Raw genomic sequence first — 57671 nt, 5'->3', positions numbered from 1 at the left:
ATATTTATGTTAGTTAATAGTGTAGCGATTGTATATTTTATTAAATAATAAGATTACCAAATTTATATAAAGTGTGAAGATAAAAACAGCGACAAGTACTATTTTTCAACAACTGTATTTATTTTTTCGTGAGGTTGATTGACTTCTATTCCTTAAAAGAGTATAAAGAGCCCACCTTTTGAGCTTTTCTTCCTTTTTTAGCTATTATGGAAGTTAAAAACGAGAGTGAAGGGAAGTTGAAATATAAAGTGAAGAGTTCAATTTACAGGAGAAATATGGACACTCAATCGGGTCACCCCAATACTAGGGGAGACAAATTTAAACACATCATTATCGGTTAATGAACCTGTCTAAATAACCATTTTTTCAGTTCACAAACCGAAATTGATAAAACGGTAACGGTGAACAATATGTATTTTTTTACACGCTATCACACAAATTCAAAACATCAATGCGCGCAAAGCTTAATGGTGCGTGTTTTACATCTTTCAGAAAAACATTTAGAACCACCGAGTTGTATCTAAATTCTTAATTAATTCTGTTTGCTAATCAAATTTAATGCTCAGCCCAAGCTATAAAAAATAGCTTTATAGGCTACTTTTGTTATGCACTAAATTTTAGTTAATCATAAAATTTAATTATTTATTGTTATTTAGTAACAATAAGTTGGCCTACTTTTGCCAAAATTATGAATATAGGTACTCATGATGACAAAAAATACATCAAAAACTAAAGCACAAAATAGTGTAGATATTAAAGCTATCAACGAAGCTCAAAGCAGTCTTGATAGTATTTTAGCTAAATTTCAATCCAGCCTTTCAGGATTAACACAAGAAAGTGCAAAGTCGAGAATTGAAACATATGGAAAAAATGAAGTCGCACGCGAAAAGGTACCATCAGTTTTAATACAACTATTAATGGCGTTTAATAATCCATTTATATTTGTATTATTAGCGTTAGCTATTGTCAGTTTTGTGACTGATTTTTGGTTACCTTTGCAAAATGGTGAAGAAACAGATTTAACCAGTATTATCATTATTCTAACTATGGTATCACTGAGTGGATTATTGCGTTTTTGGCAGGAATTTAGATCGAATAAAGCGGCTGAAGCGTTAAAATCGATGATTCGTACAACAGCAACGGTGCTAAGACGTGCGCATAAAGATATGAGCCCAGAACGTATTGAAATTCCATTAAGTGAAATTGTTCCTGGGGATATTGTTTACTTGTCGGCTGGAGACATGATCCCAGCAGATATTCGATTGATTGAATCTCGGGATTTATTTGTTAGCCAAGCCGTATTAACAGGCGAATCGATTCCAGTTGAAAAGTACGACACATTAGGTGCTGTAACACAAAAAACATCCGATAATATCGAAACATCAAACATCAACAAAGATAATTTGCTTGATGTTAATAACATTTGTTACATGGGAACCAACGTTGTTAGTGGAACCGCCACAGCTATTGTTGTTGCAACAGGGGGGGATACTCATTTTGGCTCATTGGCAAAATCAATTGTAGGATCTCGTGCTGAAACTTCGTTTGATCGCGGTGTTAATAGCGTTAGCTGGTTGCTTATTCGCTTTATGCTAATTATGGTGCCAATTGTATTTTTTATTAATGGTTTTTCAAAAAATGATTGGGGCGATGCTGCGCTTTTTGCATTAGCTGTGGCCGTTGGCTTGACGCCTGAAATGTTACCAATGATTGTGAGCGCTAATCTAGCAAAAGGCGCTGTTGGTATGGCAAAACGTAAAGTGGTTGTTAAAAGACTCAACGCAATCCAAAATTTTGGGGCGATGGACATTTTATGTACTGATAAAACGGGGACATTAACACAAGATAAAATCATTTTAGAACATCATCTTGATATAAAAGGTCAAGTTGATTCATCTGTTTTGGAACTTGCATGGCTTAACAGTTATTATCAAAGCGGTATGAAAAACTTGATGGATAAAGCGATCATTCGTTTTGCCGAAGAAAAAACCAGCATGAAAAAGGTAGGTGTTAGCTTATACAAAAAAATTGATGAATTACCATTTGATTTTGTACGCCGGCGTTTATCGGTGGTGGTACAAAATGGTGATGATAACCATTTGATGATTTGTAAAGGCGCAGTTGAAGAAATGCTGTCCATTGCCAGTTACGTTTATGAAAATGACGAATATTTACCATTAAACGATGAACGTAAACAAGCTTTGATCGCATTAGCACATGAATATAATAAAGAAGGTTTTAGAGTGTTAGCCGTTGGAGTAAAAAACATTCCGGCAAGTGAAACAAAACCACAATACACAGTGCAGGACGAAACTGCGCTCGCCATTCGTGGCTTTTTAACTTTTTTAGATCCACCAAAAGAAAGCGCATTTGAAGCTATTTCGGCATTGAATGAGCATGGTGTGGGTGTTAAAGTTTTAACTGGTGATAACGAAATCATCACCATTAAAGTTTGCCGAGAAGTTGGTTTAGAACCAGGCACCCCATTACTTGGCACTGAAATTGAAAAAATGGATGATGTCGAGCTAAAAAAACAGATCGAACAGCACACTATTTTTGCAAAATTAACGCCGCTGCAAAAATCGCGAATTATTCGGTTGTTGCAAGATAATGGACATACAGTTGGTTTTTTAGGCGATGGTATTAACGATGCACCAGCACTTCGCGATGCAGATGTAGGGATTTCGGTCGATACTGCAACCGACATCGCTAAAGAATCTGCTGATATTATTTTACTTGAAAAAAGCTTAATGGTTTTAGAAGAAGGTGTAATATGTGGCCGCGAGACCTTTGGCAATATCATGAAATATCTAAACATGACAGCAAGTTCTAATTTTGGCAATATTTTTTCAGTATTGGTTGCTAGTGCGTTTCTACCATTTTTACCTATGCTAGCGATACATTTACTTATTCAAAACTTATTGTATGATATTTCACAACTCTCATTGCCATGGGACAAAATGGACAATGAATTTTTACAAAAACCACGTAAATGGAATGCGTTAAATATTAGACGTTTTATGATTTGGATTGGGCCTACATCGTCTATTTTTGATATCACAACTTATGCATTAATGTGGTTTGTATTTAGTGCTAATAGTGTTGAAGCTCAATCACTATTTCATTCAGGATGGTTTATTGAAGGGTTATTATCGCAAACTTTGGTTGTGCACATGCTAAGAACACAAAAAATTCCATTTGTGCAAAGCACGGCGGCATTTCCTGTTATTGTGATGACTTTGTTAGTTATGGCTATTGGTATTTATATTCCATTTTCTCCACTAAGTGGGTTAATTGGACTACAACCATTACCTTGGTCATACTTTCCATGGCTTTTAGCAACTCTATTTAGCTATTGCTGCGTTGCACAATTAATGAAACGTATCTATATCAAACGTTTTGGACAATGGTTTTAATTAACTAATAACAGCTAAGTGATACTAATATCGCTTAGCTAATTTAAGAAGTATGTATTTAAAAAATACTAAAAATCAAAATGTTAAATATAAAATAATAACAAAGGAAATAATCTATGAAAACACCACATAAAAATTTAATTATGCTAATTAAAAGCCGAAAACAAAAAAACTCAAGCAAAATTAAGCAATTAAATATAAAATAGTTAGCGCAAGGATTTTAAGTTAACACATAATAAAAAACCCCAATTATTGGGGTTTTTGTTTAATTGTTTATTAGTTTGAAATACAACGATTAATTAAAATAATTACAAGTTGTAGGTAATTAAAAGTTTAGATAATTTCAGACGCTTTTTTTAGAATTTCATGAATTTCATCTTTAATTTTAAGTTTCTGTTTTTTTAATGCCTCTATCGTTTCAGAGGTATTGACAATAATTCCAGATTCAATATTTTTAATTTTTTGGTCGAGCTCATTATGTTGGTCGAATAATTTTTGAAAACGTAAATCGGTATTTTTTAATTTGGAAATTAATTCTCGATATTCTGGAAACATAGTGCCTCCTTATATGGGCTAGTTAGAATAATAACAATAGCAGCTATTGCTAATTCAGAATACAATATTATGTGTAGTTTTAATAGAAAAATTGTTTTAATAACCAAATATATTTTTATAACAAAACTGTTTTTATTGCAGAGTAAAAAACAACAAGGGAGTTATTCCATGAGTGAGTCGATTGTAGTTGCCAAAAGTCATGGTAAAGATTTATCAATTATTGCTGCATTAGCTAATCGTCATGGTTTAATTACTGGCGCAACTGGTACAGGTAAAACAGTGACATTACAAAAAATGGCAGAAGGTTTTTCAAAAATAGGTGTACCTGTCTTTCTTGCTGATGTTAAAGGCGACCTAACTGGGATTGGTGAAAAGGGCAAATTAACTGAAAAACTACAAGCTCGTTTAGCGAGTATTGAAGTTAATAATTGGCAACCAGACTCGTCACCCATTGAATTATGGGATGTATTTGCTGAAAAAGGAATCCCCGTTCGTAGCACTGTGTCAGATATAGGGCCTATTTTGCTTGGTCAGTTACTCGATTTAAATAACGTTCAAGCAGGTGTATTACAGTTGATATTTAAAATCGCTGATGATAACAATTTATTATTAATTGACTTTAAAGATCTTCGAGCATTAATTCAATTTGTTGGTGATAACGCTAAAAAATTTACCACACAATATGGAAACATTTCGCTATCGTCAATTGGCGCAATTCAACGTGGATTGTTAACTCTTGAACAACAAGGTGCCGAATTTTTCTTTGGTGAACCAATGCTTAACATTCAAGATTTAATGCAAGTTAATCCTAAAGGTTACGGTATAATTAACATCTTATCGGCCGAAAAGTTATATAACTCGCCAAAATTATATTCAGTCTTTTTATTGTGGCTATTGTCAGAACTTTTTGAGCATTTGCCAGAAGTAGGTGATCTTGATAAGCCGAAACTTGTTTTCTTTTTTGACGAAGCTCACTTACTTTTTAATGACATTTCGCCTGCATTATTAGCAAAAATAGAACAAGTGGTGCGTTTAATTCGTTCTAAAGGGGTCGGGGTTTATTTTTCTTCTCAGAATCCGAGTGATATTCCTGATACAGTTTTAGGGCAATTAGGCAATCGTGTGCAACATGCCTTACGCGCATTTACCCCAAAAGATCAAAAAACTGTAAAATCGGCTGCCCAAACTATGCGCGCCAATCCAAGTTTTGATACTGAAAAAGCAATAATGGAATTAGGTGTTGGTGAAGCTCTTATCTCGTTTCTAGATGAAAAAGGCCGTCCAAACATGGTTGAACGTGGTTATGTTATTGCACCGAGTTCAAAAATGGGGCCTATGTTGCCAGAAGATCAATTAACTATTATTCGCCAATCATGTTTTTACAACAAATACGCACAAACCATAGATCGACAATCCGCTTATGAAATACTGAAAAATGGATTTTCGTTAAATAACCAATCCGATCAAAACAGCAATGGTAGCGATACAAAAATAGACGATGATAAAAATAATAAACAAAATAATGGTGGGTTGCTAAATTTTTTAAGCACACTACTTTTTGGTACTAAGGGGCCAAGAGGTGGACAACACGATGATATCACCCAAAAAATAGCCAAAAGCGCAACAAGGCAAATTGTTAATCAAATCGGCAAACAGATCACCCGTGGTATATTGGGTGGTTTAAAAAAATAACCAAACGAAGTTATTATTTAAAAAGTCAGCAAAATAGGAGTATTTTAATGCTAAAAATGTTCATAGAATGGTATAAAAAACGCTTTAGCGATCCGCATGTTGTTTCGCTAATGGCTGTTATTGTTGGCTTATTTATTATTATCTATTTTTTCAATAAAATTCTTCTACCGGTTTTAATTGCAATTGTACTATCTTATTTACTTGATAGACCGGTTAACTATCTACATAAAAAAAACATACCAAGAACACTGGCAGTTGTAATGGTGTTACTGCTTTTTTTAATGATTGTATTAGTCGGATTTATGATTTTATTACCATTAATTTGGCAACAAAGCATTAGCTTAATCACTAATATTCCAAACATGCTAAATTTTGCAAACAACTTTTTAACCACCTTGCCTGAACACTACCCTAAACTAATTGATGTTGGCTTATTCGACTCGGTCATCCAAGGTATTACCAACAAAGTTGTGCAAACCGGCAATTCGTTATTGCAATTTTCCATTGTGTCTTTATTAGGGCTAGTATCTGTTGCAATTAATGGGGTATTAGTACCCATAATGATATTTTTTTTATTAAAGGACAAAACAAAAATATGGGGATACTGTTCAAAAATCTTGCCTAAGAACCGTACAATTTTAAATAAAGTTGCTGCTGAAATGGATATGCAAATATCCAATTATATAGTAGGCAATGTACTACATATAATTATTTTATCCATTTGTATCTATATTCCTTTTTGGTATTTTGGGTTAGATTATGGACTTTTATTAGCCGTGCTTGTTGGATTATCTGTATTAGTGCCTTACGTTGGTATTATTATTTCAAGTATTCCAGTTGTATTAATTGCGTTATTTCAATGGGGATTAAGCGCACAATTTGGTTATTTGTTGTTTTTCTATGTATTAATACAAGCATTAGATGGTAATTTATTAGTACCTTGCTTATTTTCTGAAAAACTTAATTTACATCCATTAGTAATTATTTTAGCGGTAATTGTGTTTGGAGGTTTATGGGGATTTTGGGGAATATTTTTTGCAATACCTTTGGCTACATTAGTTAAGGCAATTATAAATGCATGGCCAAAACCAGACGAATTAAATACTATCAATAGCGAAGTAAAAGCAGATTAATGGTTAATCTGCTTTTAATCAGAACTATTTGCTGTGTTTTTTAAGATAGTCTAAAACTACTTCGTGATGGTTGGCGGTTTTGAAATCGTCAAACACTTTTTCGATTTTACCGTCTTTACTGATTAAAAAGCTTATACGGTGAATTCCATCATAGGTTTTCCCCATAAACTCTTTTTCGCCCCAAGTACCAAATGCTTGAGCAACTTCATGATTTTCGTCAGAAAGCAACGTAAAATTTAACAGCTCTTTTTCAATAAATCGAGATAACTTCTCAGGTTTATCGGTACTTATACCAAGAATCGCCACATTGTATTTTTTGAACTCATCAGAACAATCTCGCAAATTACATGCTTGCACAGTGCAACCAGGCGTCATCGCTTTTGGGTAAAAATAAATTAAAACACGTTTGCCTTTAAAGTCATTTAAGCCTACAAGCTCTCCATCTTGGTCTGGCAACGAAAATTGTGGTGCTTTTTCACCTTCTTTAAGTGGATTAACCATATAATTATTACCTATTTTAATAGTTTAATTTTTAATTGGAAATATAAAAAGTGCTATACATTTAAACTAAGTTATTAAAAAAACGACTTGCTGCATCAATGGTGTGATTGATCTCTTTGTTTGTGTGCTTAAGTGACATGAAACCAGCTTCGAAAGCTGACGGTGCAAAATAAACACCTTCATTTAGCATATGATGATAGAATTTCTTAAATAATTCAACATTACACTGCATCACATCTTGATAAGTGGTTACTTCAGAAGCAGTTGTAAAGAATAATCCAAACATCCCACCTGCATAATTCACCACTAATGGTACATTATGCTTTTTAGCTACCGACAATAAGCCATCAACAAGCGATGCGGTTTTATCTTCTAACTCTTGATAGATCCCAACTTCCATTAACTTGGTTAACGTTGTGTAACCCGCAGCCATTGCAACAGGATTACCTGAAAGAGTTCCAGCTTGGTATATTGGACCAGTTGGTGCTAATTGCATCATAATATCCGCACGACCACCAAACGCTCCAACAGGCATACCACCACCAATAATTTTACCTAAACAAGTTAAATCGGGCACAACATCATAATAATCTTGAGCTCCGCCAAGAGCGACTCTAAAGCCCGTCATAACTTCGTCAATGATCAATAACGCACCATACTTATCGCAAAGTGTTCGTAAACCGTGTAAAAACTCTTTTTTTGCTGGCACGCAATTCATATTGCCAGCAACAGGCTCAATAATGATGGCGGCAATTTGGTCGGGATATTGTTCAAATTGTTTTTTGACCGATTTTAAATTGTTATAATCACAAACTAAGGTATGTTTAACAAAATCATCAGGTACACCTGGGGAAGTTGGGTGTCCAAAAGTAAGAGCACCAGACCCCGCTTTAACTAACAAATAATCAGCATGACCGTGATAACAGCCTTCAAATTTAATAATCTTATCACGTCCAGTAAAACCACGTGCAACACGGATGGCACTCATGGTCGCTTCAGTTCCCGAATTTACCATACGCACCATTTCAATTGAAGGCATTAATTGAGTGACCAAATTAGCAACTTTGGTTTCAATTTCGGTTGGTGCACCATAACTTAAACCGTTATGAACAGCGTTAATTACCGCATTGGCTACATCGGGATCATTGTGTCCAAGGATCATCGGCCCCCAAGAACCAACATAATCAATGTAGGCTCTTTCGTCCACATCATAAATATACGCACCGTTTGCACGCTCAATAAATAAAGGTGAGCCACCAACACCGTTAAAGGTGCGAACAGGTGAATTTACGCCACCGGGCATAACTGATTGAGCCTGATGATAAAGTTTTTCTGATTTGAAATTGTTTAGCATAATCGAGATAATCTCTCTAGAAAATTTTGTGTATTTATTCATAAAATCAAAATAAATTCAAGCTAACTATGAGAAATTTATTTAATAGAAGTTTTCTATTTTGTATTTTCATTTAGCAAAGGTATATAATGCAAAGATCAATATATTAGGAGAAGAATATGAGCGATGCTTTACCGATTAACTTTACTGATGCTGCAGCCAACAAAGTTAAATCATTAGTTACTGAAGAAGAGAACCCAAACCTAAAATTAAGGGTGTATATAACAGGCGGTGGTTGTAGTGGATTTCAGTATGGTTTTACTTTCGATGAAAAGGTAAACGAAGATGACTTAGCTATTGAAAAAAATGGTGTATCTTTAGTTATCGATCCCATGAGCCTACAATATCTAGTTGGGGGTACCATCGATTATGTAGAAGGTTTACAAGGATCTCGTTTTGTGGTTGATAATCCCAATGCAACAACAACATGCGGTTGCGGTTCATCTTTTAGTGTTTAAGCCATATTTAAGTTTTCAAAATACCAATAACGTTATGAGAAAAGTAACAGATCATAATTTTAATATTTATAGATAGATTAATAAAAGCCATAAAAAGTGACAAACATTGAGCAGTTAAACAATAATTTTTAATTTTTAGTTGACGGCAAAATTAAGATGGGTAAAATGCACAGCATTCGAAACGCAGTTACCTTTTGGTAATGTGTTTTGAGCCCGGGTGGTGAAATCGGTAGACACAAGGGATTTAAAATCCCTCGGCCTTTTTGGCCGTGCGAGTTCAAGTCTCGCCCCGGGCACCACTAACAAACAACTCTCATGCGGGAATAGCTCAGTTGGTAGAGCACGACCTTGCCAAGGTCGGGGTCGCGAGTTCGAACCTCGTTTCCCGCTCCAATAAAACATCTATTTAGTATAAAAGTAAACTTATATCCCATAATGTGTTAACTAACGAAAGTTACTAGTTGTATGCAAGGCACAAAAAACACAGCAAAAACATTGTAATAAAAACAGAAATCAGCCAATAATTACTTGATTTAATTAAAATAAAAACTTAAATAAAATCAATAGTCTACATGAGTGATTTTAGAGGAAAACACAACGCGCAAGGTTAATCTACCTATCTTTTAACTGTGTCGGAGTGCTTTGCTAACAGAGTGAGGGCTGCACGCCAAATTGGACTGTTTGGCGAGTTTTTGCTTTGTTAGGGATGCCAATTTGTCAGGAACAATTTGGCACTTTTGAGCAAAGCGAAAAGGCTTAAAAAAGGCGAATATCATAATGATTTGAGTAAATCATGCCGATGGTTAAGAGCGATTGTAGGCGTTGGTTATCGTAGTTCATATTTTGTAGCCCATGTGAGTTGTAAAATGTTACGATCAAAATTCTTAAATTAAACGTTATCACCAATATCAGTTATTTCGACAAAATTCAAAAACTATAAAGTTAACAGCATATTTTAATTATAAAATTCTCCTATCTATAAAGTCGAATTGTTTGCATCTTTACATTTCTTTACAAAAAAGTTCGCAAAAAAACTAGCTAACTATTTTTTTTATGGTTATACTTTTATCGCTATAGGATAAATAAGCTTATTAAATAAGCGAATGGTTATAAAATTTAAATAAAAAGTATTATTTAGCACAAGGAATGTGATATGCAGCATCATTTTGGCACAGGGCAAGCCAATGTCTTAAATTTATCAAATAATCCTATTCGACGAGTTTTTACACAAAACTTATTTATATCTTCGAAATTATCGTTCAAATCACCTAAAACAGCTTTGCTAGTATCAGCACTGTTATTGTCATTGTCATGGAATGTACAGGCGAATGGTAAAAAGGCTCAAGCAGGTAATCGTAGTGATGCAATACTGCTACCGTCGGGATTTATCCATTATGCAAGGCCGAGTCTATGGGGTTATGGCAAGCAAGCTCCAGCTGACATATGGAATCCTGATAAGGGCTTTTTAGTTCAATCAACCAATCCAAACTCATACAACCTCAATTTTCCGACCACTGGTATGGATGGTTTATATTTTGATTTACTCATAAGTGGAGTAGATATAAATGAATTGACATGGGAACCAGTCACGCATGAGGGAATTACTGCAACAGTGACAAATGTTGTAGCTAATGATATTTGGATTCCTAAAGAAGATAAGAGACAAGTTGTCGCCCGTGTTAAGCTAACAGGTCCAGAGGCAAGAAATCAACCGCTTAATCCGAATCCTAACCCAATTACTAAGCCAAAGTTACCGCAGACGTTTGAGTTAGTGGGTAGACATATTGGTACTGGTGATGAGGTAGTAAAATATGGATTTGTGTTGAGACAGTGGTTCGTCAATCGGGTTTGTCAATGGAAAACTTATAGTGACCGGTTAGCATGCTGTAATAGTTTGGGTTATCGAATGCCACGGGTAAGAGATTTAACCAATGCGGTCAGAAAAGAAGCTAATTTTTCTATTTCAGGCGCAGCACCTAGTTCATCAGGTAATTCTTACATGCGTCACATAGGCGCTAGCTTTTCCGCGGAGTGGGGCGACGTGTACTACTATGGCTTCCGCCCGGACTACGCCTACTACTTGACGAGCGACTATTCAGGCTACAACCACCCCGATATCACTGTTGTATTGTACGACGGCCAAATCGTCAGAGGCGGTGTCGCCTACCTCTCCCGCCAGTTCCTTTGCACCGTACCTTAGCTTTTAGCGTTTAGTTCTTAATCTGTATGAAAACGCCGAGTTGTTTACACTTCATAATTAAAATAATCCTCTAAAGACTCATAAGGCGTTTTGCCTGAAATCGCTTTATGGTGTTTAATGGTATTATAAAAATTAATAAAGCGTTTAAGTTTTTGTTTTCTATCTTTTGAATCGCTAAATATTTGCTGATTATGCCACATCTCAATTCAAAGTTCGTATCACTCTTTCGGCTTTTCTATTCGTTTGTGGATAGGCTAGGTTGGTAAGTTTTTGAACAATATGCCGATTATCACGCAGTTTATCTAAACAGATATTTATCTAACAAACAAAGACAGTCCTATTTTTGTCAAAAAGTTTCAGGAAAACACTGTGTTTAAGTAAAAACATCAAAAAAATCATGTTAATACTAGAAAATAATTTTTCTAGTTTGCTGTTTCGTTTGATTTGTAAGTAAAGATAAACCTTTGGTATCAACCTATAGTATTTTGCTCGGATAGGTTTTGTAATAGTGTTTAGCCAAATCAGTGACCGTTATTTTTTCTTTATGATATAAACGGCATATCGCTTTGCTGGTGATAAGGCGTTAATTTTGTTTTTTACGACTAATCATTACAGTAGTTTCTTAAATTACTGTAAACAATATTAGTAAATCCTATACATAAGACATCAAATAATATGACGCCTGATGAATTAAAAACACGAAAACAGGCAGCTTAATTTTCTTCGTGAGTGTGTACAAAGTTTGGGATATTTACATTGTGATTATTTATTTTATCTATTTAGAAACACGACACAGCGAAGGTTTGAGTTTGTATTTTTTATTGTTTAGTTATATTTACGATTTTTTTACTGTTTATTTATTTTTGTTGAGAATAATTCGCATTTTTACACTAAAAATAACTTCATTTCTTTCTAAAATATGTATTTTTAATTTTATATGATTATTTATATCAGTACTGTTGTCATTTTTTAGGAAGCGTAATGTCATTTTTTACTCTTAACCAGTTACCTTTAGGTCACGAGGCGGTTATTACTAGATTGTTACCCGAATCGTTACCTTTTCGTCGAAAGTTACTTGCAATGGGGATTACACCGGGGTGTAAAGTTCTGGCTGTACGAGTTGCACCATTTGGCGATCCGATTGAAATTAAAATGCGTGGGTTTTTGCTCTGCTTGCGTCGTAAAGAAGCACAAGCCATTGAAGTTATGGAGGTAAGTGAATGAAGATAGCATTAATTGGCAACCCTAACTGTGGTAAGACAACATTATTTAATTTATTAACTGGCTCAAAGCAACGTGTAGGAAATTGGCCTGGAGTGACAGTTGAACGTAAAACAGGTGTTTTTACTTATCATAATGCACAATATGAAGTCGTCGATTTGCCTGGTACATATTCGATCGAACCTGATCCAGTTAGTGTTTCACAAGATGAGCTTATCGCACGTCAGTTTGTGTTGTCTGATAGTGATAGTGTTATTATTAATATTATGGATGCAACTAATTTGCAACGTAGTCTGTATTTAACTTGTCAATTAATTGATTTACAAGTACCAATGATTGTTGTATTAAATATGATGGATGCAGTTAAAGCCATGGGCGAACAGATTAATGTTGATATGTTGTCAACACTGTTAGGTTGCCCTGTAGTGGCATTATCATCAACCCAAAAAATGGGGCTATCGTGCTTTTATCAACAAATCGAAAACATGGTAATCACGCCACAAGTAGCTCAACCGTCGATTGATTTGCTTGGCGATGATCAGCAAGCGGTGATTAATCGTTGTATTTGTGAGTTACCAGATAATAGTATTGTGCATCAATTCAATCGTTGGCAATTGATGGATGCATTATTAGATGATTCGCGTTATAACTTGCTCGAAAATGAAAAAGAGAGGTTTGCAAACTGCCGTTCATTGCTTGCAAAATGGTGTGATAATGAAATTGATGTGGCGCTTGCTAGTGCACGTTATGATACGATTGATACAATTTGTAAGAAAGTGATTGATAAACCACGTGAACTTAGTCGTCGATTTTCAGACATATTGGATAATATCACCTTAGGGCGTATTACTGGTATTCCGTTCTTTTTACTCGCAATGTATGCCATGTTTATGCTAGCGATTAATTTTGGGACTGTGTTTATTGATTTTTTTGATGTGCTGTGTGGTACTATTTTTGTCGATGGCTCAACACAGTTACTTCATGCTATCAATGCACCGAATTGGCTTACGGCTATTTTGGCTAATGGGATTGGTCGTGGTATTCAAACGGTTTCAACTTTTATTCCTGTCATTGGGGCGATGTTTTTTTGTTTGTCTTTTTTGGAAGATTCTGGTTATTTGGCGCGAGCAGCAATGGTAATCGATCGGCTGATGCGTTGCATTGGTTTGCCGGGAAAAGCATTTGTGCCAATGTTAGTGGGTTTCGGTTGTGGTGTGCCAGCCATTATGGGAACGCGAACGTTAGAAAGCCCTCGTGATCGTATTATGTCAATTTGTATGATTCCTTTCATGTCATGTGGCGCTAGATTGCCGGTGTATGCTTTATTCGCCGTGATATTTTTTCCTAAAAATGCCTCTATAGTGGTGTTTGCCTTATATTTGCTTGGTGTAGTTGTGGCAATGATAACTGGATTTATACTTAAATTTACGCTATTAAAAGGTTCATTAACACCGTTTATTATGGAAATGCCAGTGTATCGTATTCCGACTTTAAGTAGTCTAATTAGTTTGACTTGGCAGCGTTTAAAGTCATTTATTTTTAAAGCAGGTAAAGCCATTGTATTGATGGTAACAATATTAAGTGTACTTAATTCATGGGGGAGTGATGGTTCGTTTAGACACGAAAGTTCGCAGGACTCTATGCTTTCTGTTGTTAGCCAAACAATCACTCCAGCATTTGCACCAATGGGGATTAAACACGATAATTGGCCCGCAACGGTGGGAATTTTTACGGGTATTTTTGCTAAGGAGTCGGTGATTGCAACGCTTAATTCGCTTTATTCGATGGGCGATGACGATGACAATGAGCAAGCAACCAAGTCATTTGATTTATCACAAGGGATTGTAGATGCGTTGGCAACGATTCCTAAGAATTTAGTTGATCTATCAGATGCAGTATTAGATCCACTAGGGTTTAATACAGTTTCACAAAATATTGATTCACTTCAGTCTGATTTGGATGTAAATTCGGTAACAATTTCTCAAATCAAGGGCGCTTTTGGTTCGTCTTCGAATGCGATGAGTTATTTGATCTTCATTTTACTTTATACACCTTGTGCTGCTGCATTAGGAGCTGTGTACCGAGAGGCTGGTTTTAGATGGATGATATCTGTGGCAATTTGGACTTTTACTATCGCATGGCTAACAGCAACGATTTATTATCAATTTACTTTGCTTGGGCATTCTACTATGGCAGGTTGGTGGCTTTTGGGATGTAGTGTATTTATTGTTGTAGCACTATTGTTTATGCGTACTTTAGGGCGATATTCATCATTTAACCAACAAACGGAACCGAATCTACAACAGTGTAAAGAATCATCATGCTGTCAGTAAGTAGCTGGCTAGCTAATTTGTAAAAATATAGATAGAGAAAAGATTTGTGATTTTTCTGTAACTTTAATTATCGGATTATTGCTATGTTAATAACGTCGATTCGTGATTATGTACAATTAAAAGGCCGTGTACCATTGCAAGATGTTGCACGCCATTTTCGTTTACCTGAAAGTGCAGCTGAGCAGATGTTAGGGTTTTGGATTAAAAAAGGGATGATAAAGCTCATAGTACAAGATCAGCTATTGTTTTGCCAAACTAATAAGTGTCACTCTTGTTCAAACTGTCATTTAGCTGGTAATGTTGAATATGTTTGGGTTTAATTAAATCATGAATCAGTAATTTCTACATTTATAATGTGTTGTCAATTATTTTGTTGCATCATAGATTAATTATGTTAATTAACGCTGATTTGATTTTGTGATTAAATTCACAGAATTAATTTTATTTGTATGGATAAGCTAGCAAACATGGATAAGTGATTCTATATTATCAGAGTCTGAGGCTACATTTTATGTTTTTAGCCTATCTGATTTTTGACAACAAGATAGATTAATGACCACCTCATGACAAAGTCGTTTTATTGTTGAATAAATGTTATTATACTTTCATTATAGTAAAACGTTGTATGAGGATAAAATGTATGAGTCAATTAGATGAATTTAAAAAATTAACTGTAGTGGTAGCCGATACTGGTGATATCGATTCTATTAAGCAGTTTTCCCCCGAAGATGCAACAACCAATCCTTCCCTCGTTTTGAAAGCAGCGCAACTTCCTCAATATCGTTATTTAATTGATTCTGCTGTTGAAACTGCGAAAAAAATTGGTGGCAGTAAAGAACAACAATTAGTTAATGTGTGTGATCTGGTTGCAGTTAATATTGGCGCCGAAATTTTGAAAACAGTTCCTGGTCGTATTTCGACCGAAGTAGATGCTCGTTTATCTTTTGATAAGCAAGCGTGTATTGAAAAGGCACGTAAAATTATTGCACTTTATAAAGAAAAGGGTATTGATAAGTCACGTATTTTAATTAAAATTGCGTCAACTTGGGAAGGTATTAAAGCGGCTGAAGTGCTCGAAAAAGAAGGGATAAACTGTAATTTAACTTTGCTATTTTCGTTCGCACAAGCACGTGCTTGTGCCGAAGTAAATGCATTTTTAATTTCGCCTTTTGTGGGGCGAATCTATGATTGGTATCAAGCTAAAAAATCAATCGAACCTTATGTTGCGGATGAAGATCCAGGAGTAGTTTCTGTGCGTAATATCTTTAATTATTACAAACAACACGGTTATAAAACTGTTGTGATGGGGGCTAGCTTTCGTAAGGTTGATCAGATTTTAGCATTAGCTGGTTGTGATAGATTAACTATTTCGCCTAATCTATTAGCCGAAATGCAACAATCAAATGCGCCTGTTGTACAGAAGCTCAATCCAAATCAAACCATAGTTGCTCGTCCTGCGCCAATGACTGAGGCCGAATTTAGATGGCAACATAATAGCGATGCTATGGCAGTTGAAAAATTAGCCGAAGGAATTCGTGCTTTTGCCGTAGATCAAGGCAAATTAGAAGATATGATTGGCGCATTGTTATAATCATATAAAACAATTGGGGAGTATGCTCCCCATTTTTATGCTATTTCTTTCGTTAATTTAAATAACGATTTTGCAAGTGATGTTAACCTTGCAGGTATTAACAAATTTAAACTCAAAATTTTTTGGAGATGATGACATGAATGCAACCACACTATCTCACCGCGAACTGGCGAATGCGATAAGGGCATTAAGCATGGATGGCGTGCAAAAAGCAAAATCAGGCCATCCTGGTGCGCCAATGGGTATGGCGGATATGGCCGAAGTACTTTGGCGTAGCTTTCTAAAACATAATCCGAACAATCCTAAATGGGCCGATCGTGACCGTTTTGTGTTATCAAATGGTCATGCCTCTATGTTGATTTATAGCCTGTTACATTTAACTGGTTATAACGTGACTATCGATGATTTGAAAAACTTTCGTCAGTTGCATTCAAAAACCGCAGGTCATCCCGAATATGGTCATGTACCTGGTGTTGAAACTACAACGGGTCCGTTAGGTCAAGGTATTGCTAATGCTGTAGGTATGGCTATTGCAGAAAGAACGTTAGCGGCACAATTTAATAAACCAAGTCATACTATTGTTGATCACCATACTTATGTGTTTATGGGGGATGGTTGTATGATGGAAGGTATCTCGCACGAAGTGTGTTCTTTAGCGGGTACCCTAAAATTAGGTAAACTTATCGCATTTTATGATGATAATGGTATTTCGATCGATGGTGAAGTAGAAGGTTGGTTTACTGATGATACCGCAAAGCGATTTGAAGCTTATGGTTGGCATGTTATTGGTGGTATTGATGGCCATGATGCCAAAGCCCTTAAAGAAGCAATCGAGCAAGCTCAAGCCGTAACCGATAAACCATCTTTATTAATGTGTAAAACGGTAATTGGTTTTGGCTCACCAAATAAAGCAGGTAGCCATGAAAGTCATGGTGCACCTTTAGGTGATACTGAAATTGAAGCAACTCGGAAATCATTAGGTTGGAATTATCCTGCTTTTGATATTCCTAAAGATTATTACGATGCTTGGGATGCGAAAGCAAAAGGTAAACAAATAGAAGATGAATGGAATGCTCGTTTTGATGCTTATGCTAAGGCCTATCCTGAATTAGCTAAAGAATTCAAGCGTCGTGTTAATGGTGATTTACCAGCAAATTGGTCTCAAATTGCTAACGATGTAGTGAATAAACTCCAAGCAAATCCAGCAACTATCGCTACTCGTAAAGCATCTCAAAATGCTATCGAAGCATTTGCGCCAGCTTTACCTGAATTTTTAGGTGGTTCGGCTGATTTAGCACCAAGTAATTTGACAATATGGTCAGGATCTAAAGAGATTTTAGCCAATGCTAATGGTAATTATATCCATTATGGTGTGCGTGAATTTGGTATGTCCGCTATTATGAATGGTATTGCGTTACATGGTGGATTTATACCTTATGGTGCAACATTCTTAATGTTTATGGAATATGCACGTAATGCTATTCGAATGGCGGCATTAATGAAAATTCGTGCTTTATTTGTCTATACTCATGATTCAATTGGCTTGGGTGAAGATGGACCAACGCATCAACCTGTTGAACAAATGGCAAGCTTACGCGTTACGCCAAATGTGAGTACTTGGCGCCCATGTGACCAAGTGGAATCAGCTATTGCTTGGCAGTATGGTATTGAGCGCAAAGATGGTCCAACTGCATTAATCTTCTCAAGACAAAATTTAAAACAACAAGAACGTACTGCTGAACAATTAACCAATGTTTATCGAGGCGGTTATATCTTAAATGATTGCACTGGTACACCTGAGCTAATAATTATTGCTACTGGTTCAGAAGTGGAACTTGCCGTTGAAGCTTATCATCAACTCACAAAAGCAGGCAAAAAAGTACGAGTTGTGTCAATGCCGTCAACTGATGCGTTTGATAAACAAGATAGCACTTATAGAGAGTCAGTATTGCCATCGTCAGTGACTGCTCGTATAGTTATTGAAGCAGGTATTAGTGATTACTGGTATAAATATGTTGGTCTTAACGGCAAAGTCGTTGGCATGACAAGCTTTGGTGAGTCGGGTCCAGCTGATCAACTATTTAAAACATTTGGATTTACTGTTGAAAATGTAATAGCTCAGGCAAATAGTTTATTAAAATAATAATGGAATAATTACTAATAAAATGCTATCTGATCTAATGATGGCATTTTATATCTGTCTATGAGTATAAACCTAATAGGGATTAGGATCTTTCTTTAGTTTATCAAATTGATATAATGTATTGTTATCCCAGTCTTTAACTTCGATGTTTTGTTGTTCTGATATCTGAGAAAGTTCGTTTTCCATATAATTATGGTTTACATCTAATTTTACTCCCATCCAGTTACTCAATAAATAAACTAGTTGAAATCCCGATACTTGTTTATTGATTTTTTGTTGGAGTGATTTATCTGAATCAAAAAAGATAAATGGGACACGATAACTATCTTGATATTCTGAATTGTGTCTTAAGTCATTATGTTGATCTGCATGCGCAAGTTCATGATCTGCAAAGTAAACCACTGAATAATCTTGATCATATTTTTTTAGTATATTGATAGTTTGTGCAATAAGATCATCTGTTTCTTTAATACTACTAACATAACATGATATATTTTTATTATTCAGATCAAACTGCACATTAAATTCTAATCGTTTACAAGAGTTAGAGTGTGAACCGATTAGGTGAATAACAATAAGCTTTGGTTTGCTATTTTTTGTCGATAAAATATTATCTAATTCGGGTAATAATAAAGTATCATGCTTTCCTTTCGATGATTTACCATTATATTCGCCTTTTTAGTGTAAAATGAATGTTGTGCATAAGAGGCAATGCGTGGTACCGTAATTTCAATTGTGCCTAATTTACCTTGATTTGATAACCAATAAGTTTCAAATCCTGCATCATTAGCAATGCTAACAATATTATTATTTAGTTGTGCATTTACTTTTTTGTCGTCTAAAAAGATTGATTGGCTAATTAAATGTTGAATTGATGATTGGGTATTTGGTGCTGACGCTATTAATCCATCCCAAATAATGCTAGCATGAATACGGGTAAAAGGTGTATTGTCATATTTAAAACCATAAGCGCTCATATAGTCTTTGCGAACACTTTCGCCAATAATAATATAGTTCTTTTTTTCTTGAAAATAAAGTTTTGCACTATCGTAAAATGAGAGAGAAAACTCAAAAATAGGATACTTTAAGTTATTCAATAAAGTAGTTGATATTGTATTGAAAAAATTTGGATTATATTTTATTACAGCTTTAATTGGTCTATAAAAACATAGCCCTAATACAAAAATAAGTAAATAGAAATTGTTAGTTTTTGGAAATGAAAATCTTTTAAATAATATAATAAAAATTAATGCTAAGATTAGAGGAGCAAAATAAAAATAAACTGATAGCTGTGAACAGAATTCCGTTATTTCATCAAAATCTGTTTCAGCAATAGCACTAATTACGGCAACATTAGGTGGACCATAATAAAATTCAATAGGAAAATAGATAGCAGCTATTACAAACCAAATGCAAAAAAAATTCGAAAAAAGTAAGTCGAGCTAAAAAGATAAGAGAAAAGTAAGTTAGGAATATGCGATCAAATCTTTGTGGAAAGCTTAATAAATAAGATCGAAAGGCAAAGACACACTCCGTGTGAAAGTATATTTTCTTTTTTTATCATAGTAACTGTATTTATTATATCAATTTTTGATTTCAAGGATTATAGATTTATTCAATTATTTGAAAATAGTTTTTGATAAAAAAATATCCAATATTTTAATTATAGGTGTTAGTATCAACGAAAAAGAAAGTAAAGAAGTTTCCTATGTCTAGGGCTGGCTTACCATTATGGATTAAAGCTAGGACTTCGATAGGATGGCTACTTGTCCATAATTATTGAAAGATCAACTTATTTATTTTTAGTTATTGAACAACCAATAAATTGTTATTAATAAAATAAGGTTAATCTTTTTTATTTTGTTGAATGTCTTAAATAAATAACTTTATCTTGATGCACGTACTAAAATAGCTTCAACGGGTTGTTTTTGAATATAGATCATCCTAGCTATTAATAGAAATGCTGCCACAGCAAGTCCAGAAATAATTCCTATCCAAAAGCCAGCTGCGCCAATTGGCTGAATGATTAGGTCGGTTAATCCTAGAACATAACCAACAGGCAATCCGACTACCCAATAAGAAAGTAGAGTAATAAAAAAGATACTTTTAGTGTCTTTATAACCTCGAAGCACATTACTAGCTACTACTTGTAAATAGTCAGACGTTTGATAAATAGCGAGTAAAATAATAAGTTGCATACAAATAGCAATTACAGCATTTTCTTGTGTAAATATGGTGATGATTTGTGAACTAAAAATAACTAAAATTAGTGCAACTATAATGGCGATTACTAAGGATATGGCTAAACTAATGTAAGAAGTTTGTTTGGCTAAAACTGTTTTTCTTTTGCCTAGTAAATAGCCAACACGAATACTGGTTGCAACTCCTAGCGATAATGGAATAGCAAAGGTTAAACTGCTGATGGTGAATATAATTTGATGTGCAGCAACGGTTATTTGACCTAATGGGGCAATTAATAATGCAATCACAGCAAATAAGCTCATTTCAAAAAAGTAAGCAAGTGCAAGAGGAGTACCAAGCACAACAATTTTTTTGATTATAGCAAAATCAATTAGTTTGGTGATTGGTGTTAGGCGAATGTCGCGTTGGTTTGTGCTAGTGAGTGTATATAAGCGTATTAATATAAACATTAACCAAAATATTATTGAGGCAGTGATTCCACATCCTACACCACCAAAAGCAGGTAAGCCTAATTTGCCATAGATTAATATATAGTTGATAGGGATGTTGGTGATTAGTGCAATAAAGATGATGACCATCGCTGGTTTGGTATTGGATAATCCCTCACATTGATTGCGGTAAACTAAAAATAGCAAGAAAGCTGGTACACCCCACATTATGGCACGTAAAAATTTGACTGCCACGTCCATCATTTCTGGATCAATAGGGTGATCGTTCGAGCTTCTTAAGTTTATTATTAGGTCGGAATGATATAGAAGTAACATCATAAGCATTGATAATACCAATGCGATGACAACGCCTTGGCGGGTATGATCGGCAACTAGGTTTCGTTTAGCTGCACCATTTAGATTTGAAATAATTGGTGTTAAAACGGTGAGTAAACCTTGTCCAAATAAGATGGTAGGTAACCATATCGAGACAGCAATGGCAACTCCAGAAAGTGCCGTTTTACTATAATTGCCTGCCATAATGGTATCAACAAAGGTGATCGCAGTTTGTGATATTTGCGCGATAAGCACTGGAACTGCCAATTTAACCAGATTTTTTACTTCGTGTTTATAATGTTGTTTCATGGTGTTAATTAACGTTTAACCGTTCCCCATAGATCGTACTCATCGGAATGCTCAATGTTAACCTGAACAATATCACCTACATTAACTTGGTTTTCTTCGTTTAGATAAACAACGCCATCAATTTCTGGGGCGTCAGCCATGCTACGACCTATTGTACCTTCTTCATCAATTTCGTCAACAATAACATCTAATGTTTTGCCAATTTTTGCTTGTAATTTTTGCGTTGAGATTTTTTGCTGTAATTGCATAAAGCGATCAAAACGTTCTTGTTTAATTGTTTCTGGAATTTGATTAGCAAGTTTATTGGCTTCAGCGCCTTCTATGGGGCTGTATGGAAAACAGCCAACACGATCTAGCTGTGCTTGCGACAAAAAGTTGAGCAGTAATTCAAAATCTTGTTCTGTTTCGCCGGGATAACCAACAATAAAGGTTGAACGTAACGTGATATCAGGACAGATTTCTCTCCATTTATGGATACGTTCTAAGGTTCTTTCAATGGTTCCAGGCCGTTTCATTGATTTTAAAATTGTTGGACTTGCGTGTTGTAATGGTACATCCAAATAAGGCAAGATTTTACCATCTGCCATTAATGGAATTAGATTATCGACACTTGGATAAGGATACATATAATGCAATCTGACCCAAATTCCCAAACTTGATAATTGTTCGCAAAGCGTTTGAATATCAGTTTTTAATGGCATTCCATTCCAGAAACTGGTCCTGTTTTTGATATCAACGCCGTAAGCTGAAGTGTCTTGTGCAATAACTAATAATTCCTTAACACCACTGTCGGCTAGTCGTTTTGCTTCATCAAGTACGTTACCAATAGGGCGACTAATCATTTTACCTCGTAATGATGGAATAATGCAAAATGTACAACTATGGTTACAACCTTCAGAAATTTTTAGGTAAGCAAAATGTTTTGGTGTTAGTTTTATACCTTGTTGGGGAATTAGACTGGTAAATGGATTATAAGCAGGTTTTGGTGCATATTTATTAACATGATTTAGTACTGCTTCATAGCTGTGTGGGCCAGATATTTCAAGTACTTTTGGGTGTACAGTCCTAATTTGATCTTCTTTGGCACCAAGGCATCCGGTTACAATGACTTTGCCGTTTTCATTAAGAGCTTCGCCGATTGCTTCTAAAGATTCTTGTACTGCACTGTCAATAAATCCACAAGTGTTTACAATGACAAGATCGGCATTATCATAGCTAGGTACGACTTGATAACCTTGCGTACGTAGTTCGGTTAAAATTCGTTCAGAGTCAACTAAATTTTTAGGACAGCCAAGGCTCACAAATCCAATTGTAGGAGGTAACATATTCATAGTATTTATAATAGTGTGTTATATTAAAGAGGTATTGTTTGAGAATTCAATAAACTATATTTGTTAATTATCGTTTACAAATCAAAATAAAGATGGCATTTTATCACATTTCATCATAGTTGATATACCGATTTTCTAATTTCAAATTTACATTAACAATGTTTTGGCTTATCTATTAAGTATTAGTAATAACTCGGAAAGTAGTTCGTTTGAATAAAAAAAAATTATTTATTGAGTATTTCTCTGATATTTATCAGTATAAAATAAAGCCTTTATTGACAATAAAGGCTATTTAAAAAAGAAAGTTAACAATCAAGTTATATTATCTTAATGCATTAGTGACTTCGTCTATTTGACGATTTATGCTTTCAGCACCACCACCTGATAGATACCAAAGATCAGGGGTTAAATAAACAACCTGTGCTTTGCTTTTGTTTAATACTTTTTGTGAAAAAAAGTGCTCAGCCATACCTTGATTGCCGATTGCTTTGCTACGATCAACAACAAAAATAATATCAGGTTTGACTGATTTAATGTAATTATCATCAATAAAAATTGGTTTTGGTTTGCCTATTAAGTTATTTGCGGGCATAACGGTGAGTGGTACCGCTCGTTTAACATCTAGTACATCGTGAATCAATGCCGCGCTGGAACTTGAATTGATAAGAATCATCTTCCCATCGTTATGAATAGCAACAATAGCTTTTTTAGAACTAGCTTCGGCTACTGCTCGGGCATGTTGAATTTTTTCATCTAATGACTGAATAATATTATCAGCTTTACTCTCTGTGCCTGTAATATTTGCCAGTAGGTGGATATGATTTTTGGTTGATTCAACATAATTTTGGGCGTTAACACTTAAATTAATGACTGGTGCAATTTTAGATAGATCTTCAGTTTTACTAGCTTGACGGCCATCAATAATAATTAAATCTGGCTTAACTTGTCTGATTGCATCAATATTGGGTTCTTTCATATTGCCTGTATCGGTAATTGATTTTTTGTTAAATTGTTGCAAATAAGAAGGGATAACTGATAGTGGAGTTGCAACAACTATCGAACCTTTACCTAGCGCCTCTAAAGTATCTAATGCCCCATAGTTCATGACAACAACTTTTTCGGGCAACTTAGGAACTTGTACCGTTTGGTTGTTGGCAGTTACACTCATTGTTGTCGTTGATTGGCAACCAGTTAAACTTAATATAATCGATGCAATACTACTTAAAAATATCTTTTTCTTTTTATTCATCTCAATTTTCCTGTTTTTATATAAATGATAATTATTATCATTTAACAAAAAGGATTTGTCTAGCTATAAATAATTTTTTAAAGATATTGATAATCATTCTCATATAGTGTAGTCTTCATATATCTTATAAATCTATAAATGTCATTATAAATAATAGGGTTATAACAATGAAAGCAAAAAAGAAGATTAAATTGGCTACAAATGTCATTAATACTAGTATTTTGTTGTCATTATCGACAGCTGCTATAGCAGCTAGCAATTCAGATACTGACACCATGGTTGTTACTGCATCGGGGTTTTCTCAACAAGTCAAAGAAGCACCGGCTACCATTTCGGTAATTACACCAGAAGAAATTGAAAAAAAACCTTATCGTGATGTCACAGATGCGTTGAAGGATATTCCTGGAGTAAATATTACTGGTGGTGGTGATTCTACTGATATTAGTATTCGAGGCATGGATGCCAAATATACCCTAATATTAGTAGATGGCAAAAAGGTTAGTACCCGCGAAACAAGACCAAATAGTGATAATTCAGGATTTGAACAAGGATGGTTACCACCATTAACGGCAATTGAACGTATTGAGGTTGTGCGAGGCCCTATGTCGTCATTATATGGTTCTGATGCGATGGGAGGGGTTGTTAATATTATTACCAAAAAAGTGTCAAATAAATGGCAAAGTGGTATACGTTTAGAATCGGTTATTCCTTATCGTTCAAAAGAAAAAGATACATATACTGGCAGTTTTTCGACCATGGGACCGATTATTGATGACGTTTTAGGTATACAACTTTATGGGCAGTATTCAAATCGTCATGAAGATAAATTTCTTGCTGGTCATGCAGGACAAAAATTACGTAGTTTAAATGGTAAATTGTCTTTAAATGCTACAGACACACAAAAATTTGATCTCGATTTTGGACGAGCTTTACAAAATAGTAATGCAACTGCAGGAAAAACAAGAGATAAATCTAGAAGTGATTTTAATAGAGATAATAGACGAAATACGTTTGCTTTAACACATAATGGTTTGTTTGGTGATGTCTCTACAACTTCATTTGTCTCTTATGAAGGAAATAATAACCCAAAAAGGAACATGAAAATTCGTAATACGGATGTAGATACACGTGTTACTATTCCTTTTAGTATTAACATGCTGACTTTAGGCGGAAAATATAATTATCAAGAGTTGCATGACGAAGGAAATCAACTAAAAACGACATTATCTAAAATTGATCGTTGGAATTATGCGTTATTTGGAGAAGATGAGTTACGTATTTTAGAAAATTGGAGTTTAACATTAGGATTACGTTATAACAAAGATGAAAATTATGGCAGCAACTGGAACCCAAGGGTTTACAGTGTGTGGAATATTGATGATAACTTTACGTTAAAAGGTGGTTATTCTACTGGTTATGCTACACCACAATTACGTTATGTTGTGACAGATTGGGGGCAAGTCACTGGTGGTGGATATTCTGATGGTGTAATCATTGGAAATCCAGCTTTAAAACCAGAAAAAACAAATAATTTCGAAATTGGTATAGGTTATACCAATGATTATGGTATTGATGCTTCTGCAACTGCATTTTACACAAAATATAAAGACAAAATTCAATCATATTATATTTGTAATCGTAAAAAAGGAAGCAAGTGCTTATTGAATGGTTATAGTAAAAAGTTTGACTTTATACAGGGCCGTGAAAATGTAGGTAAAGCCGATCTTAAAGGTCTTGAGCTTTCATTCAAAACGCCTTTATTTACTGATTTCTTATTCACATCTAACTATTCTTGGACAAAAACAGAACAAAAAAGTGGCCAATTTAAAGGACGATCTTTAAATCGAACCCCTAAACAAAAATTCAATACTCAATTAGATTGGTATGTCACCCAACAATGGGATTTATGGACAAAAATGGCCTATTATGGCATGGAATCGTCTAATAGCCGTGATGGCACAAAAGTTGAATATCCTGGTTATACTTTCTGGGACATCGGTGCATCTTATCAAGTACATAAACAAGCTAAGATTTATGCTGGAGTTTATAATCTATTTGACAAAAATGTAACTAACGATGATTTTGGTAAAACCTTAGAAGGTAGACGATACTTTGTAGGTACTGAGGTCAATTTTTAATCGCTAAGCAAATTTAATTTTGTCTATAATCTTTAAGGCGGCTTTTTAATATAGCTGCCTTTTTAATCATATTATTCAATTAAATATTATTTAATCTGATCTTACAATTAAACTTGTGTATTTATTTATTAATTGCTTAATATGGTAATTTATTAAAAAATAGATATATTTATCTAAAACAGGAAAAGTGAAACGATTCGGTTTATTTTAGAAAAGTTAATTGCTTCCTTCAAGTGATAGATAGTAAAAATTTAGGATGGAACATTGCACTTATTTGTAGTGCTATTAATTGCGATTTATAATCAAATGAATTAAATTTAATAATTAATTGTTCAGTAGTTTTTCATTGTACTAGGGAATTATTAATTGGACTATCAGGCTTTAACTTGATAGAAGAAAATAAAATCAAGTGTTTAACTGATGGTTTTGTTGGTTTAATTTGATTGGATTTGAAGCCGTTTAAGATATTGTCGCAAAACTACAATAGATCTTCATGCTCAAAATCCAATCACAATAAAATTAATAATCCTTTAATAATCTCACAATCTCTTTAATCTCATTCGGTGTTGTTTGGCAGCAACCGCCAATTAATTTTGCACCTAATTTTGTCCAGGTTGGTAGTTGATTTTTGAAGGTGCAATCATGTTGATGGTTCTTGTGCCACTGTTTTGTTATTGGATCATATTGTTCACCTGAATTTGGATAAACAATTAATGGTTTGGTTGTAAGCTTATTTAGCACTTCTAATGCTGGAGTAACACTTTCTAACGCAATGCAGTTAATACCAAGGCTTACAATTTGCTCGAAGTTGTTTAAATAATCTATTATTTGTGATAATGGTGTGCCATCGCTAAGATGCTGGGTATCTTTTAATGTAAACGAAAACCATGCATTGATAGTTGGAAACTGCTGTATCAATTTAACTAACGCTTTAATTTCAGCAAAAGAAGGTAACGTTTCACAAGCAAGGATATCAACTTGGGCATCTATTAAGGCTTGAATGCGATCACGGTGAAAATCAATAAATTCAGCTTCAGTTAGTTGATAGTCGCCAGTATATTCTGCCCCATTTGCAAGATATGCTCCATAGGGACCAACTGACCCAGCAATCAGTAAAGTTTTATTTTGCTTTGTTTCATTCAAATACTGCTGTTTAGCTTGCTGTGCGAGTTTAACGCTTTTTTTTATTAATTTGATAGATTCATCAAACGTAATTTCTTTTTTTTCAAACCCTACTGGTGTGGCTTGATAGCTAGCGGTGATAGCGCAATCGGCGCCAGCTTTAAAATAGTCATAATGAACTTGATAGATCAGTTCGGGTTTTTCAATTAATACTTTTGCGGACCATAGACTATCATTAAGATCGCATCCACGGCGTTGTAGTTCGCTTGCTAGTGCACCATCAATAATAATGTAATTTTTTTGTTTGAATAGTGCACAAATTGGATTATAACTTGTCATCTTTTACTGCTCGTTTTTGATAAGATTGGGTAAAGTGATGCGCAATAAAACAGACAATTACAAAAGGAATACCGCAATAAAGCGCAATGCGTTGTTCTGGATCGAATGCTAAACCAATGCAAGCAATCAAGCACAAAATAAACCCTAAAATTGGCACAAAAGGGTAAAATGGTGCTTTATATTTTAAGGTGTTTTTTTGAGTTTCTGATAGTTGCTTTCTAAAAAAGTAATGTGAAGCGCAAATACTTAACCAAACTGCTACCACGGCGAAACCAGAAATAGCGGTTAATGCTACAAATACAGTATCAGGAGCTATCACGCTTGAAAATAACGCTAACAATCCACCAAGCATACTTACTGTAATAGCGATCATTGGAATACCTTTATTGGTTAATTTAGCAAAGCACTTTGGTAGTGTACCTTGATTAGACAACGACCACATCATACGCCCAGAGGCATAAAGTCCTGAATTAGCGGCTGATAAAATAGCAGTTAAAATGACAAAATTAAATATATCAGCAGCATATGGAATACCGATATTTTCAAATACCATTACAAATGGACTAGTAATAACGCCAGCTTGATCCATAGGTAGTAGAGCGGCTAACACTATAATTGTTCCAATAAAAAAGAGAATCAATCTTAAAATTGTTGTTTTAATGGCCAGTGGAATTGATTTTTCGGGATTATGAGTTTCGCCCGCAGCAATACCAATTAACTCGGTACCAGAAAAGGCAAAATTAACTGAAACCATCGTCATGATAATTGGTGTTATACCATTAGGAAACCAGCCGTTATCGGTAATATTGTGTAAAAAAGGTGCTGGCATGTCATTTTTCATAGGAACAAAACCAAAGATAGCAGCAGCTCCAGCAACAATAAAAATAATAATAGTGATGACTTTAATGATTGAAAACCAAAATTCACTTTCGGCAAAGAATTGAGCGGTTATAATGTTTAATGCAAAGATTACGATACAAAAAATTAAACACCAAATCCAGACCGAAACAGTAGGGAACCAATACTTCATACATAAGCCAGCTGCGGTTAGACTTGAACCAAGTGCCACTGTCCAAGTTAACCAATACAGCCAAGCAACGGTATAACCAGTGCCAGGACTAATAAAGCGAGAAGCATAAGTGTGAAATGCACCTGTTTCAGGCATAGCGACAGCCAGTTCGCCTAGGCACAACATCACTAAATAAACAACTAATGCACCAATTAAATAAGCAATAATAGCGCCAATAGCCCCAGCAGTAGCAATAATATAACCAGTATTAAAAAATAAACCTGTGCCAATAACGCCACCCAGTGACAACATAATTAAATGACGGGTTTTCATGGTTCGTTTAAATTGGTTTTCTGTTGTGGATGATGAATTTGTATTCATAAATTTTTTTGCTTAAGTTAAAAAATAATAAAATTCCGCCAAAATTAGTGGCGGAACTAAATAGGTTAATTTGAATAATAAATTAGCTAATTATAATTGTTCAAAGAATTCTTTTTTTGTTACTTTTTTACCATTTACGTTAACTTCATCACTATCTTTGGTTAGGCTTATATCAGAATAGATACCTTTGGTTTTACCATTGCTTGAAGTAAAATATTGAGAGCTACTAATGAAAAATGCGGACATCATTTGTAGGTTTTGATTTGCTTTAGCAATTTGTTCTGGTGTTACCGTGTTAGAGTTAGGGTTTTCGATCTGTGCGGACGTATACGCTAATACATCAAATGGTGCTTCAAGTTTTAATTTTAGTGAGTCAATTTTATCGTAATCAGCTTCATCAATAGCTGTACTATCTACATCAGACATACTGAAAATTAGGTTAAGATTAATATCGCCTGCAGGATTGTGCCAATTCAATTTATTTAACGAAAAATTAATATAATGCTTTTGTTCTGTATCATCTGAGTCAGGATAACCTATTCCCAATTGATTAGTGAATAGATGCTTATCAAGTCCTTTAAAATCAATATCTATCGAGCCATAACCTAGATTTTGTTGTCCATAAATAATTGAATCTACACTACTTGAAAATGATCCATCGACAGTATTGGTGACGTCATTTAGGACATTTTTTTCGTCCATAACGAATTTATTAATAACAACCGAAACTGGTTTTGAATTAAATGATGCAGGGTAGGTTAATAAAATTTTATCAATTTCAATTTTAGTTGATATGTCAGAGCCAGTAGTATAACTACCAAAGGTGTACTTGCCTTCACCAAGTTCTAATGCACTATCAATTCTTGGAAAGAATGGAACTTCATTTTGGGTAACTTTTATTGCTTTGCTTGCTAGTTTAACGGTGATATATTCACCATAACTTATACCTGCATGTCCTGTAATAAAAGGCTGATTGCCCGCTAGCTTCCAAAGTGTCGGATTAGTTTGTTCGCTCATTTCATATTCTAACCAAGCCATTTTAGGCGCAAAACTTCCTTTGGCGAGTGCAGCGATAGGAAATGGACCATGATGAATAGTAACATCATCAGAAAATAAGGTTTTTGGTTGAGCATCGTCGCCTGTAGCATTTTGGAGTGATGCTGTAATAGTTAAATGCAATTTAGTTGAAAAGATATTCTTTTCATAATTACTTTTTATAATATTAAACGTGAAATCGTTTTGAGTTTGATTAATTTTGTTTGTAATTTGTACCAATTCATTATCGATGTTATTTTCGATCATGTTGCCTGTATGCCATGCAGTGCCTACGTAAGCAACCCCTAATACAGCAAATATTCCTATAGCAAGTGTGGTTTTTTTCATTATAGTTCTCTTAGTTATTTATTATATTTTAAATTATCATTCCTGATGATTTATAAAATCAACCAGCAAACTTTTAATATATTCAAAGTGATAAATTAATTGTAATCCTGGTTGTTATAATTTTAATCGATTTGAGCTTTCTAGGCGATAGTTTTTTGATTTTTTGTAAAATGCACCTATACAAGTTTAAATAAGTACCCTAGCATATTATGGTGCATATATTGTTAACTACTACGCTTGAATCTAAAATAATCGCCAAATTAACCAATATCATTGAAACATTTTATAATTTTTTTAGTGTCGCTAAAATAAATTAGAAATTTCCAAAAAAATCTTTTTTATCTAGTAATTGTCCATTTACCTTTACGCTTTGATTGCCTTTTGTATACTCCACATTAGAATAGATACCTTCTGTTTGATCTTTATTAAAGATAAAAAATGGTGATCTACTAAAAAACATTTTGGCATTGGTTTTTATTACAGCGCTTTCTTTTGCAATTTGTTCTGATGTAACTTGCTTAGTGTTAGGGTTTTGGATTTGTGCGGACAAACTAGCTAAAACATCAAACGGAGCTTCGAGATTGAATTTAAGTGTATTTATTTTGTCATAGTTTTCTACATCAGTATTTGAGCTATTTATTTCTGATATATTAAACAATAAGTTAACATTAATGTCGCCACTAGCATTGTGCCAATTCAATTTATTTAACGAAAATTCAATATTGTGTTTGTCGCTCTCACTTATGTCAGGATCAGTTGTTTCAAAGTGAGGATCGAAAAATTGTCTACCAACCCCTTTGAAGTTGATATCAAATGATCCACTACCTAGATTTTGTTGACCATAAATAATCGAACCAATACGACTTACAAGCGAACCTTCAATTGTATTATTGCTGTCATTTAAGATATTTTTTTGACTCATCACAATTTTGTCAATAATCACTGATTCGTTTTTCGGTGTGGATGATTTGAAATTTAATGTAATTTTATCAATACTGCTTTGCTCATCAATATTTCGATTTTTGTAGTTAGCACGACCTTTTGATTTTAAGTTGTCAATATTAAAATTCCCTTTTGAAAGATAGCTATCAAAACTGTATTTAACCTTTCTGATGTTAAATTCATAATCGAAGTCTTCAATGGTGTTAAGTGGTCTTAATGACATATTAATGTCATCAAAGTTAAAATTATTACCGTCAGAAAGAAAAAACAATTTATCCAGATGCACTTTAGCCTTGCCGTCAGAACCATCGGCATAGCAACTAAATGTATAGCTGCCATGGCTAATATCCAAGATACTATCATCAATGGCAGGGATTTCGGCTTGGGTCATTTTAATCGCTTTGCTTGCTAGATTAACGGTAATATATTCGTCATAACTCACGCTTGTATGTCCACTAATAAACGGTCGATTGCCCGCTAGTTTCCAAAGTGTTGGATTTGCTTGTTGACTCATTTCATATTGTAACCAAGCCAATTGTGGGGAAAAAGTCCCTTTTGCAAGCGCAGCAATAGGAAAAGGACCATGATGGATAGTGACATCGTCATCAAATAAGGTTTTTGGATAATTACCTTGAATAGTCGATTCACGTGGTGATACGGCCACTGTTAAATGTACTTTTGTTGAAAAAACACCCTTGTCATAATGGTTTTTAGTAACAGAAAATGTGAAAAGATCTTGGGACAGGTTAACTTTGTTTATGATTAGTGCTAATTGGTCATCAATATGCTCTTCAATCATATTACCGCTGTACCATGATGTACCTGCATAAGCCATACCTAATACAGCAATTATTCCTATAGTAAGTGTGCTTTTTTTCATTGTGGCTCTCTTAGTCGTTTATTGTAATTATAGTTATCATTCTTGATGACTTGCAAAATCAGACAACAAATTTTTAATATATTCAATGCGATCGATTCGTTGCAATTCTGATTTTTGTAATTTTAATCGATTTGAACTTTCTAAGCGATAATTTTTTGGTTCTTTTTGAATTATTTCAATTAAGTAATCGACTGACACCTTATTATTATTACCGAATTCAATATAACCGCCTTTTTCACCAAACTCGATCTTAGTAATGCCTAATTGGATTGCGTGATAACGGATTTTTGTGGTTTCTAGTAAAAAAAGCACTGCATCGGGCAATTTACCAAAACGATCTCGCATTTCAACTTGAATATCGGTGAGTTCGATAAGATCGGTGATACTCGCAATACGTTTATATAGTGATAAACGTGTATTAACATCGGGAATAAAATCATCAGGAATAAGTGTTGGTAAACGTAACTCAATTTCTGTTTGTTGATTATTGAGTAATGATTCAAGTGTTGGCTCTTTGCCTTCTTTTAGTGATTTGACGGCCTCATCAAGTAGCTCAATATAAAGGTTAAAGCCAATAGTCTCAATTTGACCGCTTTGATCGCTGCCTAATAACTCACCAGCACCTCGGATTTCAAGATCGTGTGTGGCTAGAGCAAAACCTGCACCTAAATCTTCAAGTGAGGCAATTGCTTCTAGGCGTTTTTTGGCATCTTTAGTGAGTAATTTAGGGTGTGGGGTTAATAGATAAGCGTAAGCCTGATGATAAGAACGTCCAACTCGTCCTCTGAGCTGATGTAACTGGGCTAAACCAAATTTATCGGCACGATCAATGATAATGGTATTGGCATTAGGAATGTCGATACCAGTTTCAACAATGGTTGTACAAACAAGTATGTTAAAACGTTGATGATGAAAGTCATTCATTACGCGCTCTAAGTCGCGTTCATGCATTTGCCCATGACCAATGGTAATTCGTGCTTCGGGCACCAGCTCTGCCAGTTTTTCGCTTACTTTTTCGATATCAGAAATATCATTGTGTAAGTAATAAATCTGACCACCACGTAAAATTTCACGCAAAATGGCTTCTCTAATCACGAGATCATCATATTCTCTAACAAAGGTTTTCACTGCTAAACGGCGAGCTGGAGGAGTCGCAATAATAGAAAGATCCCGCATACCACTCATTGCCATGTTGAGGGTTCTTGGAATTGGTGTTGCGGTTAGTGTTAGAATATCAATGTTTGCTCGCATTGCTTTAATTCGTTCTTTTTGGCGGACGCCAAAACGATGTTCTTCATCAACAATCAACAAGCCTAAATCTTTCCATTTGATATCTTCTTGTAACAATTTATGTGTGCCAATTACAATATCAATTTTGCCTTCACCAAGAGCTTCTATAATACTTTTTTGTTGTTTGGCGGTTTTGAATCGAGACAGGCTTTCTATGCGAATTGGCCAGTTTGCAAAGCGATCACAAAAGCTTTCGTAATGTTGTTCTGCAAGTAAAGTTGTAGGAACTAAAACTGCTGTTTGTTTATGATTAATAACGGCTAAAAAAGCAGCTCGGATCGCTACTTCTGTTTTACCAAATCCAACATCACCACAGACTAATCTATCCATGGCATAAGGAGAGCACATATCGCCAATTACTGCCCCAATGGCATTTTGTTGATCATCAGTTTCTTGATAAGGAAACCCTTGGCAAAATAGTTCATACTGCTCTCGGTCTTGTTTAAATTCAAATCCGGGTTTACTTTCACGTTCAGCGTAAATATCTAGTAATTCAGCTGCAACATCTCGTACTTTTTCGGCCGCTTTTTGCCGCGCTTTACTCCAAGCATCAGTACCTAATTTATTGAGTGGTGCGTTTTCTTCATCGCCACCAGAATAACGGCTAATTAGATTTAATGATGAAACAGGAACATAAAGCTTGGTATCATTGGCATATAATAGAATAAGATATTCAGCCGTAATCCCACCTGTTTCTAATGTGGTAAGTCCTGCATATCGACCAACGCCATGTTCTAAATGGACAACGGGTTTGCCGGGTGTTAGCTCAGCTAAACTACGAATAAGTGAATCAGTATTGATAGCTTGTTTATTTTCTTTTTTGCGACGAACTACTCGTCGTCCTAATAGCTCATTTTCAGTAATAAAGGCAAAATTATCTTGCTGATTGATAAAGCCTTGTTCACTAGCTCCAACGATTAAATAAAATCGGCTATCACTGTTTTTTCGTTCATCAAGTAAATTGATGGTAGTGGGATGAATACGAATTCGTCCAAAAATTTCTTGTAAAGCCTCTTTGCGTCCTTCTGATTCAACCGAAAAGATGATTGTTCCTGCAAAATTTTCAACAAATTTTTGAAATTGCAAATAAGGATCTTTTTGTTGGATCTCAATAGCAATATTAGGTAATGCTACATAAGGCAAATTAACGTTTTTATTTGATTCAGTCGTTATTGCATGCGATAAAACCATTCTTGGGTAGTTTTTGAAATTGGCAAAAATCTCGTCAGTTTTAGACCAAATAACATTTGGTGCAAGTAATGGTCGCATAGGATCGACTTTGCGGCTTTCATAACGTTGGGTAATATCTTGCCAATATTTGTTAGCACATTGCTCAATATTAACTGTATTGATAATTAAGCTATTTGCTAAAAAATAAGAGAATAGAGGTGTTAATGGTTCGTTAAAAAACAGGGCTTGCCAATATTCAATACCAGTTGGCAAAATATTTTTACTAACTTGTTGATAGATGCTTTCTGAGTCTAATCTAACTTCAAATTGTTCTCGCCATTGACTACGAAATAACTCAATAGCTGTTTTATCGAAAGGAAACTCATGGGCTGGTAGCAATTGTATTTCAGCAATTTCACCAAAGGTACGTTGAGTTTCGACATCAAAAGTACGGATACTGTCGATTTCATCATCAAAAAAATCGATGCGATAAGGCTTATCACTGCCCATGGGGTAGATATCAAAAAGCGCTCCACGAGTAGCATATTCGCCATGCTCCATAACTTGGCTGACTGAACGATAGCCAGCATTTTCAAGTTGAAGGCGTAAATGTTCTCGGCTAATTTGTAAGCCTTTTTTCATTATAAAAACATGTCCACCCAAATAACTTTGTGGGCAGACTTTTTGCATTAAGGTATTAATGGGTAAAATTAACGCCCCTTTGGTTAAATGTCCAAGATGATAAAGGCAAGATAAGCGTTCTGATACGATATCTTGATGAGGAGAAAAGCTGTCATAAGGCAATGTTTCCCAATCTGGAAAGATAATAGAAGGGAAGGATGTAAACTGCTTTAGTTCTTCATGAATGCGCGAAGTTTGTTGCATATCATCAGTGACAATCACAACTATACCTTCATGTGCATCTATAGCTTGAGCGCAAAATTGTGATAAGGAAGAGCCAACTAGCTGCCCAATTTGCTTTACTTCACCTGATTTTTGAGGAATTAAGTTTGAAATATTAACTGTTTTAGACATGATGAGTTCGTTGATGTCGCTGAAAATTTATTGTCAGATTATAACGTAAGTATGAGGTTGTTTTCTATAACTGTTTAATCCTGTATGATAAGCACCTTGCATTTAACTAGCAAAACTTTGTAAAAAAGTTTCAGGTAATATATACGTTTATGTCAAAAATATTTCGTCCATTAGTATTTTTTATTGGTTTGCGCTATGTATACGGGCAAAAAACGGATGGGTTTGGTCGCTTTGTATCATGGTTGTCGATGATTGGGATTATGTTAGGTTCAATTGGTCTAATTGTGGTCTTATCAGTCATGAACGGGCTTGAAGATCAGATGCAAAGTAGTATTTTAAAGTTTTTACCTCAAGCCCAGATCACAACACCACAAGGTAGGATAGATCCTAAGGTCATTACTCGTGAGCAATTTAATCAGATTCAAGGTGTTAATCGTATTAGTTCTTTGGTGTCGAGTGATGTGGTTTTGCAAAGTGAGCAAAGTATCACTGTAAGCACACTAATGGGCATTAACCCAGAAGATGATGATCCTATTAATGATTATATCTATAGTGGATCGTTCTTAGATCTTCAAGCAGGGCAATACAATGTTATCATAGGGCAAACGTTAGCTAATCAATTAGGTGTAACCGTTGGCGATAAAATACGTTTAATGGTAACAGATGCAAGTCAAATTACCCCAGTTGGGCGTATACCTTCCCAGCGTTTATTTAATATTGTAGGACTGTTTACGGTTAACCACGATATCAATCAAACGCTTATTTATGTCAATCAATCTGACGCTAAAAACTTATTACGTTATCCTCCTAATATGATTAGCAGTTGGCGCCTATTTTTAGATAAACCACTTGATATTGCCTCGATAACCAATACCCCATTACCTGAAGGATTAGTCTTTAAAGATTGGCGAGCTAAACGCGGTGAATTATTTCAAGCCATTAAAATGGAAAAAAATGTCATGGGATTACTCATTAGCCTGATTGTGATTGTAGCGGCTTTTAACATTATTACCTCATTAAGCTTGTTGGTGATGGAAAAGCAAGGCGAAGTCGCTATTTTAAAAACACAAGGTCTGTCTCGCTTTAAAATTATGTTAATTTTTATTATTCAAGGTGCAAGTTCAGGAATAATTGGCACGTTATTAGGTAGCGCCTTAGGACTGCTACTTGCTATTAACTTAAACGAAATCATGCAATTGTTAGGTTTATCTTTAGCTGGTATCTTGCTACCTTCATTGGTTGAACCATCGCAAATTATTTTAATTATTATTGGATTGCTTATGTTATCGCTAATTTCAACACTTTATCCTGCATATCGTGCAGCCAATATTCAACCTGCCGAGGCTTTACGTTATGAATAATTCACAAATATTACTAAGTGCCAAAAATCTTTATAAAACTTATAACGAAGGCAAAATGGTAACCGAGGTTTTAAAAAATGTCTCGTTTGACATTTATTCACAATCATTACTCGCCATTATAGGTAGTTCAGGATCAGGTAAAAGCACTTTACTGCATTTGCTTGGTGGCTTAGATAATCCCACATCTGGCGAAATTATTTTTAAATCACATCAGTTAAATCAATTATCTGAACAAGAAAAGGCACGTCTACGCAATCAAGAAATTGGCTTTGTTTACCAATTTCACCACCTATTGCCTGACTTTACCGCGCTTGAAAATGTAGCCATGCCACTATTAATTGGCGGCGTTTTACCCAACGAAGCTAAAAAACGGGCTATGGCAATGCTAGAGTCGGTTAATTTAGTCAAACGAGCAAATCATCGTCCTTCCGAGTTGTCTGGCGGAGAACGCCAACGAGTGGCAATAGGGCGTGCATTAATTAATAACCCCGCTTTAGTAATGGCTGATGAGCCAACAGGTAACCTTGATAAATCAACAGCCGATTCTATTTTTGAGCTACTGATTAAATTAAATCGTGAACATGGAACTGCGTTTTTGGTTGTTACACATGATCTTGAGCTTGCCAATAAACTTGATAAACAAATGGTGATGAGAGATGGTCAACTTTCTGATAGCGCATCATTAGATAACAATTAATGGATAATTAATATGAATTTATCTTTAATTACCGCCATAAAATTTCGAAAAGGGCGTCGCAAAAGTGGTATGGTGTCGTTAATTTCGATTATCTCAACACTCAGCATTGCTATTGGTATTGCGGCATTAATTATTGGCTTAAGTGCCATGAATGGCTTTGAGCGTGAATTACACAATCGAGTGTTATCGGTAGTGCCACATGGACAATTCTATCCAGAGTACGGCAATTTAGATAATTGGCAACACGTTCAACAAGAACTTAAAAACAATAGTAATATTGTATCAGCCTTACCATTTGTTAATTTTACTGGATTAATTGAAAACGGTAGCAAACTTGGTGCTGTGCAAGTACAGGGTCTTGACCCTGAACAAGAAATGCAAATCAGTTCACTACCGAATTATGTACTGAATAATAAATGGCAAGATTTTAAGCCCGATAACCAACAAATTATTATTGGAGCAGGGCTTGCTAAAAATTTATCAGTGAGAGAAGGGGGATGGGTTTCTTTATTAATTCCTGTTTCGAGTAGTCCAAATCAACTCAAACCACCTAAAAGAGTCCGTTTGCAAGTAGTAGGGATTTTAGAATTAAGTGGCAGCTTGAGTAATAACATGGCTTTAATTCCATTAACAGATGCACAGAAATTACTAAATATGGGCGATAGCGTTACAGGTATTATGGTAAATGTAAAAGACGTTTATCAATCCAATAACCTTATTGGTCAAGCAGCATTAGGGCTTGACGAAGATCTGTTATTTAATAGTTGGGAACAGACGTTTGGCTTTATGTATCGTGATATTCAAATGATTAGGCAAATCATGTATCTGGCCATGATTGTAGTGATTGGCGTGGCCTGTTTTAATATTGTATCCACTTTAGTCATTGCCGTAAAAGATAAACAGCGTGATATTGCCATATTAAAGACCCTAGGCGCAACTAATCGTTTAATCAAACATATTTTTATATGGTATGGAGTGATTTCAGGGTTAATTGGCAGTCTAATTGGAGTTATTTTAGGCGTAATACTGTCATGGCAACTTTCTAACATCATGGGCTTTATTGAGTCATTAATGGGGCATAAAATCTTAAATAGCAATATCTATTTTATTGATTTTTTACCATCCGAAATTCATCTGTTTGATGTGGTGATAGTGTTTATAACCGCCATGTTACTTAGCTTAATTGCTAGCTATTATCCAGCTAAACGTGCGTGTAAGATTGAGCCTGCACGGATTTTAAATAGCTTTTAAATAGCTTTTGCATAAATAAGGCGCTGTTTAATGATAATCAGCGCCTTTTTATTATTAATAATAGACATAATAACCACTAGGCAAAGCATAGTGCATATATTGCACATAGATCCCCAATGCAGTCACAATAAATACAAGACCAATAATAAGTAGAGTTAACTTACTTGGGTATTTGAACATTTTAATACATAACGAAACAGCCCCACCAAGCACAAAACCAGCGCAAGCACCACCGATATGCGCCATATTATCGATAGATGGCAATAACCCTAACCCAGCAGTTAATACTAAACTCACCAACATTGCTTTGACTGGCATTTCTTGTATATTGGTTTTAAACACCAAACAATAAGCCAACAATGCGGTAATAATACCCAAAATAGCACCCGAGGCACCACAGCTAATCACATTTTGATTGATGGTGGCAATATCGCTTGATAAGCTTCCTACTAGCCCTGAAAAAAAGTAAATGCCAACAAAAGCAAGGCAAGGAATGCGCTGTTCTAAAATAGGACCAATGCTCCATAATGCCAGCATATTCATAGCTAAATGAGTAAAACTGACATGCATAAATAAATTAGTAAACATGCGCCAATATTGGCCAGAAAAAGTTAACTCCGCAACATCGGCTCCCCAATCAATCAAAAAATGATTTTCATATAATGGCGAAAACCCACGGCTATCAACTAGCCGAAATGCAAAAAAACACAGAATATTGATTACTACCAGCGTTGTTGTGACTTTAGATTGACTGGCGTAATATTTAATATCATTAAAGGTGCTCATTAAAAAATCCTTTTGAATAGGTAAATTTTATTGATAGAAGTCAGTTAATTTAACCGTTTACCTAATATAACTAAATCACGCTGAACATTATCTAATTCAGCAATTTTTGGAAGAAGTCCCCATTGTTGATACTGCATTTTTTTAAATAAATTAACACTAGGTAAGTTATGTCGAAACACATAGCTAAAAATTGTCTCAATTCCAGCTTGTTTAGCAAATTGTTCGATTTTATCCACCATAAATTGACCAATTTTTTTGCCACGAAAATCTTGATGAAGATATAAGCTAATCTCAACGGTTTTATAAAAAGCGGGACGACCATAAAACGAAGATAAACTAATCCAACCACAAGGTTTATCTTGATATTTAATTAACCAAAGTGGACGATTGTTAGGGTTATGCTGGTAAAACCATTCCAATCGACTTTCAACAGAAACAGGCACTGTATCGGCAGTAACTTGGCCACCAGCAATTGTTGAATTATAAACATCAACAATAAATGGTAAATCTTCTAATGTAGCATCGTGGTAAGTAATCATGTTTTTTGCTTTAAGTGGTTTAAAGTGAAATTATTGTAATTTTATTATTGTTTATTGGCAATAAAGCATATTTTTATAGTGAGAAAAATAATGTATAGTAATATTTCACATTTAAAATAAAATCAATTCACTAGATGTATTTTTTGAAAATACAATTTAAAAATTGCTTCAAAATATAAAATTTAGCTAACTCTTTTTTTTTAAATAAATTAAAATCAATAAAAACAAAAGGTTAATAATGTCTTGTAAAAAAGGATTTTTGACAGAAAAATCCTTTTTGCCTTTTGCTAAATGGAGTTATAGTATATTGGCTTCTGGTTTACTGCCGTGTAGGCGGTTTAGAAATATTTATGTTCAGGGTGAATGTGCTCTTTAAGTTTACCGCCGTGTAGGTGGTCACTGTTGCATAAAAAACTTCAACAAAATCAATACTTAATCGGAAAGTTTTTTATAATTCAATAATAACTCGCCCACGAGTGATGTCGCTAATGTTTTTTTGTAGAAGTTGCAATTTGTCTTTTGTGATAGCGACGTTTACTTTTACACCTTCAGCATCAAACTCTTGATTTTCAACAATGGAATCAAGTTCCTTTAGACGATTTTCGATAATTGGCCATTCGTTATAATAACAGTGAAATTGTAGCGTTATGCGGGCAATGAGTTCAATTAGCTCAGCTTGTTGTAAGCAGTGGCTAGCCGAACCGCCATAGGCACGAATTAATCCTCCAGTACCTAATTTTATGCCACCAAAGTAACGAGTCACTACTACAACCACTTGGTCACAATCTTGTCCTTCAATGGCTGAAAGAATAGGGCGACCTGCTGTACTAGTGGGCTCGCCATCGTCATTAAATCGGTATTGTTGTCCAATCTTCCATGCCCAGCAGTTGTGGGTGGCGTTGAGATCGCTTATTTGATTAATAAAGTCGGTGGCTTGTTCAGCTGATGTGACTGGCGCTGCATTGACAATAAAACGACTTTTTTTGATTTCTTCTGTTAACTCGGTAGGATTTGCTAATGTATATGGCATGCTAATTCTGATAAAATCAATCTATTGGAATAATGATACTGAACAGAATAAAAATGTCTATCAATTTAGAACAATTAATGCAAACACAGCAGGCGTTAGCCATGCAGGTTAAATGCGATGATGACTTTAATCCGTCAATAAATTACGTTGGTGGTACTGATGTCGGTTTTGAAGATAATGGCAAGATTACTCGAGCAGCAATCGTTATTTTGCGCTATCCAACTTTCGAGGTTGTTGAGTATCATATTGCTCGGGTTGAGACAGGGTTTCCTTATATTCCTGGTTATTTGTCTTTTCGGGAATACCCTGCGCTACTTGCCGCTTGGCAGCAGGTAACACAGAAGCCAGATTTGTTGTTCGTTGATGGGCAAGGTGTTGCTCATCCTCGGCGTTTAGGTATTGCAAGCCATTTAGGTTTGTTGTTAGATATGCCAACAATTGGTGTTGCTAAAAAAAGGCTTTGCGGTCAATACGAAATATTACCTAAGCAAGCAGGTAATGTAACACCTTTACAAGACAAGCAAGAACAGATTGGTTGGGTTTTATGTAGTAAAAATAATTGCAATCCTTTATTTATTTCAACAGGTCACCGAGTAAGTCAAGATAGTGCTTTAAAATGGGTTAATTTATGCTTGCGGGGCTATCGTTTGCCAGAACCGACTCGCTGGGCTGATGCGATAGCATCTAACAAGCCTTTGTTTAAGAAGTTTATTTATGCAGAATAATTCATTACCGTTAAAAAAAGGTGGCTTTACTTTTAAGCGTTTTTTTGTGGCGCACGATAAAAGTCCAATGAAGGTAACAACCGATAGTTGTTTGTTAGGGGCTTGGGTTCCGATTGATTCGGCTCCGCAAAAGGTACTCGATATTGGCTGTGGTTGTGGTGTAATTGCGTTAATGTTAGCTCAGCGGTTAGAACATGATAACAGCCAAATTGATGCCATCGATATTGATATGCAGGCGGTATCACAATGTCAGCAAAATAGCGAACAAGCTGGGTTTACTTCGATTAATGCGATTAATACCGATATTAATCAATTTCAGCTAAGTTATGCGGTGGGCTATGATTTGATTGTGACTAATCCCCCTTATTTTGCATCTGCCGTTGATTGTCGCAATTCCCAAAGACAGTTGGCACGTTATACCGAATGTTTGAACTTTCAACAGCTTATTGACACAGTTAAGCGCTTACTAAAACCGAAAGGGCAATTTTGTTTAGTTTTACCTTATCATTTATCCAATCAGTTTAGGTTATTATGTGAATCTAATCAGTTATATTTATTCCAACTGATGAATGTTAGATATAGTGCAGATAAAGACTTTTCGTTATCATTATTGGCTTTTTCATTTATCCAGGCTAATAAAATTGATGAGCAGCAATTGTGTATGCGAGATGGTGATGGGCGTTATTCTCAAGAGTTCAGAAAGCTATTAGCTGACTTTTATCTATTTCGAAAATAACGCCTAACTAATTAATTTGGTGTTATGTAGAAGTGTAAAATAGCGATGATAGCTAATAGGATGATTGCAATAGCGTACGCTTTGTCATGCAAGTAACTAAATGCTGGCAAAGATCGTTCCTTTCTGGCATAAAGGTAAAAACAGAGTCCCATACTATATAGTATCATCGACAGTAATAAATAAACTGTGCCACCAGCATAAATCAACCATATGCCATAAAGCGATCCTAAAGCGCCAATCATAATTAAGTAGGCTTTACCTTGTTGAACGGCTAATTTAAAAACAAAGAGAGCCGCCAGTAAATAGGGAATAAGCACCATTGAGGTTGATAATTGGATTAATGTGTTGTAGCCAGATTGATAGTAGTGGGCAAGGATAATTAATACGGTTATTAAACATGTTGTTAACCATAATGCGTTGGATGGCGTGCCTGCTTTGTTGAGTTTTCCAAAACAACTTGGTACTGTGTGTTGTGTGCCTTGGCCAGCTAAAAATAGCATTTCGGCCGCTAGCATTAACCATGATAGTAATCCACCACTGACTGACACAATTAAACCAATATTAATTAATGTTGCTCCCCAGCTGCCTACTACATGTTCAATAACAAGTGCCATGGAAGGGTTTTTCATTTGAGCAAGTTCTTGTTGTGGCACAATACCAAGCGATAACACAGATACGCAAACAAGTAATAAGCTGGTAATAGCAAAGCCAAAAAAGGTAGCTCGGCTAATGCTGATGATGTTTTTGGCTCTAGCAGCATACACAGTTGCGCTTTCAATCCCTAAGTAGACCCAAACGGTATAGAGCATGGTGTTTTTTACTTGCTCGATAATTGAGCCTAATTGCGGTGTTCCCCAAAAATCTATCTTAAATGTCGATATTTTAAAGGCAAGGCTAACACAAACAATAAATAAACCAATAGGCACGATTTTCGCTAATGTTACTAGGCAATTTAATAAAAAAGCACGATATATTCCTTTTAATACAAAATAGTGCACTATCCATAAAAATATGATAGCCGTAATAACGGCAGGTAATGTGGTACCATGACCAAAGAAGCTCAAGCAATCAAAAGATCCTAATGCACTAAATAAAATCACTAGGTAGCTGGTGCACGACATCCATGCTGATATCCAGTAGCCCCACGCGGCATTAAAGCCGATATAATCGCCAAAACCTTCACGCACATAACCATATAATCCATCATTGATTTTGTAAAATCGAATCGATAAATACTGAAATATCCGTGTTAGCATTAACATGCCAAATAGGGTTATTATCCATGCAATTAAAATAGCGCCAGAGCCCGAACTTTCGGCCATGTTTTGTGGTAGGCTAAAAATACCGCTGCCTACAATACTGCCAACCACTAACAGTGTGAGTGGCAGGATGCCTAGCTTTTTTCTTACCGATGTATTCATGTTGTTGTCTTATTATGTGGTTTAGTAAGGTTAATATTTAATATAGATCGATTAAAATCTTAGTGACATGCAACTTACGCCACCATCAATCTTTTGGTATTCCGATGTATCAACTTCAATAACTTGGTAGCCAAGTTTTTCTATTTTTGCTTTTGTTGTTGGATAGCCCATCGGCATTATTACGTGATCATTAACCCAAATACAGTTGGCAGCATAACTTTCTTGTTCGGGAATTTCGATAATATTAAAGCGTTGAAACTCAGGTTTAGTTATAAATTCGCCTGCTGCTAATAGGTTGTTGTTTTCTAAATAAGCTAAACCTGTTTTTAGATGTAATACTTTTTCAAGCTTAACTACCGAACCAGTTAATCCGTACTTCTCTAAAATAGCTATCATTTGGTTAGCACCAGCTTGGTTGGTTCGAGCAGATAAGCCAATATAGTAGTGGTTTTCAACCATCATTATATCGCCAGCTTCAACGGTACCTGGTGCGGTAATCCTTTCTACTTTATTTGGATAAAATCTTTCAATGGTATCGGCAATGATTTCAGTTTCTTCCCTACGGCTTTCAGCTCCAGGTCTTGTTATAATGGCACAATGCGGTGTACAAAGAACGGTATCTTCAACAAAGACTGAATCAGGAAAACGTTCGTCGGGTGGTAAAATAGAGATATCAACATCGCACTGCTGTAGTGCTCGAATGTAATAGTTATGCTGATCTAAGGCCTTTTGATAATCAGGTTTACCCAAGTTAGCTGACGTTAATCCGTTAATTAAAGATTTGGCGGGTGTTCTTGCAATAATATGGTTAAATTTTTTCATTCTATCTATTTCCTTTTGTTTTAATAATTATGCTTTATTTATGAATAATAATTCACATTTATGGCTTTATCAAGATGTAAAGTGTATTTTTATTCGTTTTTTGAGGTTTTGTTGGTTTTTTATCTTGATTTATTTAGCTGAATTTAGATAGAGTGGTGGTACATATCTATTTTTTATGCAATGAAAATGACTAACTTATTTTATTTTAGAAAGGAAAAGAGATAAAAGTATTCAAAATAAAAAAAGGCACTAATTGTGCCCTTAATAGTAATTATTCGCCCTCAAAATTAACTAAAGTAAAGCAATCAATTCCCATATCCGTTAACTTTGTTTTGCCACCTAAATCTGGTAAGTTGATTACAAATGCGGCGTTTTCGGCAATGCCACCAGCTTTACGAATTAAATTCGCTGTTGCAGCAATTGTTCCACCTGTAGCAAGTAAATCATCAATAATTAATACTCGTTCGCCTGGTTTAATGGCATCAGTATGAATTTCTAACGTATCTGTACCGTACTCAAGCTGATATTCTTCTTTAAATACGTGGCGCGGTAACTTATTGGGCTTTCTTACTGGTACAAAACCAATATTTAATGCTAATGCAATTGGAGCAGCAAAAATAAAGCCTCGAGCTTCTGTGCCTACTACTTTATCAATTTTTTTATCACGATAATGATCAATTAATAATTCAACAGTGGTTTTAAATGCAGCAGGATCAGCAAGTAAACTTGTGATGTCACGAAACAAAACCCCTTCTTTTGGATAGTTGGGAATAGTAAGAATGCTGTTTTTAATTAATGCAAGTTTTTCTTGTAACTGATTCATCTAAATGCTCTCTAAGTTCTTCTATAAGAGTTGCTAATCTTACATTATATACCTGCAAACTTTTTAGTTGCAACAAAGAAACCGTAATATCATGCTGAAACCTAGCAATACTTATAATTTAAGTAATAAAACTGCCATTACTGTATTTAGCACAGCAATTATAATGGAACAATTAAGAATGTCTTTTTTCATGTTCAATTAACCATCGTTTCCTTTCTAGCCCTCCGCCATATCCCATTAATTCACCATTTGAGCCAATGACTCGGTGGCAAGGTATGATAATTGCAATTCGATTAAATCCATTTGCGCTTGCAACTGAGCGGATAGCATGTGGATTATTGATGTTTTCTGCTTGCTCTTTATAGGTAGTTAGTTTTCCATAAGGGATTTGTTTTAAACTGTCCCAAACAGTTCGCTGAAAATCTGTTCCAGGAGTATGTAATTTAACTGCAAAATATTTTCTTATTCTTTGAAAATATTCATCAATTTCATTTTTAGCTTGAACAATATGGCTATTTTCTCCAAAAATAATTTTTGTATTAAGTTGTGTTTGTAATTGTTTAAATTCTGTTTCTAACATTCGATGATCCACGAATTCTAATAGGCAAATACCTTGATTAGTGGCGCAAATAAACATTGGTCCCAATGGTGTAGTTAGGCGATTAACCAAAATAATTTCGTTATTAGTATTTTGAGATGGGCATTTTTCATTATTTTTTTGTAAGTGTATCCAAAACCACTTAATGACTCATATCTGTATCATAAGCGGTATTAATGACATTTTTACCAATTTTAAGCTCTTGAAAGGCATTATTTATTCGATACATCCTTTGATAGGTTTGGAAGGTAATACCATAATTTTTTTTGAACCAGCGTCTGATCGTTTCGGGGCTTATTTGATGCTCTTTTAATATCATATCGGATATTTTTGTTTTAGGATTTTGGGTAATTAATGCGATAGCTTTAATGACTTCTGATGGTGCTGCGTTAGAATTTTCAGTTGGTTTGCAAATTTTACAAGGACGATATCCAGCATCAAGAGCTTCTTTGAAAGTGCTAAAAAATTCTACATTTTCATATTTTGGTTTCTTTGCCCGACAAGTTGCAATACAAAATACCGAAGTTGTTTTAACTCCAGCATAGAATATCCCAATATAGCCTTGGTCTTTTGCAAGTAAAGCCTGATAATATTGTTTTCTTTTGTCTAAATTGGTAATAAGCATAATTTTTAAAATCTTAATTTTAGTTAATTGATAACTGAGTTTTGTAATCTGGTTAGCATATTAAATAAACAGTAAGCATCGCAACCGAAAAATCGACAACTATTTTTATTTTACTGTTTTTATGGTTTATAAATATAATTGGTGATTACCACATTCTATCTTTGTCAAAATGTGGTTATATTTAATATATAAATATTGACGTAATAAAACCTTAACCATTTAATGATTGTTGATTAAGGTTTTTGTTTAATTTGTGAATAAAGGAGAGGTGTTTAACGATTTTGCGACAAAACTATTAACTGATAGTGCTGCATTAAGTTTGCCTTGAATGGCTAATGCTTGTTGCTTTGATTCACATTGGGTAAAAACACATGCACCAGTTCCTGTTAATCGAGTTGTACCATATTGGGAAAGGTAAGTAATTATTTTATCTATTGTTGGATAACGTTTCCTAACTACTTCCTCACAATCATTTTTTAATTCGTTAAACTTCAATGAAAGTAAATTAGTAATGCTTTGAGCTGGCGTATTGCGAGTTAGCTCAGGATCATTAAAAATTTCGACTGTTGATATTTCAATATTAGGGCAAGTGACTAAATACCAATATTCAGGAATATCTACAGGGTGAAATTGATCGCCAATTCCTTCGGCAAAAGCCGCATGACCATAAATAAAAATAGGGACATCGGCACCAATTTTTCGTCCTATATCCATTAGTATTTCGGTTGATAAATTAAGTTGCCATAGCTGATTAAGTGCTACTAATACTGTTGCAGCATTAGATGAGGCTCCTCCTAATCCACCACCCATAGGAATTTTTTTATCAATTGTAATATCTACACCTAAATCATTACGGTTGGTATAGGATTTCAATTGTTCAGCAGCAACAACAATTAAGTTTTTATTAACGGGTACATTTGTAAAATCGGTTAATAAGTTAATTTTATTATCTTGACGAACATTAAAGATTAGGATGTCGCAATAATCAATAAATTGAAATAACGTTTGCAAATTATGATAATTGTCAGAACGGCGTCCAGTGATATAAAGGAATAAATTTAATTTAGCAGGTGATAACCACTGTTTCATAACTATTATCCTTTATCGTAAAATCCAGTCACTAATTTTTAAGCGAACAACTTCGTCATCATGCGTAAGCTCTATAGTTGCAGGTAAATCTATCTTTTTGTTTTGATAAGTATAAGTAGAGTAACTTGGAATTTTTAATGTCCATATATTGTTATTTTGTATAAAGACAGTTGAAAGTAATCTTCCTGAACTATCTAACTTGTCAGTATTGATGTTGTCTGAAAATCCTTTTAACCAATTATGCAAAGAATTAAGTGGAATATTTACATTGGATATCTTTTTCATAAGATTTTCAACATTGGTATCTTGGTAATTTCTACCGTCTTTATCAACCAGTTGAGCATAATTAGGTTCGGCGTTTAATGTTAAAATATTGCTACCAATGGGGGAGGTTAATTTAACTTGGTAGTTATCAGTTGATTGTTGAGCTATTAAAAATCGTCCATAATTACGAGATTTATCACTTATGTAAGCTATACTACCTTTAACTTGGAATGTGTTTATTTGTTTTAGATTTTGTTGGCGGATTTGCCACTGCTGTTCAATCGAAGTGTTGTTTTGAGATTTTGTTATTTGGCAAGCGGTGATAAGTAAAGGTAATATGAAAACAAATATATATTTGATTTTAGACATAAAATAACTCTTAGTTGTTAGTGTTTGTGTCAATAAGTGCAGTATTATAACTGATAATTTACTGAATAAGAAAAAGAACCTTTACTATTTTTTATGTATAATATAGACGTTTAAGAACTGTTAATAAAATAATATATCTAATAACCTTCAAAAAAGAAGCGATGCAATGTCTATTACAATTTTTGGTGTTAATCATAAAACAGCGCCAGTTGCTTTAAGGGAAAGGCTTGCTTTTCCTAATGAGATTGTCGATAAAGCACTATACAGCTTATACCAACATCCTTTAGTTGATGGGTGTGTTATTTTGTCTACCTGCAATAGAACAGAAATTTATCTTAGTTATGAGCATCAAACTGACTATCTAAGATTAAAACAATCTGTAGAAAGTTGGTTAGGACAATTTCATCATCTTGATGTTGATCTATACCAAGATTCATTTTATTGGTATGACGGTCAACAAGCTGTTGAACATTTGATGTCGGTAGCAAGTGGTTTAGATTCTATGATCATTGGTGAGCCACAAATTCTAGGGCAAGTTAAGCAAGCATATAGTTTTGCTCAAGAACAAAATTGCTTATCTGTTCAATTAAAAAAACTATTTCAAAAAGTATTTCATGTAGCGAAAATTGTCCGTAGTGAAACCAATATTGGCACTAATACAGCATCTGTCGCTTATGCTGCTTGTTTAGTTGCTCGCCATCTTTTTAGTGATACCTCTAATTTAAATATTATGCTTGTTGGCGCAGGTGAAACAATAGAGCTTATTTCACGTTACTTAAAACCGCATGGATTTAATCAAGTTATTATTGCCAATCGAACCCGTGAAAAGGCATTAAAACTTGCGGTTGATATTGATGCAGAAATCATTTCATTACCTGATATCGCTAATCGACTTAAAGATGTTGATATTGTGATCAGCTCAACAGCGAGTCCTTTACCTATTATAGGTAAAGGCATGGTTGAGCGCACTTTACGAGCTAGAAATCATCGTAAAATGCTGTTTATTGATTTAGCTGTTCCTCGCGATGTCGAGGAAGAGGTTAGTCAACTCAATAATGTGCATCTTTATACTATTGATGACTTACAAAAAACGATTGAAAGTAATTTAGAACAAAGAGCTATTGCCGCTAAAGAAGCGCAATATCTTATTCAAGAACAAGCTGAACTTTTCATTGATTGGCTTAAGACTAGACATGCAGTTGCTTATGTTAAGCAGTATCGTAGTAATGCAGAAAGTATCAAACGTGAGTTACAAATAAAAGCCTTAAATGCCATCAGGCAGGGCGCTAACATTGACGATGTTTTTGCTGAGTTTTCGCATCGCTTAACCAATAAATTAATCCACGCACCGACTCAAACATTACTTCATGCAGCTACACATGATTGTGATAACTGTTTTAAAGTATTAAGTAAAGGGTTAGGATTAAAAGAACATTAGTCAATATGTCGTTTTGCTTAGGAAACGAGGAATAAATTGGATCAGATTGAATTTTTTGATATTCCAAGCCCGTGTAAACGAGTTTGTGTAACTGATAAACAAGGCTATTGTATTGCTTGTTATCGCTCAAGAGAAGAAAGATTTAGTTGGTTAACCTTGAGTGATAGCCAAAAGCAAAAAGTTTTGCGTTTATGTAAACAACGGGCATTAAAACGCCGTTATCTATTATCAAGACAGCAACAACAACAAGACTTAAATCCAGTAACACCTCAATTCGATCTTAATTTCTAAATCTATTTATCTATTTTTAATATATATTGTAATCTTGTTTAACTCAGAGTAGGATTTTTATACATATAAAGATGGCAATTATTTAGTCACCTTTTTTAATATTATTGGAATTTAAAATATGAAAATGTGTATTGCATGTGGCATGCCAATGACTGCTATTGCTGATTATCCATTGCTCGATATGTCTAAAAACTATTGTAAACATTGTGCTCATAAAGATGGCACAATGAAAACATTTGATGAAAAATGGCATGAAGTTACATTACAATATGCTCAAAATCACAATGTTGATAATGCAGTAGCTAAACAAACTGCTTATATAATCCTTAAAAAATTACCTGCCTGGAAACGCAGGTGGTAGTTGATTTTTTAGGCAACCAAAACGCTTTACGATAATACCTGTTGCAGATATTGTAAAGCTTAGTATAATGCTAACGTTTACTTATTTACACGTTTAATGCCAGTGTGGCGAAATTGGTAGACGCAGCGGATTCAAAATCCGCCGCCCTTAAAAGCGTGTCGGTTCGAGTCCGACCACTGGCACCAAGTTCACAAAGAACACCAGCTTAAAGCTGGTTTTTTTATGTCTAAAGTCTTATCAAAACTGAGTCCAGCTATATTTAATAAACTAGCTAACTAATCTCTACTGAAATTACATCAAAATAAGCACAAAAAAGATAGAATTGAGTAATATTGATCGAAATAAACGATCAATGATCATCAATTGATCGAAAATTCCGATATGACAATTTTCTCTTATTCATCAATAATTAAATAAAAAAATTATTTTTTTTATTTCTTTTTCCGTAGATAGGAAAAACAATCTGATAATTTAATGCGTAATCAGAATATAACATTATTAATGTAAATGTTATCGGATTTTTATTCAGATCAAGCATAAAGTTTAATTTGTAAATTCAGTTAATACTTTAAGTTAAGAAAAGCTATATTATTCTGTAAAATAATTGATTAAAAATAAAGCAATATTTCTAATTAGGGAAAAGGTTACAATAGGTAAATAGATGATGGGTAGGAAGAAAGATTCAAATGTTAGTGCAGGACAAAAACTGTTGAAAATGTATCACATTTTGCTATCAGGTAATAAACCGCATTATCAATCGGATTTAGCTGAAATGCTAAACTGTTCTGCTCAAACAGTAATACGACTAGCTGAACAGATCGAGTTATCTTTCCCTGAATGTTTCTGCTCTGGCAAGGAAAAAAATCGTCGTTGGTATAGTCTGCAGATTAATCATAAAAATACACTAGGTTTAAATTATCAGGAATTACGATATCTAAGTTTGTGCCGCGAATTGTCTAAACCCTTTATTCCCCCCGAGATTGGTGAACGTATTGATCAAACATTATTGCATCTTTCTATGTTGTTATTAGAGTTAGATACAAGAGAACACTTTGCAACAAGTACACCTATTGCTTTTTTTACTAAAGGGAAAATTGATTATTCAGAGAAAGTTAACATTATTGAGGACCTATTAAAATGTATTGAAAATAAGACTTTTTGTCATATTCATTACATTGCTAACGGTAATCAACAAGGAAAAAACCACTATTTTGTTCCGCGAAAATTAATTGCAATGAATCATGCCTTATACGTTTATGGCGCAATTTCAAATAACGTTGCGACAGAATTAAAACACAGTACTTGTTTGGCAATTCACCGAATACAAAAGTTAGATTTTATTAATCAAAAAGCCTCTATATCAATAGCTGATCCAATTGAAAATAAAACAATGTTTGGTTTACCTGAACATGAACCTCGTACTTTTTCAATTCAATTTGCCAAATCAGCAGCTGGTTATATTAAAGAAAGAATTTGGTCCGACGAACAAAAAATCGAAGAGATCGAAAATGGTGAAATTATTCTTACTATCACCACATCTAGTGAACGTGAGTTAAACGCTTGGGTTAGAGGGTTTGGAGAGCAAGCAAAAATGATCACATCTTAAGTTTGTTGTAACACAAACATAATATATTTTAATTAACATAAATTTAACGAGGAAATAACAATGGCATTACCTATTATTCTTGCAGGTGCAGCTGCAGTCGCTGCTGCAGTTGGTGGCAAAAAAGCATACGATGGTTATCAAAAAAAATCTGAGGCCGATGAAATTATAGAAGGATCCAAAAGTCGATATGACAAACGAGAAAATGAAATTGAGGCATTAAATAAAGTTTCAGCTCAGAAATTAGATCGGTTAGGTTCATTAGAACTTAATATTGGTAAATCATTTGGTGAATTTAAGAAAATTTCTGACGAATTATTAAAACAGTTGAAACAAAAAGACAATAAAGATCTCACATTATCTATTCCTAAATGTGAGATAGATAAAATTGAAAAGTATTCATTTTCTACAGTGGAGTTTTTAGGTACGGCTGTAGCATCTGGTGCAGCAGGGGCTGCTGCAAGTTTTGCTGTGTATAGTGGAGTGATGGCTTTTGCCGCCGCTTCAACAGGAACACCTATTGCCGCTTTATCCGGTGTAGCTGCATATAATGCCACTATGGCCGCTATCGGAGGGGGATCTCTTGCTGCAGGTGGTTGGGGAATGGCTGGCGGTGCAATGGTTCTAGGCGCTGCTGCAATTGCACCAATGATTGCTATTGGTGGTTTTGCTTATGATAGCTATGCTGAAAAAGCCCTAGAAAAGGCAAAAGAAACAAGATATGAAGTTGACAAAGCAATAACAAGAATGGATTTAATTGATAAACATTTATCTAATATAAATAACTATGCAGATAAAATTTACACATCATTAGAAAAAATTAATCAGACCTTTAATGAATACTTTTCTGCATTAAAAGAATTGCATCAAAAGATAGTGGTTCTGGGTTGGGGAGAAGATATTAGCGATAATTCGGAAAAGAGTTTAAGAATTATTAATAACGGTTATTTATTGGCAGCTATTATGACCGATATTATTACAACCCCACTTTTTAAAATTAAAAAAGTATCTGAAGATGGTATTGTTGAAGTCGAAAAAGATAGTGATGAACTCAATGTTCTTAATCAAGAAGAATTAGATAATGTATTAATTAATAAAGAAAAAGAATACAAAGATTTTATTCTGGGAGTGTAATGATAAAAGGCCAAGGGAACTTGGCTTTTGTTTTGTTGATTATATTAACGAGGACTAAAAATAATGATGAAACAGGAAATGGATTGGGGCGAAGAGTTACATAATACCGTTGTCAAATCTTTGGTGACTTCATTTGGATTAGATTTTTTATTATTTAAAGATAATGTAGGTGGAGATGTTGATACCGTTCATAATGCACGACAAAACATTTACGCAACTGATAGAGAAAGAATAAGAAAGGAACAAAATCCAAAATATGATTCACATGAGTATCATTCTCATGCCAATTATATTGAGACAAATCGACAAGGAAAAATCGCTCATCAAGCAAATACCTTAACAGATGCTTACACAGGGGAAATATTTGCTCAAAATGATAAAAAAAATTTAGATCACGTTATTGCAGCAAATGAAATACATCACGATCAAGGTCGAATATTAGCTGAATTATCAGGAACTGACCTTGCTAATGACAGTAGCAATTTATATTTCACTAATGAAACATTAAATAAGTCTAAGAAAGCAAGTTCAATGTCTGACTTTGTAAACAAACTTCAAAATGAACTCACTCAAACTCGTCAAGAAATAGCTATATTAAAACAGAAAAAATCGTTAACAGATCAAGAAAAAAAGTCATTAGAAAAGTTAGAAAATAAAGAAAAAGCAAATTTCAATAAGATGCTTGAAATAGACAAAAAAGCACGGGCTAAATACGAGAGAACTGTCAATATAGCCTATTATACTAGCAGTAAGTTTGCTAAAGATGTCGCTTATCAATCAGCCCTTTCTGGTTTTAAAATGGGAACAAGACAGATGCTAGGGCTTATTCTTGCTGAGGCATGGTTTGAACTACGCGATCAATTTCCTTCTATTTATGCAAATAATAAATATAACTTTTCTATAAAAAATTTCTTAAATGATGTTAACAATGTATTTAATGCCATATGGGAACGAATAAAACTAAAATTTAAAGATTTTTTTAATTCTTTCAAAGATGGTGCTGTTAGTGGTGCATTATCGAGTGTAACCACTACTGTTACTAATATATTTTTCACTACGCAAAAAATGCTTGGAAAAATGATTCGGGAAATGTGGGGGCATATTACGGCAGCTATAAAATTAATCTTTTGCAACCCTAATTCATTACCTTTAGGTCAATTAGTTAAAGAAGTAAGTAAAATTATTAGCGCTGGAATTTCAGTTGTTTGTGGTACTGCTATTTATAGTATCTGTTCGCAATTATTTGCTTTTCCATTCGGTACCGAATTATCTGCATTTTGTAGTGCACTAGCGACTGGTATTTTAACATTAGCATTTAATCACTATCTAGATAAAGGGACTCTTCCTCAAAAAATTTGGGCTTTTTTGGATAAATTTAAAGATAAATACGAAAGAACTCTCGATTTTTTTAAAGCTGTAAATACGGAGTTAGATAATTACTTAAAAGAGTTAGCAAGGCTAGAGTTCAATATGGATACACAACAATTAGCGTCGTTTACATTGCATCTTACTACGACCAATAATGAACTAGAACGCAGCTTTCTGTTAAAAGAAGAAGTAACTCGCCGAGGAATTAAATTACCATTTGAAGCCGGTAATCTTGAGTCAGTAAATTCATGGTTAAAATCATTATGAGTAATTCCCCCTCGTTTTCTTGTTATCAATGTGGAGCTTGTTGTTGCAATGTTAATTACTCGCAAGAAACGTTATTTCTTGATAGTGGTAATGGGGTATGTCGCTATTATGACCATCAAACAAAATTATGTACCATTTATGAAACAAGGCCAGATATCTGCCGTGTAGATAAACAATATCAGCTCAATTATAAAAATAAATATAGTTGGGCTGAGTTTATCGAGATAAACACTATTGCATGCAAAATTTTGAATTCAAAATAACAAATGAACCAGTAATAAAAAATTAGAACGAAAACACCTTAAATTCCTTATGAAGGAAATTCTGATTGCTATAGTGTTGTAATCATAAATAATTAATAATTAATAAGGGGAGCATAAATGGCTATTTATAGAGATGATTCAGACTTAGTTTTTTTAAAACAATGTACTAATGAAGATTTAGAATTATTGGTTTCTATATTGACTGTTGATCCTAAGGATAATACCCTTCGGTTTACCGAAACATTAACGAGTGATGCAAGTTATAAACGACATTATCCTAACCATCAATTATATTGGAAATCTATAGCTGCAGAGCTTCAAACATTTGGTGCAAATTCAGGAATGAATCTATTAAGGCAAGGTAAAGGGGTATGTTATCGTGAAATATTAATAGATGTATGCAATAAAACTAACACAATATTGAATGAACCATCATCTTTTTTTATTGAGAAAATTGAAGATGCTTTATTAAATTCACTTCTCAAGCAATCATTAGAAAATATAAGTCAAAAAGACCTTAAAAAGATAGCAGCAGAATTGGGTAATGTTAATTCTAAAGTTACACCATCCACGGTAATGATGGGGATTCAAAATTTTATGACTTCGTCTTCTTTAATTTCAAATTATTTAATATTTAGCATTTTAAACAATTTTGGTTTTAAATCAGGAAATATAATGACAGTAATGTTACCAAGACCTTATCCGAGGCGATATCAGGAATTAGTATTATCTATTTGTTTGGCAATAAACCATTTATGGCTACTATTTAATATTACAGGACCAGCTTATCGTGTAACAATTCCAGCTTGTTTATATATAGCAACCTTACGAAAAAAATACAATGATGCAAAAATAACGAATCATATATTAAAAAATAATATAGATCTTAAAAAAATGATGGAAAAAAATCTTTAACAAAAGTTTTTTATTTTTCTAATTAAAGTTGTGCTTATATATTTAGCTATAAAACAATAAGGAGTTATACATGTCAATTTTTAAATTAATTAGTGTGGGTTCTGGGCTTCTTTTAACAACAGCAGCAGTATATACTGCGCAAGATAAAATAGCAAAAGCGTGTGAAGAAGATGAAGATCTTAAATCAATAAAAACAGAAGGACGAGTATTAGCTAGTTTTGTAACCTCGGTTATTGTTGGTGGAGTTGTTAATAAGCTTATTAATCGCGTTTTTAATTAGTTGTAGGAAAAGACTGGATAGGCCACCAGACCTATCCTAAATTTTGTATATTTAATAGCCTAGATTACACCATGAAGTGCAATTTTTCTTAACTCCTTCGAATAAAAGGAGGCAGGGCTTTTAAACTTATGCCGTTTTCTTGGGCGTGTGTTCAATAGATATTGTATTTTCTTTATCTGTTCGTCGTCAACTAATGAAATGGCCGCTGACTTAGGTATAAACTGACGTATTAAGCCATTGGTGTTTTCATTTGTGCCTCTTTGCCAGCTTTTATAAGGCTCCGCAAAGTACACGGTGGTGTTTAAATAATGCTCAATAGCATAATGATAATTAAATTCGGTTCCATTATCAAAGGTGATGCTTTTAACCATTTTTTTAAACGGCGTTAGCAATTTTATTATCATATCTCTCGTTTCGGAGGCGGTACGTTGATTG

The 57671-nt window shown here is 34.4% G+C and carries 47 protein-coding genes, 3 tRNA genes and 1 pseudogene; 27 read left to right on the top strand and 24 right to left on the bottom strand.

The window, feature by feature from the left end; genetic code table 11:
* Positions 1-707: 707 nt before the first annotated feature.
* Entirely contained in the window at positions 708-3416 is a 2709-nt protein-coding gene (gene mgtA, locus A9G37_RS09300; RefSeq protein WP_065575342.1) for a magnesium-translocating P-type ATPase, read from the top strand.
* Between the two features lie 333 nt (positions 3417-3749).
* Here mgtA and A9G37_RS09295 read toward each other — a convergent pair whose 3' ends face one another.
* Positions 3750-3971, bottom strand: a complete 222-nt coding sequence (locus A9G37_RS09295; protein WP_065575341.1) for a YdcH family protein — start codon at positions 3969-3971, stop codon at positions 3750-3752.
* Positions 3972-4139: 168 nt separating this feature from the next.
* Between A9G37_RS09295 and A9G37_RS09290 the strand changes: the two genes are divergently transcribed.
* Together A9G37_RS09290 and A9G37_RS09285 are read left to right on the top strand one after the other, a co-directional pair.
* A complete protein-coding gene (locus tag A9G37_RS09290; RefSeq protein WP_034914826.1) occupies positions 4140-5663 on the top strand; it encodes a helicase HerA-like C-terminal domain-containing protein in 1524 nt (507 codons plus the stop codon).
* 47 nt (positions 5664-5710) lie between these two features.
* Positions 5711-6796 carry an AI-2E family transporter gene (locus A9G37_RS09285; protein ID WP_034914823.1) on the top strand — a complete coding sequence of 362 codons (1086 nt, stop codon included), beginning with the start codon at positions 5711-5713 and terminating at the stop codon, positions 6794-6796.
* 24 nt (positions 6797-6820) lie between these two features.
* Here A9G37_RS09285 and bcp read toward each other — a convergent pair whose 3' ends face one another.
* Positions 6821-7297 (bottom strand): thioredoxin-dependent thiol peroxidase, encoded by a 477-nt coding sequence (bcp, locus tag A9G37_RS09280; protein WP_034914820.1) that lies wholly within the window; start codon positions 7295-7297, stop codon positions 6821-6823.
* 61 nt (positions 7298-7358) lie between these two features.
* Positions 7359-8651, bottom strand: a complete 1293-nt coding sequence (gene hemL / locus A9G37_RS09275; RefSeq protein WP_065575340.1) for a glutamate-1-semialdehyde 2,1-aminomutase — start codon at positions 8649-8651, stop codon at positions 7359-7361.
* 158 nt (positions 8652-8809) lie between these two features.
* Here hemL and erpA point away from each other — a divergent pair, with 158 nt between their 5' ends.
* From erpA to A9G37_RS09255, 4 genes are all read left to right on the top strand, one after another.
* Positions 8810-9148, top strand: a complete 339-nt coding sequence (gene erpA, locus A9G37_RS09270) for an iron-sulfur cluster insertion protein ErpA (protein ID WP_034914816.1) — start codon at positions 8810-8812, stop codon at positions 9146-9148.
* 211 nt (positions 9149-9359) lie between these two features.
* A tRNA-Leu gene (locus tag A9G37_RS09265) sits at positions 9360-9447 on the top strand.
* A gap of 18 nt (positions 9448-9465) precedes the next feature.
* Positions 9466-9541, top strand: a tRNA-Gly gene (locus A9G37_RS09260).
* A gap of 760 nt (positions 9542-10301) precedes the next feature.
* Complete coding sequence (locus tag A9G37_RS09255) at positions 10302-11348, top strand: hypothetical protein (RefSeq protein WP_065575339.1); 1047 nt, start codon at positions 10302-10304, stop codon at positions 11346-11348.
* Between the two features lie 44 nt (positions 11349-11392).
* Here the strand turns inward: A9G37_RS09255 and A9G37_RS12605 are convergent, their stop codons facing one another.
* Positions 11393-11548 carry an integrase core domain-containing protein gene (locus tag A9G37_RS12605; RefSeq protein WP_218059363.1) on the bottom strand — a complete coding sequence of 52 codons (156 nt, stop codon included), beginning with the start codon at positions 11546-11548 and terminating at the stop codon, positions 11393-11395.
* A gap of 781 nt (positions 11549-12329) precedes the next feature.
* On the opposite strand from A9G37_RS12605, the gene A9G37_RS09245 reads away from it, so the two are divergent.
* The 5 genes from A9G37_RS09245 (at position 12330) to tkt (ending at position 18636) form a co-directional block, all read left to right on the top strand.
* A complete protein-coding gene (locus A9G37_RS09245; protein WP_034911785.1) occupies positions 12330-12572 on the top strand; it encodes a FeoA family protein in 243 nt (80 codons plus the stop codon).
* Positions 12569-14902: a Fe(2+) transporter permease subunit FeoB gene (gene feoB / locus A9G37_RS09240; protein ID WP_065575338.1), complete on the top strand. Its 2334-nt coding sequence runs from the start codon at positions 12569-12571 to the stop codon at positions 14900-14902. Before A9G37_RS09245 ends, feoB begins: the two co-directional genes overlap by 4 nt.
* Positions 14903-14985: 83 nt before the next feature.
* Positions 14986-15222, top strand: a complete 237-nt coding sequence (locus tag A9G37_RS09235) for a FeoC-like transcriptional regulator (RefSeq protein WP_065575337.1) — start codon at positions 14986-14988, stop codon at positions 15220-15222.
* A gap of 320 nt (positions 15223-15542) precedes the next feature.
* On the top strand, positions 15543-16493 hold the full coding sequence (gene tal / locus A9G37_RS09230; RefSeq protein WP_065575336.1) for a transaldolase: 951 nt from the start codon (positions 15543-15545) through the stop codon (positions 16491-16493).
* 136 nt (positions 16494-16629) lie between these two features.
* Positions 16630-18636 (top strand): transketolase, encoded by a 2007-nt coding sequence (gene tkt, locus A9G37_RS09225; RefSeq protein ID WP_034911773.1) that lies wholly within the window; start codon positions 16630-16632, stop codon positions 18634-18636.
* Positions 18637-18708: 72 nt separating this feature from the next.
* On the opposite strand, the gene A9G37_RS09220 is transcribed toward tkt, so the two are convergent.
* From A9G37_RS09220 to A9G37_RS09200, 5 genes are all read right to left on the bottom strand, one after another.
* Positions 18709-19245 carry a sulfatase-like hydrolase/transferase gene (locus tag A9G37_RS09220; protein WP_238552640.1) on the bottom strand — a complete coding sequence of 179 codons (537 nt, stop codon included), beginning with the start codon at positions 19243-19245 and terminating at the stop codon, positions 18709-18711.
* A 5-nt stretch (positions 19246-19250) separates the two neighbouring features.
* Complete coding sequence (locus A9G37_RS09215; RefSeq protein WP_034911766.1) at positions 19251-19733, bottom strand: sulfatase-like hydrolase/transferase; 483 nt, start codon at positions 19731-19733, stop codon at positions 19251-19253.
* 789 nt (positions 19734-20522) lie between these two features.
* On the bottom strand, positions 20523-21911 hold the full coding sequence (locus tag A9G37_RS09210; protein ID WP_034911763.1) for an MATE family efflux transporter: 1389 nt from the start codon (positions 21909-21911) through the stop codon (positions 20523-20525).
* An 8-nt stretch (positions 21912-21919) separates the two neighbouring features.
* The gene (gene rimO / locus A9G37_RS09205) at positions 21920-23236 is read right to left on the bottom strand and encodes a 30S ribosomal protein S12 methylthiotransferase RimO (protein WP_034911760.1); all 1317 of its coding nucleotides are present in this window, start codon (positions 23234-23236) and stop codon (positions 21920-21922) included.
* 328 nt (positions 23237-23564) lie between these two features.
* Complete coding sequence (locus A9G37_RS09200) at positions 23565-24491, bottom strand: siderophore ABC transporter substrate-binding protein (protein ID WP_034911757.1); 927 nt, start codon at positions 24489-24491, stop codon at positions 23565-23567.
* Between the two features lie 167 nt (positions 24492-24658).
* Between A9G37_RS09200 and A9G37_RS09195 the strand changes: the two genes are divergently transcribed.
* Positions 24659-26629, top strand: coding sequence for a TonB-dependent receptor domain-containing protein (locus tag A9G37_RS09195; RefSeq protein ID WP_065575334.1), 1971 nt, complete (start codon positions 24659-24661; stop codon positions 26627-26629).
* A 519-nt stretch (positions 26630-27148) separates the two neighbouring features.
* On the opposite strand, the gene mmuM is transcribed toward A9G37_RS09195, so the two are convergent.
* The 5 genes from mmuM to mfd all read right to left on the bottom strand — a co-directional run bounded on the left by mmuM (position 27149) and on the right by mfd (position 36180).
* Entirely contained in the window at positions 27149-28090 is a 942-nt protein-coding gene (mmuM, locus tag A9G37_RS09190) for a homocysteine S-methyltransferase (RefSeq protein WP_065575333.1), read from the bottom strand.
* Complete coding sequence (mmuP, locus tag A9G37_RS09185) at positions 28077-29480, bottom strand: S-methylmethionine permease (protein WP_065575332.1); 1404 nt, start codon at positions 29478-29480, stop codon at positions 28077-28079. The genes mmuM and mmuP overlap by 14 nt, the downstream gene beginning before the upstream one ends.
* A 90-nt stretch (positions 29481-29570) precedes the next feature.
* The gene (locus A9G37_RS09180) at positions 29571-30863 is read right to left on the bottom strand and encodes a DUF945 family protein (RefSeq protein ID WP_065575331.1); all 1293 of its coding nucleotides are present in this window, start codon (positions 30861-30863) and stop codon (positions 29571-29573) included.
* Positions 30864-31176: 313 nt separating this feature from the next.
* A complete protein-coding gene (locus tag A9G37_RS09175) occupies positions 31177-32685 on the bottom strand; it encodes a DUF945 family protein (protein ID WP_034911743.1) in 1509 nt (502 codons plus the stop codon).
* 36 nt (positions 32686-32721) lie between these two features.
* Complete coding sequence (mfd, locus tag A9G37_RS09170) at positions 32722-36180, bottom strand: transcription-repair coupling factor (protein ID WP_065575330.1); 3459 nt, start codon at positions 36178-36180, stop codon at positions 32722-32724.
* A gap of 158 nt (positions 36181-36338) precedes the next feature.
* Between mfd and lolC the strand changes: the two genes are divergently transcribed.
* The 3 genes from lolC to lolE are packed head-to-tail and all read left to right on the top strand — an operon-like array spanning position 36339 to position 39489.
* A complete protein-coding gene (gene lolC / locus A9G37_RS09165) occupies positions 36339-37541 on the top strand; it encodes a lipoprotein-releasing ABC transporter permease subunit LolC (protein ID WP_034911788.1) in 1203 nt (400 codons plus the stop codon).
* Positions 37534-38238 carry a lipoprotein-releasing ABC transporter ATP-binding protein LolD gene (gene lolD / locus A9G37_RS09160; protein WP_034911737.1) on the top strand — a complete coding sequence of 235 codons (705 nt, stop codon included), beginning with the start codon at positions 37534-37536 and terminating at the stop codon, positions 38236-38238. The genes lolC and lolD overlap by 8 nt, the downstream gene beginning before the upstream one ends.
* Before the next feature lie 12 nt (positions 38239-38250).
* The gene (gene lolE, locus A9G37_RS09155; protein ID WP_034911734.1) at positions 38251-39489 is read left to right on the top strand and encodes a lipoprotein-releasing ABC transporter permease subunit LolE; all 1239 of its coding nucleotides are present in this window, start codon (positions 38251-38253) and stop codon (positions 39487-39489) included.
* Between the two features lie 54 nt (positions 39490-39543).
* Here lolE and A9G37_RS09150 read toward each other — a convergent pair whose 3' ends face one another.
* From A9G37_RS09150 to A9G37_RS09140, 3 genes are all read right to left on the bottom strand, one after another.
* A complete protein-coding gene (locus A9G37_RS09150) occupies positions 39544-40275 on the bottom strand; it encodes a rhomboid family intramembrane serine protease (protein ID WP_065575329.1) in 732 nt (243 codons plus the stop codon).
* A 44-nt stretch (positions 40276-40319) separates the two neighbouring features.
* Complete coding sequence (locus A9G37_RS09145) at positions 40320-40814, bottom strand: GNAT family N-acetyltransferase (protein WP_034911725.1); 495 nt, start codon at positions 40812-40814, stop codon at positions 40320-40322.
* Positions 40815-41262: 448 nt separating this feature from the next.
* Positions 41263-41844 (bottom strand): IMPACT family protein, encoded by a 582-nt coding sequence (locus tag A9G37_RS09140; protein WP_065575328.1) that lies wholly within the window; start codon positions 41842-41844, stop codon positions 41263-41265.
* Between the two features lie 59 nt (positions 41845-41903).
* Here A9G37_RS09140 and nfi point away from each other — a divergent pair, with 59 nt between their 5' ends.
* Entirely contained in the window at positions 41904-42569 is a 666-nt protein-coding gene (nfi, locus tag A9G37_RS09135) for a deoxyribonuclease V (RefSeq protein WP_442902862.1), read from the top strand.
* Complete coding sequence (locus A9G37_RS09130; protein ID WP_034911714.1) at positions 42559-43305, top strand: tRNA1(Val) (adenine(37)-N6)-methyltransferase; 747 nt, start codon at positions 42559-42561, stop codon at positions 43303-43305. Before nfi ends, A9G37_RS09130 begins: the two co-directional genes overlap by 11 nt.
* An 11-nt stretch (positions 43306-43316) precedes the next feature.
* Here A9G37_RS09130 and A9G37_RS09125 read toward each other — a convergent pair whose 3' ends face one another.
* From A9G37_RS09125 to lolB, 6 genes and pseudogenes are all read right to left on the bottom strand, one after another.
* Positions 43317-44726 carry a basic amino acid/polyamine antiporter gene (locus tag A9G37_RS09125; RefSeq protein WP_034911712.1) on the bottom strand — a complete coding sequence of 470 codons (1410 nt, stop codon included), beginning with the start codon at positions 44724-44726 and terminating at the stop codon, positions 43317-43319.
* 51 nt (positions 44727-44777) lie between these two features.
* Positions 44778-45548, bottom strand: a complete 771-nt coding sequence (gene ddaH, locus A9G37_RS09120) for a dimethylargininase (protein WP_034911710.1) — start codon at positions 45546-45548, stop codon at positions 44778-44780.
* 271 nt (positions 45549-45819) lie between these two features.
* On the bottom strand, positions 45820-46371 hold the full coding sequence (gene apt / locus A9G37_RS09115) for an adenine phosphoribosyltransferase (protein WP_065575327.1): 552 nt from the start codon (positions 46369-46371) through the stop codon (positions 45820-45822).
* Positions 46372-46543: 172 nt separating this feature from the next.
* Positions 46544-47594 (bottom strand): annotated as a pseudogene (locus A9G37_RS13650) (bifunctional transcriptional activator/DNA repair enzyme AdaA).
* Between the two features lie 246 nt (positions 47595-47840).
* Positions 47841-48683, bottom strand: coding sequence for a 4-(cytidine 5'-diphospho)-2-C-methyl-D-erythritol kinase (gene ispE / locus A9G37_RS09105; RefSeq protein ID WP_065575326.1), 843 nt, complete (start codon positions 48681-48683; stop codon positions 47841-47843).
* A 12-nt stretch (positions 48684-48695) separates the two neighbouring features.
* On the bottom strand, positions 48696-49316 hold the full coding sequence (gene lolB / locus A9G37_RS09100) for a lipoprotein insertase outer membrane protein LolB (protein ID WP_065575325.1): 621 nt from the start codon (positions 49314-49316) through the stop codon (positions 48696-48698).
* A 166-nt stretch (positions 49317-49482) separates the two neighbouring features.
* Between lolB and hemA the strand changes: the two genes are divergently transcribed.
* From hemA to A9G37_RS09050, 9 genes are all read left to right on the top strand, one after another.
* On the top strand, positions 49483-50754 hold the full coding sequence (hemA, locus tag A9G37_RS09095) for a glutamyl-tRNA reductase (RefSeq protein WP_065575324.1): 1272 nt from the start codon (positions 49483-49485) through the stop codon (positions 50752-50754).
* A 36-nt stretch (positions 50755-50790) separates the two neighbouring features.
* Positions 50791-51045 carry a DUF1289 domain-containing protein gene (locus tag A9G37_RS09090; protein ID WP_065575323.1) on the top strand — a complete coding sequence of 85 codons (255 nt, stop codon included), beginning with the start codon at positions 50791-50793 and terminating at the stop codon, positions 51043-51045.
* 118 nt (positions 51046-51163) lie between these two features.
* Positions 51164-51406, top strand: a complete 243-nt coding sequence (locus A9G37_RS09085; protein ID WP_065575322.1) for a zinc ribbon domain-containing protein — start codon at positions 51164-51166, stop codon at positions 51404-51406.
* A 98-nt stretch (positions 51407-51504) separates the two neighbouring features.
* Positions 51505-51591: transfer RNA gene (locus A9G37_RS09080), tRNA-Leu, on the top strand.
* Between the two features lie 476 nt (positions 51592-52067).
* Positions 52068-53012 carry a WYL domain-containing protein gene (locus A9G37_RS09075; RefSeq protein ID WP_065575321.1) on the top strand — a complete coding sequence of 315 codons (945 nt, stop codon included), beginning with the start codon at positions 52068-52070 and terminating at the stop codon, positions 53010-53012.
* A gap of 60 nt (positions 53013-53072) precedes the next feature.
* Positions 53073-54143 (top strand): chemotaxis protein, encoded by a 1071-nt coding sequence (locus A9G37_RS09070; protein ID WP_065575320.1) that lies wholly within the window; start codon positions 53073-53075, stop codon positions 54141-54143.
* A gap of 63 nt (positions 54144-54206) precedes the next feature.
* A complete protein-coding gene (locus A9G37_RS09065; RefSeq protein WP_065575319.1) occupies positions 54207-55778 on the top strand; it encodes a cobalamin adenosyltransferase in 1572 nt (523 codons plus the stop codon).
* A 380-nt stretch (positions 55779-56158) separates the two neighbouring features.
* Complete coding sequence (locus A9G37_RS09055; RefSeq protein ID WP_065575318.1) at positions 56159-56956, top strand: DUF3944 domain-containing protein; 798 nt, start codon at positions 56159-56161, stop codon at positions 56954-56956.
* A gap of 70 nt (positions 56957-57026) precedes the next feature.
* A complete protein-coding gene (locus A9G37_RS09050) occupies positions 57027-57236 on the top strand; it encodes a hypothetical protein (RefSeq protein ID WP_034914571.1) in 210 nt (69 codons plus the stop codon).
* 59 nt (positions 57237-57295) lie between these two features.
* On the opposite strand, the gene A9G37_RS09045 is transcribed toward A9G37_RS09050, so the two are convergent.
* Positions 57296-57671: IS30 family transposase (locus tag A9G37_RS09045; protein ID WP_141671152.1), on the bottom strand; the 376-nt coding region annotated here is incomplete at its 5' end.

The organism is Gilliamella sp. GillExp13 (genome assembly GCF_001690815.1).
Classification (GTDB): domain Bacteria; phylum Pseudomonadota; class Gammaproteobacteria; order Enterobacterales; family Orbaceae; genus Gilliamella; species Gilliamella bombi.
Note: the sequence above shows the minus strand (reverse complement) of the source record. Positions and strands in the feature narration are given on the sequence as shown.

Coding starts and splice junctions, on each gene's coding strand:
- mgtA (WP_065575342.1), top strand. CDS start 708: ATGACAAAAAATACATCAAAAACTAAAGCACAAAATAGTGTAGATATT.
- A9G37_RS09295 (WP_065575341.1), bottom strand. CDS start 3,971: ATGTTTCCAGAATATCGAGAATTAATTTCCAAATTAAAAAATACCGAT.
- A9G37_RS09290 (WP_034914826.1), top strand. CDS start 4,140: ATGAGTGAGTCGATTGTAGTTGCCAAAAGTCATGGTAAAGATTTATCA.
- A9G37_RS09285 (WP_034914823.1), top strand. CDS start 5,711: ATGCTAAAAATGTTCATAGAATGGTATAAAAAACGCTTTAGCGATCCG.
- bcp (WP_034914820.1), bottom strand. CDS start 7,297: ATGGTTAATCCACTTAAAGAAGGTGAAAAAGCACCACAATTTTCGTTG.
- hemL (WP_065575340.1), bottom strand. CDS start 8,651: ATGCTAAACAATTTCAAATCAGAAAAACTTTATCATCAGGCTCAATCA.
- erpA (WP_034914816.1), top strand. CDS start 8,810: ATGAGCGATGCTTTACCGATTAACTTTACTGATGCTGCAGCCAACAAA.
- A9G37_RS09255 (WP_065575339.1), top strand. CDS start 10,302: ATGCAGCATCATTTTGGCACAGGGCAAGCCAATGTCTTAAATTTATCA.
- A9G37_RS12605 (WP_218059363.1), bottom strand. CDS start 11,548: ATGTGGCATAATCAGCAAATATTTAGCGATTCAAAAGATAGAAAACAA.
- A9G37_RS09245 (WP_034911785.1), top strand. CDS start 12,330: ATGTCATTTTTTACTCTTAACCAGTTACCTTTAGGTCACGAGGCGGTT.
- feoB (WP_065575338.1), top strand. CDS start 12,569: ATGAAGATAGCATTAATTGGCAACCCTAACTGTGGTAAGACAACATTA.
- A9G37_RS09235 (WP_065575337.1), top strand. CDS start 14,986: ATGTTAATAACGTCGATTCGTGATTATGTACAATTAAAAGGCCGTGTA.
- tal (WP_065575336.1), top strand. CDS start 15,543: ATGAGTCAATTAGATGAATTTAAAAAATTAACTGTAGTGGTAGCCGAT.
- tkt (WP_034911773.1), top strand. CDS start 16,630: ATGAATGCAACCACACTATCTCACCGCGAACTGGCGAATGCGATAAGG.
- A9G37_RS09210 (WP_034911763.1), bottom strand. CDS start 21,911: ATGAAACAACATTATAAACACGAAGTAAAAAATCTGGTTAAATTGGCA.
- rimO (WP_034911760.1), bottom strand. CDS start 23,236: ATGTTACCTCCTACAATTGGATTTGTGAGCCTTGGCTGTCCTAAAAAT.
- A9G37_RS09200 (WP_034911757.1), bottom strand. CDS start 24,491: ATGAATAAAAAGAAAAAGATATTTTTAAGTAGTATTGCATCGATTATA.
- A9G37_RS09195 (WP_065575334.1), top strand. CDS start 24,659: ATGAAAGCAAAAAAGAAGATTAAATTGGCTACAAATGTCATTAATACT.
- mmuM (WP_065575333.1), bottom strand. CDS start 28,090: ATGACAAGTTATAATCCAATTTGTGCACTATTCAAACAAAAAAATTAC.
- mmuP (WP_065575332.1), bottom strand. CDS start 29,480: ATGAATACAAATTCATCATCCACAACAGAAAACCAATTTAAACGAACC.
- A9G37_RS09180 (WP_065575331.1), bottom strand. CDS start 30,863: ATGAAAAAAACCACACTTGCTATAGGAATATTTGCTGTATTAGGGGTT.
- A9G37_RS09175 (WP_034911743.1), bottom strand. CDS start 32,685: ATGAAAAAAAGCACACTTACTATAGGAATAATTGCTGTATTAGGTATG.
- mfd (WP_065575330.1), bottom strand. CDS start 36,180: ATGTCTAAAACAGTTAATATTTCAAACTTAATTCCTCAAAAATCAGGT.
- lolD (WP_034911737.1), top strand. CDS start 37,534: ATGAATAATTCACAAATATTACTAAGTGCCAAAAATCTTTATAAAACT.
- lolE (WP_034911734.1), top strand. CDS start 38,251: ATGAATTTATCTTTAATTACCGCCATAAAATTTCGAAAAGGGCGTCGC.
- A9G37_RS09150 (WP_065575329.1), bottom strand. CDS start 40,275: ATGAGCACCTTTAATGATATTAAATATTACGCCAGTCAATCTAAAGTC.
- A9G37_RS09145 (WP_034911725.1), bottom strand. CDS start 40,814: ATGATTACTTACCACGATGCTACATTAGAAGATTTACCATTTATTGTT.
- A9G37_RS09140 (WP_065575328.1), bottom strand. CDS start 41,844: ATGCCATATACATTAGCAAATCCTACCGAGTTAACAGAAGAAATCAAA.
- A9G37_RS09130 (WP_034911714.1), top strand. CDS start 42,559: ATGCAGAATAATTCATTACCGTTAAAAAAAGGTGGCTTTACTTTTAAG.
- A9G37_RS09125 (WP_034911712.1), bottom strand. CDS start 44,726: ATGAATACATCGGTAAGAAAAAAGCTAGGCATCCTGCCACTCACACTG.
- ddaH (WP_034911710.1), bottom strand. CDS start 45,548: ATGAAAAAATTTAACCATATTATTGCAAGAACACCCGCCAAATCTTTA.
- apt (WP_065575327.1), bottom strand. CDS start 46,371: ATGAATCAGTTACAAGAAAAACTTGCATTAATTAAAAACAGCATTCTT.
- ispE (WP_065575326.1), bottom strand. CDS start 48,683: ATGAAACAGTGGTTATCACCTGCTAAATTAAATTTATTCCTTTATATC.
- lolB (WP_065575325.1), bottom strand. CDS start 49,316: ATGTCTAAAATCAAATATATATTTGTTTTCATATTACCTTTACTTATC.
- hemA (WP_065575324.1), top strand. CDS start 49,483: ATGTCTATTACAATTTTTGGTGTTAATCATAAAACAGCGCCAGTTGCT.
- A9G37_RS09085 (WP_065575322.1), top strand. CDS start 51,164: ATGAAAATGTGTATTGCATGTGGCATGCCAATGACTGCTATTGCTGAT.
- A9G37_RS09075 (WP_065575321.1), top strand. CDS start 52,068: ATGATGGGTAGGAAGAAAGATTCAAATGTTAGTGCAGGACAAAAACTG.
- A9G37_RS09070 (WP_065575320.1), top strand. CDS start 53,073: ATGGCATTACCTATTATTCTTGCAGGTGCAGCTGCAGTCGCTGCTGCA.
- A9G37_RS09065 (WP_065575319.1), top strand. CDS start 54,207: ATGATGAAACAGGAAATGGATTGGGGCGAAGAGTTACATAATACCGTT.
- A9G37_RS09055 (WP_065575318.1), top strand. CDS start 56,159: ATGGCTATTTATAGAGATGATTCAGACTTAGTTTTTTTAAAACAATGT.
- A9G37_RS09050 (WP_034914571.1), top strand. CDS start 57,027: ATGTCAATTTTTAAATTAATTAGTGTGGGTTCTGGGCTTCTTTTAACA.